Raw genomic sequence first — 56502 nt, forward strand, 5'->3', positions numbered from 1 at the left:
CGGGAAGAGGGCATACGACTGGAACATCATGTTCACGGGACGGCGGTACGGGGGCAGCGACGCGAGGTCTTCGCCGTCGACGAAGATGCGGCCCGACGTAGCCGATTCGAGGCCCGCGAGCATGCGCAGCAGGGTGGACTTGCCGCAGCCCGAACTGCCGAGCAGCGCAAAAAGCTCGTTCTTGGCGATATTCAGGCTCACGTTGTCCACGGCGATGCTCTCGCCGAACTTCTTGACGACGTTTTCGATACGCACGAATGCGTCGTGTGGCACGCGCCCATGGCGCCCCTGCCCGCTTCCAAAGGACAAATCGACGACGTTCTCTTTCATGACTGGACCTGGCGGATAGCGCCGTTGCACAGATTTCCGGAACGAGCGTCCCCGCCGCATGCCGGGGCATGCGGATCGACGTATTACAAGGCGTCGCGCGGGGGATTGAATTCGGGCGGGCGCCGTCGCAGGACAGTACGCGCGACGCCCGTTGTTCGAAGGCCTGGCTTTAGCCGCCGGACTTCAACTGCAGCCAGAGACGGTTCTGCAGCCGCGCAATATCAGCGCTGCGCGGCATGGCGAGCGTCATTTTGCTCAAGACGCTGTCCGGCAAGTACACGTCCGGATCCTGGGCGATAGCCGGCGTCACCAGTTGCCGCGCGGGTTTGTTGGCGGTGGGATAGAAGATCTCGTTCGTGATCTGCGCGTTGACCTTGGGATCCTCGATATAGTTGATCCATTTCATGGCAGCTTCCGGATGCGGTGCGTCTTTCGGCACCGCCATCACGTCGAACCACAGGAGGCCGCCCTCCTTCGGGTTGACGTACTTGATTTCATAGGACTTCTTCGCATCCACGGCCCGCCTGCGCGCGAGGCCCACGTCGCCGGACCAGCCGAGCACCACACAAACATCGTTATTGACGAGGTCATCCGGATAGCCCGCCGAACTGAATTGCGTCACGTACGGGCGCACCTTCTTCAGCAAGTCATAGGCCGCCTGATAGTCGGCCGGATTGTTGCTGTTCGGATTGCGGCCCATGTACTGCAGGGCCGCGGCAAAGGCGGCGTCCGGTGCGTCGAGCAGTGACACGCCGCAGCCCTTGAGCTTCGACAGGTTCTCCGGGTCGAACAGGAGCGCCCAGCTATCGAGCGGCGCATTCTCACCTAGCCGCTTGCGGACTGCCTGCACGTTGTAACCGATCCCCGTGGTGCCCCACGCCCATGGCACACCGTACTGATTGCCCGGATCGACCTGGGCGACCAGCTTCATGAGCGCAGGATCGAGATTCGCGAGGTTGGGAATCTGCGACTTGTCGAGCTTCTGGTAGACACCGGCGCGAATCTGCTGCGCAAGGTAGTTCGACGTCGGCACGACGACGTCATACGCCGAACTCCCAGCGAGCAGTTTGGTCTGGAGCGTGTCGTCGCTGTCATAGCTGTCGTAGCGGACATGAATGCCAGTCTGCTTCTGGAAATTGGGCACCGTGTCGCTGGCAATATATTCAGACCAGTTGTAGACGTTCAGCTCGGTATCGCCGGCCTGCGCGGGCTCGGCCACCGTGATCAGCAAGCTTGCGGCCAGGGCGGGCGCGATCATGGCAAGGGCACGACGACGAAAACGGGCACGCATGAAAAGTCTCCTGATTGTGGTACTCGACCGCGCAGCGCGGAGCGCATCCCCGCTACGATGCAAAGTCAACGAAACTCGATATCACCATTCGGGGGCGGCACACGCCTGCCCGGCAATTTTGGTGAGGACACGAGATTCGTCGCCGGATTTTGCTTGATGACTCATCGAAACGTCCCCACCGCTCTTCAGCACGTGAGGAACTTTATCTGCGCGTCCGGGCGCCGTCTGTCCAGCAAAAGCAGGACAAGCGCGAACGCAGATACTCGGTTGCTCCGGAGAATTCCGCGTAGGCAGGCATTATTTTTCGTGATATCTATGCCGCCATCGCAATACAGAAGTGAGCAGACCGTCGTGAATATGGCGAATAGCGTTCCAGACCTTCAACTCGGCCAGGTTGCCTTAGTGACCGAGATGCTGGGCAATGTCGCGCAGGCCGTGGGATCGGCAGTGTTCATTCGGGCGTTGTACGAAAGTGTCGTGCAATTCGTCGACTGCGACGCCGTGCATCTCGACTATGAACGGCACACGTCGACACACCGCAGCGTTGGCTGGATAGGCAGCTTTGGGCGGGAACAGGATCTGGTCGCGCAGGTGATGCAGCTCTACTATCAGAGCTATGCGAACGACGACGCAACGTACCGGGGCGTCACCGCCGAGGAGGAGGTCAAGCTCGTCCAGATCTCGCCCCAGAAGGTCGCGAGCGAGCTCAAGCATCTCTTCTTTGATGTTGTCGACGTTCACGACGAGTGCGTCGTGACGCGCCTGATCGACGGCACGACGTATTCGATGTCCGTGGCCCGGGTGCGCCGCCTTCCGCCGTTTTCGCTAAAGGAACTGAGCCTTCTCAAACACCTCGCGCGCGTGGTGCTGCCGCTTTCGGCCGCACATCATCGGCTTGCCGGCGCGATTTCGCTGGACGGCGGCTCTCCAGATGTGACAGAGAAGAACCCGCTGGCGCAGTGGCTTCCGCAGCTCCACGGCAAGCTCACGGCGCGCGAAGCGCACGTGTGCTCGTCCTTGATCAATGGCATGACGACTCAGGCCATCGCGCAATCCATGGGTGTCAAGGCGTCGACCGTCAACACATACGCGAAGCGTGCGTTCGAAAAGCTGGGTGTGGATACCCGGCGCCAACTGGTTGCGCTCGTGCTCAAGAGCGCGCCGACCGGCTACGAAGCACGCGCGACGCACTAAGCCCACCTCCACTCGCGGACTACGCTGAGATAGCGAACCAGGCCTGCCGAGGCCTGGCGTCGACGATTGTGGATCATGCGAGGCTACCGGAACAGGAGCGTCGTGCAAATGTCCGTGGAGCATCGTGACGGGGGGTGAAGACTGCCCAGCCAGCCGTTAAACAAACCGTCCCCCCAAAATACGAAGCGGGAGCCGGCTCGACGCCGCTCCCGCCAGATTACTTCGTTGTGCTCACAAGCACCGCACAAAGAGCCGCGGCGACGCTCAGCTCATGTGCAGACCGCCATTGAGCGAGAAGTCTGCGCCGGTCGAGAAGCCCGATTCGTCGGATGCGAGCCACGCCACGATCGAGGCGATTTCCATCGGTTCGCCGAGGCGCCGCACCGGAATGCTGTCGACAATCTTCGAGAGCACTTCGGGCTTCACCGCCTTGACCATGTCCGTGCCGATATAGCCGGGCGAAACGGTATTGACCGTCACGCCCTTGGTCGCCACTTCCTGCGCGAGCGCCATGGTGAAACCGTGAATGCCGGCCTTGGCCGTGGAGTAATTCGTCTGACCGAACTGGCCTTTCTGCCCGTTCACCGACGAAATGTTGATCACCCGCCCAAAGCCCCGCTCGACCATGCCGTCGATCACCTGCTTCGTCACGTTGAAGAGGCTGGTGAGGTTGGTGTCGATCACCGCGACCCAGTCTTCGTGCGTCATCTTGCGGAAGACGACGTCGCGCGTGATGCCCGCGTTATTGACCAGAATGTCGATCTCGCCGACGTCCTTCTTCACTTTCTCGAACGCGACGGCCGTGGAGTCCCAGTCGGCCACGTTGCCTTCGGACGCGATGAACTCGTAGCCCAGCGCCTTCTGCTCGTCGAGCCAGCGCGTTTTTCGCTGCGAGTTCGGGCCACAGCCCGCGACCACCGTGTAGCCATCCTTGTGCAGACGCTGGCAGATGGCCGTTCCGATGCCGCCCATGCCGCCGGTCACGTAGGCAATACGCTTTGCCATAGATCCTCCTTTTGCTTTAGGGGGTAGGTGAGTTGGGAAAGACTCTGGAGGATGGAGTCAGTTTGACGAGCGCCATCAAGCCGGGCGATGGGGAGATACCCGTACAGGAAAACGCCTGCCGCAACCATTCCGTAAGACTGGGTGCGCCGGCGTTGTCTCGATGCCGCCAGCGGACCGAACAAGCCTATCAGCGTACTTTGGGGGACACAAGACGATCACGACGTCAGGCGTGGGCAAAAGCACACAATTACCTGGCATGCCTCAACAAATGCACGCGTAGAGATGTGTTTCGCATAAGAACACGGCGCGGCATCCAGCCGGGCCGTAAGCAGGCTTACTGCGAAGGCGTCAAAGGCCGGCGGCAAGGCGTTCGTTGCCAAATCCCTCAGGCAGGCCCGTCACATAGTCCAGCCGCCCCACCGCTTCGAGCAGTGAGCGGCCGGCAATCGTGAGCGACAGCCGGCGGTGACCTTCCGTCCATTGCTCGAGCGCGACCAGCTGACGCTCGAGCAGCGTGTCCAATTCCTGGCGATTCATGTCGATCTGGTCCGGCGAATGGCGGACCAGCATCAGTGTGGCGAATTCCTTCGGGCTCAGCACGGTCGTCTCCTAGTAACTCTCATGCCGCAACCAGGGGGCACAGGGCCGCATATATTCGAGGTTCAATGTGACACTGGCATGACTGTCACAATTTCGCGCCGGCGCTGTATTGATCCTGCATATCCGGCGTTGGCGCCCTCTTTTCGGGTGGCGGCACGTGCGCCGGCACGAGCGCCACGCCGCATTCCTCCACGAGGTTGCGCAGCGAGTTGGGAAAGAGCGTGCCGGGGTCATCGGCAATGCCAGCGCCGTCGTCACGCAGCGACGCGCCGATGCCCACCACGATGGTCGCGTCGGGCGCGCGCTCGCGCAGGCGCCGCACGAGATTGCGCAGGTACGGCGCCGACTCGGGCGCGTCGAGCGACACCACGCAGATGGCCGGCGAGCGCTCATCGATCATGGCCCCGCGCGTGGCGCGCACTTCGTCGTAAGTGGTGGCCGTACACGGAATATTGCGCCGCATGAGCAACTGGCCGACGATCGCCACCGCCACATCGTCGAACGCGCCGCGTCCGGGCACACAGAGCACCTCGCCCGCATCCGGCGAGAGCGTGAACTCAATCACTCTCGCGCCTTCGTCCGCGCGTTCGGCGGACTCGGCGGCGCGTTTCGCGCTCTCGTCTTCGGCTGCGGCGTGGCGCGAATCGTCTACCGATTCGAGGTCCTCGACAATATCGAGCAGCGCCTGGTTGATACGCGCAACCTGCTCGGCGGGCAGCACGCCGCGTATGGCGTCGTTGCGCGCGAAGCGCAAGCCCTCGAACACCACCTGTTCGTAGTAGTCGATGAGCGGCATGGTCGTGAGCAGCCGGTCGGCCTGCAGCAGCGCCTCGTGCGGATCGTCGGCGAGCAGGCGCTGGTAGCAGGTTTGCGCGGGCGTGAGCGCGGGCTGGTCGCCCAGCAGGATCGTGAGGAAGTTCAGGCGGTCCACGTAGCGGCCCAGCGTGACGATGCACAGCGTGAGCGGCGTGGAAAGCACGAGCCCCACCGGCCCCCACAGCCAGCTCCAGAAAATCGCCGCCACCACGACAGCGAGCGGCGAGAGCCCCGAGCGCCGGCCATAGAGCATCGGCTCGGCGAACTGCCCCGCCACCACGTCCACGACGATGAAGAAGATCAGCGTCGAAACGCCCATGGTCCATTGCGGCTGCGTCGCCGCGGCGACGATCGTCGCCATGATCGCGGCGATCCAGATGCCGATGTACGGCACGAAGCGCATGAGCGCCGCCACCGCGCCGAACAGCAGCGCGCCCGGCACGCCGATGCCCGCCAGCCCCAGCGCGATCACCCCGCCCACCGTGACATTCACGCCGAGTTGCGCGACGAAGTAGCGCGAGAGCCGCTGCGAGGCGTCGTTGATGGCGGTCGTGGTGCGGTGCAGGTCGTCGGAGCCGAACACGCTGATGAGCCGATCACGCAGGTCCTCGCGCTGGAACAGGATGAATATCGTCACCACGAGCACGATGAAGGTCGTTTCGAGCGGCGCGATAGCCGGGGCAAGCGCCTTTTGCGCGAGCGTAAGCGGCGTGGGCGCGGGCGTATGGATCTCCACGGGCGTGGGCTGCTGCGGCTGGTTGCGCGCCGCGCGCCCGCGCGGCTGCGGCGGCGCGGGCGGCGGTGTGGGCGTCACGCGCTGCAGCGCGGTGGCGGCGCGCGACATGAGCGAATCGGCGCGGCCTACCGTCTTTTCCTGCACCGTTTGCACTTTCTGCTCGATCTCCTCCTGGTACTGCGGCAGGGAGGCGGAAAGCTGGTAGATCTGCGCGGCGATCAGCGCGCCCACGCCGGCGAGCGCGAGCACGGTGGAGAGCACCGCAACGAGGATGGCGAGGAATTGCGGCACATGAAAGCGCCGCAGCGTGGTCACGAGCGGCGCCAGCAGAAAGCTCAGCAGCACCGAGAGCGTAATGGGAATCAGCACCGCGCGCCCGAAGTACAGGCCGCACACCACGACCACGCCGGTTATGACGGAGGCGAGGCTGTGCAGCGTGGGCGGGCTTGGCGGAAACACCCGGTTACGTCTGCCCTGCGGCGGCAGCGGAAAATTCATGTCGGATCGGGTCGGCAAAGAAAGAAAACATTGGGCCGCGCTAGCTCGGGCAAGCGCACGGCCCCTCTACACGCACGGGGCGCGCCTCAAAATGGTACTGCGCCCATGCGCGTCGGGCGCGGCCGTCCAGATTTTCGCAGGTCGCGAGAGCGAAGCGCAAAAACCCCGCGTCACTGCGTTTGCGTCTTGCCCGACACAAGCTCCTGATTTCGCGCAGCGAGGAACTGGATGAGCCCGTCCACGCCGCCCTGCTGGATTTTCTCGTTGAACTGCTGGCGATAGGTCTGGATCAGCCACGCACCGAGCACGTTCAGGTCATAAAGCCGCCAGCCCTGCGGTGTCTTGTACAAGCGGTAATCGATTTCGACTGGATTGGTGTTGGTCTGCGCAAGCGTGCGCACCACGACGTCGGTGTCGCCGGGCGAGTTGCGCATGGGCGGGTAGTCGATCTTCTGGTCGGGCTTCAGTTGCGCGATGGCGCCCGAATAGAGATGGATCAGCAATAGCTGGAACTGCTGCTCGATCTGCGCCTGCTGCTCGGGCGTAGCCGTGCGCCAGTGCGGCCCCATGGCGAGGCGCGTGGTACGGCGGAAATCGACGTACGGAAGAATGTCGCGGTTGACGATGTCCTGGATGCGCGCGATGTCGTCGGGCGCGACGGACTTCGTGCGCACCTCGTCAAGCACCTGCTGCGTGGCGGTCTTGATGAGCGCCTGCGGGTCCGACTGGTCCACCTGGGCCGATTGAGCAAATGCCGCCGTGGCGGGCAGGAACGACAGACACCACGCAACGAGCGCGGTCATGCGAAATAGCCTGGTCATCGATATCTCTGGGCAATGGCGGGAGGGGCGAGGCGGCGCAAAATCGTCGATCCGGCGCGACCGGCATCCCGGCGCGTGAGCGCCGCAAGCCAGACGCATCGCTCGAGCGCACGCCAGCGCTCAGTCTAGCGGGTCGGGCGCGGTCAGGTCGGATCGCTGTGCGGCTCGTGCTGATCGTGCGGAACGCCCCACTCGTGCATTCAAGCGCGGGGCGTGCGCGCACGCGCATCGGACTCCGTGAGGAACGCCTCCAGGCCGAACAGCCAGGCAACCCAAAACGAGAAGCGCGAAAGCACGGCCGGCATCGGGTCGGCGTCGCTATCCTCAACGCGCTCCTCCAACGCACTCTCGTCAGAAGCGAGCACGCCTCCCAGTGGCGCGGACGTCGTCGATAACGGCGATTGCTGGCGAGAAAGGGATTCGGGCTCCATGGCTGCGGTGCTCCTCGGTGCGGACCGGATTGTGATTGGCGCAAGCTATGAAGCAAGACACATACCATCCGATGGCATCACGCCCAACCTCGTCCCAACAGCGCTCACGAATCTGTCGCGCAACCTCCGCTCTGTAAAAACTACAAGCGCGTCACGGCAAAGTGGAAAAAACCCGCACGCGCCAGGCCCAGCAGTCGTTGCACGAGCAAGCGGGCACGAAAAACGCATGCAGCCTCACGCCCGCCCGTTCGCTCGCCTTGCATGTCCGCGTAATCGGTTCAATCGCGATTGATTCAATCGCGATCCAATTTCAACTTGATTGGGATCGAATCGATACGATGGTGTAAGGTTCAGCGGTTCGTCTCGACGACGAGGCGCGTCCCCATCGCTCAGGAGATCGCATGAACACACCGGAACAGGTTCGCATTGCGGACATCCTCGGCCAGCATCGCGACACGCTGCTCGCCGAATGGCTGCGCCTGCATCTGCCGATCGCGCTGCGCCGCGGCCTCGCGATGGAAGGGGAAATTCGCGAGCAGTTCTCCGCGTTCCTCAATATCTTTCTCGACACGCTGCCCACCACCGAAACCTTCGATTCGAGCCGCCCCGAGTGGGAGCCGGTGCGCGCGTTCCTGGCAGACATGTCGGCGCACCGCGCGCGTCAGGGCTACACGCCGCTCGAGACGGCCACCTTCGTGTTCTCGTTCAAGGAGCCGCTCTACGCGCGCCTGCGCGAAGCGTATTCGCACAATCCCGCCGAACTCGCCCAGGTGAGCTGGCAGGTGAATCTGCTACTCGACGGCTTTGGCCTCTACACCACCGACGTCTTCCAGAAAAGCCGCGAAGCGATCATCGCGCGCCAGCAGGAAGAGTTGCTGGAACTCTCCACGCCTGTCGTACAGCTTTGGGAAAACGTTCTCGCGCTGCCGCTCATCGGCACGCTCGACTCCGCGCGCACTCAGGTCGTGATGGAGAGCCTGCTGCAGAAGATCGTCGACACGGGCGCAAGCCTCGCGATCATCGACATCACGGGTGTGCCCACCGTCGACACGCTCGTCGCGCAGCATCTGCTCAAGACCGTGGCCGCCGCGCGCCTCATGGGCGCGGACTGCATCATCAGCGGCATCCGTCCGCAGATCGCGCAGACCATCGTGCACCTGGGTGTCGATCTCACCAACGTCATCACCAAGTCCACGCTCGCCGACGCCTTCGTCATTGCGCTGCAGCGCATCGGCGCGACCATCATCACGCCGAAGGCCACGGCCTGATCGCCATTGACCGCACGACGCACGGGAACCGCACACGATGGAACGCATTCCGATTCTGCGCCTCGGCGACTGCCTGATCGTCACGATCCAGGTGGACATGCACGACCGCCTCGCGATCGCACTGCAGGACGACCTCACCGAGCGCATCGTGAAGGAGTCGGCCAAGGGCGTGCTGATCGACATCTCGGCGCTCGACGTGGTCGACTCGTTCATCGGCCGCATGATCAGCAACACGGCCGCCATGGCGATGGTGCTCGACGCGCAGACCGTGGTGGTCGGCATGCAGCCGTCGGTGGCGATCACGCTGGTCGAGCTCGGTCTCACGCTTTCGGGCGTGCGCACCGCGCTGAACGTCGAAAAAGGCATGGCGCTGCTCAAGCAACGCCAGCTCCGTTGAGTCCCATGACTCCGTTGGCTAGCACGTCTCTTGCATTCGATCATGAATAGCAACGACACGACCGGAAGGCTCGCGGCCCAAGTGAGCCTGCGCTCGGACGAGGAAATCGTCCGGCTACGACAGATCGTGCGCGACGCCGCCATCGCGCAGGGGTTCTCGCTCATCGAGCAGACCAAGTTCGTGACGGCGGCGAGCGAGCTCGCGCGCAACACACTGCAGTATGGCGGCGGCGGCGACGCGCGGCTGGAAGTGCTGGAAAGCGGCGTGCGCGTGGGCCTGCGGCTCACGTTCGTCGATCAGGGTCCGGGTATTGCTGACATCGAACGCGCGCTGCAGGACGGCTTCACGAGCGGCAATGGCCTGGGCTTGGGCCTTGGCGGCTCGCGGCGCCTGTGTGATGAGTTCACGATCGAATCGACTCCGGGTGACGGCACGACGGTCACCATCACGAAATGGAAAATACGCTAGACGGCGCGGCCGGCTCCGCCGGGGGCACCCACCGGTCCTTCGAGATCGGCGACGCAAGCGGCGTCGCCTACGCACGACGCGGTGCCGCCGAAGCCGCGCGCTTTGCCGCGCTCACCGAGACCGACGCCGGGCGCCTCGCCATCGTGCTCACGGAAGCGGCCACCAACATCCTGAAGCACGCCGGCCACGGCGAGCTGCTCGTGCGAGCGCTGGAAGGCGCGGTGGAGCTGATCGCGCTCGACAGCGGTCCTGGCATGACCGACGTGGGCGCCGCGCTCGCCGACGGCCACTCCACAACCGGCACGCCCGGCACCGGGCTCGGCGCGATCCGCCGGCTTTCGAACCAGTTCGCCGTCTACTCGCAGCGGGGCACGGGCACCGTGCTGCGCGCGCTCGTGCAAAAAAGCGGCGGCCACGCAGCCCACGCGGCATTCACCGGACCCGAGATCGGCGGGGTGTGCGTGCCCTATCCCGGCGAGGAAGTCTGCGGCGACGGCTGGCAGGCGCAGGCCGACCAGAGCGGCCTCACGCTCGCGCTCGCCGACGGCCTCGGCCACGGCGCCGAAGCCCACGTGGCCGCCGCGGCCGCGCTCGACGTGCTGCGCCGCCGCGCCGGGCTCGCGCCCGCCGCGCTCATGGAACTCTCGCACGCGGCGCTGCGCCCCACGCGCGGCGCCGCGCTCGCGCTCGTGCGCATCGATCTCGCGCGCGGCGCGCTCGCGTTCTGCGGCACGGGCAACATCTCGGCGGTCGCGTATGGCGCGGGCCGGCCCGCGGAACGCCGCCCCGTCGACAGCCGCGCCTCAGCCGGCCACACGCACCGGCCCGCCAGCGCAGGCGCGCCTTGCGCGCGCGAGTGTTACCAGCTCGTCTCGCGCAATGGCATCGTGGGCCACACGATGCGCGGCACCCAGGAGTTCGAGCTGACGTGGGGCGAGAACGCGCTCCTCGTCCTGCATTCGGATGGTATCGGCACCCGCTGGGATCTTGCCGCCTGGCCCGGACTCGCCAACCAGCCCGCCGTCGTGATCGCGGCCGTCCTCTACCGAGATTTCGCGCGCCGGCGCGACGACGCCACCGTCGTCGTCGTGCGTGCTCGCCCCGGAGTACAGTTGAACCATGAATAAGCCCCTGCTGCGCATCCGGCTTGAAACCGCCCAGGACGTCGTCGCCGCGCGCCGCCGCGCGCGCGAACTCGCCGCCGGGCTCGGCTTCTCGCCGCTCGACCAGACGCGCATTGCGAGCGCCGTCTCCGAAATCGCCCGCAACGCGTTCGAATATGCGGACGGCGGCGAAGTCACCTTCGCGCTCGACGACGAGCGGCCACGCGAAGCGCTCGCCGTGCAGGTGAGCGACCACGGCCCCGGCGTGCGCGAACTCGAAGCCGTGCTCGACGGTACGTACCGCTCACCCGGCGGAATGGGCCTCGGCATTACGGGCAGCCGGCGCCTCATGGACCGCTTCGCCATTCGCTCCTCGGCGAGCGGCACGACTGTCACCATGGCCCGCGACTTGCCGCACGAGCGCGGCGCGGTGTGCGGCACGGAGCTCGAGCGTATCGTGCGAGAACTGTCCGCACGCAGTCCGCAAGAAGGCGCGCACGGCGACTCGCTCGAAGAACTGCAGCAGCAGAACCGCGAACTCGTCACGGCGCTCGACGAACTACGCGAACGCCAGGAAGAACTTTCGCGCCTCACGCAGGAGCTGGAGGCGACCAACCGCGGTGTGGTGGCGCTCTACGCCGAACTCGACGAGCGCGCCGAGGAACTGCGCCGCGCCGACATGATGAAAACGCGCTTTCTCTCGAACATGAGCCATGAACTGCGCACGCCGCTCAGTTCGATCCGCGCGCTCGCCAACCTGCTGCTCAACCGGCTCGACGGCGACCTGAGCGTGGAGCAGGAGCGCCAGGTCAGGCTGATTCTTTCGTCTGCGGAAACCTTGGGCGAAACCGTGAACGACCTGCTCGATCTCGCGAAGATCGAAGCCGGCAAGACTGAAGTCGTTCCCGCATGGTTCGATCCCGCCGACCTCTTCGCCGCGCTGCGCACGATGCTCATGCCGCTGCTCGACACGCCGCACGTCACGCTCGAATTCGTCTCCACGGCAGGCCTGCCGCAGCTTTACACCGACGAACCCAAGCTCACGCAGATCCTGCGCAATTTCGTCTCGAACGCGATCAAGTACACCGAGCACGGGCAGATTCGCGTCGGCGCCCAGTGCATGCCCGGCGATGGCGACGACGCGAGGATCACGTTCTTTGTCGCGGACACGGGCATCGGAATTGCTCCCGAACACCACCAGATCATTTTCGAGGAGTTCGGCCAGGTGCAGAACCGCCTGCAGCAGCGCGTGAAGGGAACGGGTCTTGGCCTGCCGCTGTGCCGCAAGCTCGCGGCGCTGCTGGGCGGCGAAGTGGGCGTGGAAAGCGAGCCCGGCGTGGGCTCGACGTTCCGCCTGAACCTGCCGGTGCGCCTCGCTACGTCCGTCGAGGACGAACCCGAGACGTCCGGGGACACTGCGCCATGAACGCACACGCCACGCTCATCCTCAACGTCGACGACAACGAAGGCGCGCGCTATGTGAAGTCGCGCGTGCTGCGCCACGCCGGCTACGCCGTGATCGAAGCCGCGACAGGCCACGCCGCGCTCGAAGCCGTGCGCGAACAAGCACCGGCGATCGTGCTGCTCGACGTGAAGCTGCCCGACATCAGCGGTATCGAGGTGTGCCGCCTCATCAAGGCGGACCCGGAAACGAACTCCACGCTCGTGCTGCAAACCTCCGCCGCGGCGGTGCAAACGCGCGACAAGATTCTCGCGCTCGACGGCGGCGCCGACAGCTACCTCACCGAACCCGTCGAGCCCGCCGAACTGGTGGCGAACGTGCGCGCACTGCTGCGCCTCTACGCCGCCGAAAAAGCGCTGCGCGACGCCGACCGCCGCAAAGACCGCTTTCTCGCGACGCTCGCGCACGAACTGCGCAATCCGCTCGCGCCGATACGCAACGCCATCGAACTGCTCGACCCGCGCCACGGCGCGAACGACACCATGCGCGCCGACGCGCGGCAGATCGCGAGCCGCCAGGTCGAGCATCTCGGGCGCCTCGTCGACGATCTGCTCGACGTCTCGCGCATCTCTCACGGCAAGATCACGCTGCAGATGGGCACGCTCGACCTGCGCGAGATCGTCGAGATCGCCGTGGAAACGAGCCGCCCGTTCCTCGACGCGAAGTCGCAAACGCTCACGGTCGAGATCGACTGCGAGCCGTGCCACGTGACCGGCGACGCGATACGCGTCGCGCAGATCATCAGCAACCTGCTTTCCAACGCCGCGAAGTACACCGCCGAAGGCGGCCAGATCACGTTGCGGCTCGAAGCGGACGTCTACGAGATCCTGATTCGCGTGCGCGACAACGGCATCGGCATCGCGCCCGACGAACTGCCCTACGTGTTCGACCTCTTCATGCAGTCGCGCGAGGTCGTGAAGCGCGCCGACGGCGGCCTCGGCATCGGCCTCGCACTCGTGCGCGAACTCGCCGAATTGCATGGCGGCTCGGTGGGCGCACAGTCGGACGGACTTGGGCTCGGCTCGGAATTCGTCGTGCGTCTGCCGCTCGCGCGCTCGCCGCACTGCGAAGCGCCGCGCGAGCCGACGCAAGACGCTGGGGAACAAACCGTGCCGCAGCGCCGCCGCGTGCTGATCGCCGACGACAACGTCGATTCCGCTTCGTCGCTCCTCATGCTGCTGGAACTCGAAGGCCACGAAGTGCGCGTGGCCCACGACGGCCCGAGCGCGCTCGCGCTCGCGCAAACTTTCATGCCTCACGTGGCGATACTCGACATCGGTCTGCCCGGCATGGACGGTCACGCGCTGGCGAAGGCGCTGCGCGCCGAGCCCGCCACCGCGCGCGTGCAATTGATCGCGCTCACGGGCTACGGCCAGGAGCGCGACCGCCAGGCCGCGAGTGAGGCGGGCTTCGACCGGCATCTCGTGAAACCTGCACCGTTCGATGAGATTCTGCGGGAAATCGAAAGCGCGCCGCCGGGTTGAGTGACGCTGTGCGGTCCGCTTGCCCGCGGTTCGCGCCACCCAATCTCCGTTCGCGCCCGTATCTCCACCGTTCGTCGCAAGCGCCTCGCTCACCCCTCTCCCGCTCACCACACTGCAGACATCGCCCCCGCTCGACCCGCCAAGGAGAGCCAGCATGTCTGCCATCATTGCGGCGCACATCGTCGCCGCGACGCTTTCTGTCATACTCGGAACCGCCGTTATGCTGGCCGAAAAGGGCAGCGCGCGGCACAAGTGGCTCGGCCGCCTCTGGGCGCTGACGATGCTCGCCGCCGCGCTCAGTTCGCTCGACATCCGTGAGCTGCATCCGGGGCATCTGTCCTGGGTGCACGGCCTTTCGCTGCTGACGTTCGCAAGCGTCGGGCGTGCTATCTGGGCGATCCGCCACGGCAACGTCCGCGGCCATCGCCTCGCCATGCGCGGTTCGTTCTTCGGTCTCATCGCTGCCGGCCTCGCCGCCATTGCGACGCCGCACCGGCTGCTCAACCTCATCGTCACGAGCTGGATCGCATGATTCCTGGCACGCACGTCGAGTTTCCGAACGCCGCCGCCCGCCTGAGCGCGCCGTCGGCCAACGTCCTGCTGGCAGGGTTCGCGCGCGAGGGGGCGATCGTCGTCGTCGGGAACGTGTTGATCGCCGTCGCGCTCACCGCCGCTGGCTTTCATGGATTCATCGACAACCTCGTCTTCAGCCAGGCGATCGGGCTCTCGATCATGCTGCTGCTCGACATCGCCCGCTTCTATCTGCAGCGCCACAACGCGCTCACCGGCCCGCGGCTTGCCATCGTGATGGTCCTCGCCATCGTGCTCGGCTCGGCGCTCGGGCGCGGCATTGCGAGCGTGCTGCTCGGGATCGGCCTGCGCCACGCATTCGCGACGAAGGAGCTCGCGCTCACTGGCTGGGTCGCGCTCACCGCCACGCTGCTCGTCACCTGGTATGGCTGGTCGCGCACGCGCATTGCCGAGCTGAGCGAACAGGTCGCGCGCACGGCGTGGCAAAAGGAGGCCGCCGAGCGCACGGCGCTCAGCGCGCGCCTGCAGGCGCTGCAGGCGCAAATCGAGCCGCACTTTCTCTTCAACACGCTGGCGACGCTCGACAGCCTGATCGCGTCCGATCCCCCTCGCGCGCGCGACCTGCTTGCAAGCCTGAACCGTTTCCTGCGCGCGACGCTGGAGGCCTCGCGCGCCCAAAGCGAAACGCTCGCGGTGCAGTTCAAGGTGCTCGACGCGATGCTCGCCGTGCACGCCATGCGCATCGGCCCGCGTCTCGCCTACACGCTCGACCTGCCGCGCGATTGCGCCGACCTCCCGGTGCCGCCCATGCTGCTGCAGCCGCTCGTGGAAAACGCGCTCAAGCACGGCATTCAGGGCGCGGTCGAGGGTGGCAGAATCGACGTCCGCGCACAGCGCGTCGACGAGCATGTCGATCTGACCGTGATCGACACAGGCCCGGGCTTTGGCGCGACGCCGGGCACCCAGGGCGCGGGCATCGGGCTCGTGAACGTGCGCGAGCGGCTTGCTGCGCTCTATGGCGAGCAGGCCTCGCTCATGCTGATCGAGAACGTGCCGCACGGCCTCGTTGCGCGCGTGCGGCTGCCTCTGCGCAATGTCGTTGACGCAAGTGCAGTCGCGCAGGAGTCCCGATCATGAAACGCCACGCGCCCGGCGATATGGCACGACACAGTGACGCCTCGCGCCGCGCGCCCGACACCCCGACCGCGCTGATCGCCGAGGACGAGCCGCTGATCGCGGCCGCACTGGAGCGAGAACTCGCCGCCGTGTGGCCGGAATTGCGCATCGTGGCGACGGCCAGCAACGGCCACGAAGCCATCGAGCGCATCGGTGCGCTTGAGCCCGACGTCACGTTCCTCGACATCGCCATGCCGGGCGCGACCGGCCTCGACGTCGCGCGCGCCTGCGCGAATCTCGCCGCACCGCCGCAGATCGTGTTCGTCACCGCCTACGACGCCTATGCGCTCGAAGCCTTCGAGGCCGCGGCCATCGACTATCTGCTCAAACCCGTGGAAACCGCGCGGCTCGCACGCACGGTGGAGCGCCTGCGCGCACGGCTCGCGCGATCGGCGGCAAGCGACGCCGAGGCGCCGCAAATGCAGGCGGATCTGCAACGCGTGTTGCGTCAACTGGAAGCGATTACGCAGGACGTTCGCGAAGCGCGGGCCGGTGCGCGAGCAGGCAATGCGGATGGCGCCCCGCGCGAACCGCCGCTGCGTTATCTGCGCGCATCCAGCGGCAACGACATCCGCATGGTGCCGGTGGACGATGTTTTGTACTTCGAAGCAGCCGATAAGTACGTCGTGGTGACGACGCGCAGCGGTGAACTGCTGATCCGCACGAGCCTGCGAGAGTTGTGCGCGCAACTTGACCCCGCACGCTTCTGGCAAGTTCACCGCGGCACGGTCGTCAATGTGGATCAGGTGGAAAGCGCCTCGGTCAGCGCGATCGGGAAGATGACGCTGCAACTGCGCGGCCATGCCGGCGCGCTCGCGGTAAGCCGGCAATACGCACACTTGTTCCGGCAAATGTAAGCGGGCCACGAGAGCACGCTCGCCTCAACGCGGTTCGCTTTTCAAATACCGCTGGGGCGTCTCGCCCATCGTCTTGCGAAACATCGTGATGAACGCACTCGAATTCGCGTAGCCAAGCTCCGTCGCGATCTCCGCCACGCGCACCCCTTGCGCAAGCTTCGAAACCGCCTCGACGATGCGCAACTGCTGGCGCCAGTGGCCGAACGTCAACCCAGTTTCGTCCTTGAAGAGCCTCGCGAGCGTGCGCTCGCTCGCCCCCACGCGCTCGCCCCAGACGGAGAGCGAGTCACCGTTGGCCGGGTCCGCCAGCAGGACGTCGCAAATCTGCCGCAAACGGCGGTCGAGCGGCAGCGGCAACCCTCCGCCCGAGGCCTCGCGTGAATCGCGCATTTCGCTGAGCAACAGCGGGGTCATGAGCGCGTAGCGGCGCTCCTCGTCGCGCTCGCGGTCTTCGACCATCGCCGCCACCAGTTCGCGTAGCAGCGACGAAACCGTCACGGCGTGACATTCGGATTCCGGCCACGGGAACGCCTCCGGCCTGAAGTCCACGCTATGCATGCGCACCGCGCTCGTCGCGATCAACTCATGGCCCACGCGCGGCGCGATCCACAGGCCACGATGCGGCCCAAGCGTCCACATGCCGATGGGCGTCGTCACGCGCAGCACGCCGTTCGTCGTGAAAACGAGTTGTGCCTGATCGTGCGAGCGCCACTGCCTCGCGCCTGCACCGTATTCATAGCTTGTCGCCAAGATGGGTCGTTCGAGCGTGCGCTGCGTGCTTTCAGGTCGATGGCACCAGATCTGGTCCACGATCGAATATTCCTTCGCTGATTTTTGCATCAAAAGACGATGAATTGCCAATGCAAACGAGAATGATTCTTAGTATATCCGATGAATGCGTTCAGGCGAACCACCTAGGCGCCCCCTCCCTCCTGCGCCGCCGCGCTGCCGCCAAGATAGGTGGCGCGCACACGGTTGTCGTCGGCCAGCTCATGGGCCGAACCTGCGAGCGCCACGCGGCCGCCTTCCAGCACATACGCCCGATTCGCAATGCGCAGCGCCTGGCGCGCGTTCTGTTCCACGAGCAGCACCGCCGTGCCCGCGTGGCTGATGCGCGCGATCACTTCGAAGATCGCACGCACGAGCTTGGGCGCAAGCCCCATGGATGGCTCGTCGAGCAGCACGAGTTTCGGCTTGAGCATGAGGGCGCGCGCAATCGCCAGCATCTGCTGCTCACCGCCGCTTAGCGTGCCCGCGAGCTGATCCTTGCGCTCGCGCAGCCTGCTAAACGTTTCGTATGCCTGAACAATCCCTTGATCGAGCGCGCCGGCGTCACGCCGCAAGAGGTAGCCGCCAAGGCGCAAATTCTCCTCGACCGTCAGCCCGCCGAAAATACGCCGTCCTTCCGGCACGTGCCCGATCCCAAGCGCGACGATACGATGCGACGGCAGCCCGACGAGCGTCTGCCCCTCGAACGCAATGCCTCCGCCGCGCGGGCGCAGCAGCCCGGAGATGGTGCGCAGCGTCGTGGTCTTCCCCGCGCCGTTGGCCCCGAGCAGCGCAACGATCTCGCCCGGCCCAACGTCGAGCGAAATGCCGTGCAGCGCCTCGATGTTCCCGTAATTCACGCGCAGGTCGCGAACGTCGAGGAGTTTGCCAGTCGTGTCTAACTCCATAGCGACTTCTCCCCGTCCGCGCCGTCCGGTCCGTCGTCTTCCTCGGCCGTGCCGAGGTAGGCGTCGATCACCACCGGGTCGTTCTGAATTTTCGCGGGCGCGCCCTCGGCAATGATCTCGCCATGATCCATCACGATGATGCGGTCCGACACGCCCATCACCAGCGCCATGTCGTGCTCGATCAGCAGCACCGTCACGCCCAGGTCGCGTATGCGACGGATCTGCGCCATCAACGCGTGCTTTTCGGTTGGGTTCATGCCGGCGGCGGGCTCGTCGAGCAGCAACAGGCGCGGCTGGCTCGCCAGCGCCCGGGCGATTTCCAGCCTGCGCTGATCGCCATACGGAAGGTCCGAGGCATATTCACTTGCGCGCGCGCCCAGCCCCACGAGGTCGAGCCAGCGCTGCCCGAGCGCCGCGTGTTCGGCGGCCTCGGTGCGCGCCGCGCGCGTGCCCACCAGCTCCGCCACGAGGGCCGTGTGCAAGCGATGATCCATGCCGATCAGCACGTTCTCGAACGCGCTCATGTGGTTAAAAAGCCGGATGCCCTGAAACGTGCGCGCAATACCGCGATGCACGTTGCGATGGGGCGCGCCGCCGGCAAGCGGCTCGCCGCGCCAAACGAGGCGGCCGCTGCTTGGGCGGATCACGCCCGTCAGGCAGTTGAACACCGTGGTCTTGCCCGCGCCATTCGGGCCGATCAGCGCGAGAATCTCGCCGCCGCGCACCTGAAAACTGATGCCGCCGATCGCACGCACGCCGCCAAAGCGGCGCTCGAGGTCATGCACCTCGAGCAGGGTTTCGCGCGCGGCGGCGGCTTCGAGGCCACCGCTATCGGCGAGAGAAACGGCCGCCGTACTTTCCTTGCCCGCCGCTTCCGCGGCTTCTGCTTCGTGCGCCAACGTCTCTTCCTCGGGCCTCGGCGCGGCGCGTCTCACGCGCGCGGGCCACAATCCTTGCGGACGCAACAACATGAGCACGACGAGCGCAACGGCAAAACCGAAAATACGCCACAGGTTCAGGAAGCGCAGCATTTCCGGCAGCCCCGCAACGATCAGCGCCCCGAGTATGACGCCGGGAATGCTGCCGCGGCCACCCATCACGACGACAATGAGGATCGTCACCGACTGCAGGTACGTGAACGCCGTGGGATCGATCGTGCCGAAGCGTGCGGCGAAGAGACTGCCGGCCAGGCCCCCAATCAGCGCGCCTAACACGTAGGCGAGCATCTTCACGCGCAAGGTCGCAACCCCCACGGCCTCGGCAGCGGCTTCATCCTCGCGGATGCTGGTCCACGCGCGCCCGAGGCGCGAGCGCCCGAGCCGCACGGCGAACACCAGCACGACGACGAAGAACGCCATGCCCAGCACGTATACCGAGCGCGGCGAACTGAACTCGAAGCCGAACAGGCTCGGCGGATCGATGCCGTAGATGCCGTTCGGGCCGCCGGTAATGTCGAGATTCGTGGCGACAATGCGCGTGATCTCGCCAAAGCCGAGCGTGACGATCGCGAGATAGTCGCTACGCAGACGCAACGTCGGATAGCCGATCACGACACCGGAAGCGCCCGCGAATGCGAGGCTGAATGGCAGCGTCGCCCAGAACGAGAAATGCAGCAGGGTTTCGAGCAGCGCCGTGGTATAGGCGCCAATGGCGAAAAACGCCGCGTAGCCAAGGTCGAGCAACCCGGCGTAGCCCACGACGATGTTCAATCCGAGGCCCAGGATCGCATAGGTGATGATGGTGAGCCCGACATCGACGATATAGCCGCTCGCGAAGGCCGGCAACGCGGTCGCCGCCGCGATCAGCACGACGGCGACGACCCACGAGGTTTGCTGGGTTTGCCCAAGGCGTGCGCGCATGCCTCACATCCTCTCGACAACGCGTTCGCCGAACAGCCCCGTCGGCTTCACCACGAGCACGGCAATCAGCACGCCGAATACGAACACGTCGGTCCACTGCGAGGACACATACCCCGCGCCGAACGCCTCCAGCAAGCCAATCAAAAAGCCGCCCACCATCGCACCCGGAATATTGCCGATACCGCCCAGCACCGCCGCCGTGAATGCGCGCAGCCCGAGCACGAAGCCCATGAAGAAGTTGATCTGCGTGTAGAAAAGCCCTTCCATCACGCCGGCGACCGCAGCGAGTGCCGAACCGATGAAAAACGTGAGCTGGATGAGCCGCTCGACGTCGATGCCCATGAGCCGCGCTGCATCCTGATCGATCGCGAGCGCGCGCATGGCCGTGCCGATAAACGTATGGTGTACGAATAAATACAGCGCAATCATCAGCGCGAAGCTCGCCGCGATAATGCCGATCTGCGCAAACGTGATGTGCACTTGCGCGACTTCGAAGCCGGTATGCGCGAGCAGGTGCGGGTAAGTGCGAAAGCCCGCGCCATAGGCGATCAGCACGCCATTCTCCAGCAGCAGCGAAACGGCGAGCGCCGTAATGAGAATAGAAAGACGCGGCGCGCGCAGCAACGGCTGGTAGGCCACGCGCGCGATCGCCACGCCGAGCACGCCGGTTGCGAGCATGGCCACCGCGAAGGCCAGGAACAGCGCGAGCGCGAGCGGCAGGTGCGCGGCCGCGAGCACGGAGAGCGCGGTCCAACCCACGAACGCGCCCACCATGAAGAGATCCCCGTGTGCGAAGTTGATGAGCCGGATGATGCCGTAGACCATCGTGTAGCCGAGGGCGACGAGCGCGTAGAACGAGCCGATCGTCAGTCCCTCGATAACGAACTGGAAAAAGGTGCTCATGAACGGCCCGGGGCGCTTACTTCATGGCCACCCACTTGCCGCTTGCATCCTGGCGTTGGTAAGGCTCGAACTGATCGTTGTGCACGACGACCGTGATGTACACGGCGCGGCTGCGGTCGCCCTTCGGATTGAAGCCGATCGTCCCGGTGGCGCCCGGGTAGTTCGTGATTTTGTGCAGCGCCGCGCTAATGTCCGCTGGCTTTGCCGACTTCGCATCGGCGATGGCCTTGGCGGTCACGTCCACGGCATCGTACTCGTACACCGAGTACGGCCCCGGGCCCTGACCATAGGACTTGTTGTACTGATCCAGATAGTCGTGCGCGCCCGCCAGGAACTGCGCGAGCGGCGCGGTCGTGATGATCATGCCGTCGGCGGCCGGCCCCGCTGTTTTCATGAGCGTCGGATCATTGGTGCCATCGCCGCCCATGAAGGTCATCTTGAGGCCCACCTGGCGCGCTTCCTTCACGAGCAGACCCGCCTCGGAGAAATAGCCCGTGTAGTAGATCACGTCCGGCTTGAGCGACGATACCTTGGTGAGCGTCGGCGAATAGTCCATCTGGCCCGGCGTGATCGAGTCGGCGTACACCACGTCCACACCCATCTTCTTGAGCGATTCCACGGTGTTCTGCGCGAGGCCCTTCGCATAGGTCGTGTTGTCGTCGATCACCGCTGCGCGCTTCACGTGCAGCGAATTCTTCATGAAGCTGGCCGCAAACGGCCCTTGCTCGTCGTCACGGCCAATCGTGCGGAACACGTTGTCGTAGCCCATTTCCGTGAGCTTCGGATTGGTCGAGGCATCGAGCACGTAGGGAATGCCGGCCCGGTGGAACGCGGTCAACTCGGGCAACGCGGCGCTCGAGCAGTAGCCGCCCGCCACGGCAACCACGCCCGCATCCACGAGCTTTTGCGCGGCTTGAACGGCTGTCTGCGCGTCGCACGCGTCGTCCTCGGGCACGAGTTCGATCTGCTTGCCGAGCACCCCGCCCGCCGCGTTGATCTTCGCGGCCGCGAGCTTCGCGCCGTTCAGAATATCCGTGCCCGCTGCGGCGCTGCTGCCCGAAAGCGGCACCGGTACGCCGATCTTGATCGTCTGGGCTTGTGCTAAGCCAGGCGCGAGCGCGGCAAGCGAAATGAGAGTGAGCGCGATGGTTGCGTGCAGCGTGCCATTGTTCTGAGGATTCATGTGAGCGGCTCCTGAGCGTGGACCCGACCGGGCGATGCCGCAACGCAGGCAAGCCCGCGCGGTCAGTTAGCGAAACGAAATAATTCGTCCGGTACGATGCCCCGCAGGACTCGCTCGCTCATGGCGCGCAGCTTGCATGGGGACCGGCGCATAACGACTTATCCATAATAGATGCATGCCACCATTTAACTGCTATAGGGTATGCGCGTATAGAAATCGCGTGCGCTTGCGGCGGCGTGAAGGTACTTTGTATAGACGCATGGAGGGGCGCCAATGAAGACCATCGTGCTGGGCGGCGGCATAGCAGGCGTCACGAGCGCGTACTACCTCGCGCGCGACGGCCGCGACGTCACCGTTGTCGAGCGACGCGCGGGCGTTGCGCTCGAAACCAGTTTCGCCAACGCGGGGCTCGTCGCTCCTGGCCATTCGTATACATGGGCCTCGCCCCGCGCACCGAAAATCCTGCTCAAATCGCTGTTCGTCGAGGGCCAGGCGCTGCGTCTGCGCCTGAAGGCCGATCCGCACATGTGGGCATGGTGCGCGCAATTCCTGCTCAACTGTACCGAAGCGCGCTCGCGCGAAAACACTTCGCGCAAGGTGCGGTTATGCCGCTATTCGCAGCATCAACTGCAAGAGGTCACGGCGCGCGAGCAGCTCGAATACGACCTCATCAGCCGCGGCCTGCTCTATCTCTATCGCGACGCCGCCTCGTTCGAGCGCGGCCGCACCCACATGTCGATCCTCGTCGAAAACGGCCTGCCGCTCGAAACGCTCGGTGCCGCCGCAGTCGCCGCGCGCGAGCCCGCGCTTGCCCACGCGCGCGAGCGCATTGCCGGAGCGATCTACTGCCCGAGCGACGAAAGCGGCGATGCACACCGCTTCACGCGTGCGCTCAAGGAGGTTTGCGAACGTATGGGCGTGCGCTTCGTATTCGACGCTCCGATCGAAGCAATCGAAGCCGCCGGCGATCGCATTACCGGCGTGCGCACGCGCGCCGGCGTGATTCAGGGAGACGACTACGTGCTCGCGCTCGGCTCCTGGTCGCCGATACTCGCGCGGCCGCTCGGTTACCGGATCGCGATCTATCCTGTGAAGGGCTATTCGGCGACGTTCCCCTGCGCTCCCGAGCATCGGCCGCCCGAGATGGGCGGCGTAGACGAGAATCACCTCGTGGCATGGGCGCGCTTTGGCGCGCGCCTGCGCTTCACGGCCACCGCGGATTTTGCGGGCTACGACACGCGCCACACGCCCGCCGATTTCACTTCCATGATGCAGGCCGCACGCGAACTCTTTCCCCAAGGCGCCGACTACACGCAGCCCACCTACTGGGCCGGGCTGCGCCCCATGACGCCCGAGGGCACACCGCTGATCGGCCGCACGCGCCATCGCAACTTCTTTCTGAACACGGGTCACGGGCACATGGGCTGGACCATGTCGTGCGGCACCGCAAAACTGCTCGCCGACATCATGGCCGGGCGCGAACCCGAACTCGACATGACAGGATTGACGCTGAGATGAACACGACCGCACCGCCGCAAAATCACAAGGATGCCTACACAAAGCTCGATTTCGCGCTCGACGGTGGCATTGCCCGCCGCGCCGCGATTGGCCTCGTCGTGCTGGCCACCGACCATACGATCGAATACGAATGGCGCGACCTGTTGCGCCAGCCAGGCGTGGCATTCTACGAGAGCCGCCTTGAGAATTCGCCGGACATCACGCCGCCGCGCCTCGCGGAAATCGAGGCGCGCATCGCACCCGCGGTGAGCCTGCTGCTGCCCGGCGAGCGCCTGGACGTGGTGGCGTTCGGCTGCACCTCGGCTTCGATGGTCATAGGCGAAGAGAAGGTCGCGGCGCGCATTCGCGAGGCACGGCCCGGCATCGAATGCACCACGCCGATCACGGCGGCACTCGCCGCGCTGCGCTCGCTCGACGTGCGACGCGTAGCGCTGCTGACGCCCTATGTGCGAACGATCAACGACTTCATGCGCGATTACATCGAAGCGCGCGGCGTGGCCGTCACACGCATGGCCTCGTTCGAGCATGCGGACGACAACGAGGTAGCGCGCATCGACGCGACTTCGATTCGCAGTGCGATAGAAACGCTCGCGCGCCACGACGATGCCGATGCGGTGTTCGTCTCGTGCACCAGCCTGCGCGTGGCCGCGGTCGTGCCGCAGATCGAAGCGCAGACCGGCAAGCCCGTGCTGTCGAGCAACTACGCCATGGCGTGGCACGCGCTGCGGCTCGCGGGGGTGCAGGATAGCGAGCCGCAGCTGGGGAGGTTGTTTGCGCGCCAGGAAAGATAAGTCGCGCCCCACCGGCGCGACCATCGGATCATGCAATCACGCGTAAATCGGCTTGCCAGCGAGGGCGCTGCGAATTGCGCCCGCCAGATCGCCAGCGGCGAACTTGGCGACATAGCCGCTCGCGCCAGCGTTCTTCACATGCGCTTCGTTCGCGGTGCCCGTGAGCGACGAATGGATCACCACGGGAATATCCACGGTGCGCGGGTCTGCCTTGATCTTGCGCGTCAACGTGAAGCCGTCCATCTCGGGCATTTCGAGGTCGGTCAGCACGAGCGCAATCCGATCTTTCGCGCGCACGCCGTCGCGCTCCGCGCTCGTCGCAATCGCGTCGAGCTGCTTCCACGCTTCGAGGCCGGTCTTCGCCATCGTGTATTCCACGCCGAGCGCCTTAAGGCTCTGGCCGATCAGCTCGCGCGCGAAACCCGAGTCGTCGGCGGCCAGCACCTTCGCACCCGGCGGAATCATCGCGGGCTCGCCCACGTCCTCGGCGACGACCGCGCCGTGCTGCGCCGGGAACACGTCGCGCAGCACCTGCTCCACGTCCACCACCTGCACTAGCTTCGTGCTTTCGGGGTCGTTCTCGAGCCGCGCGATGCTCGTCACACGATTGCCCATCGTAACGTCGGCGGTCAGCACCTGACTCCATTCGAGCCGCACGATCTCATCCACGCTTTCGAGCGCGAAGCCCTGCGTGGAGCGCGCGAATTCGGTCACGAGCAGGATATTCAGCCCCGTGGCCGGCTCGCAGCCCATGAGCCGCGGCAGGTCGATCACGGGCATCACCTGCCCGCGGATGTTCGCGGCGCCCAGCACGTAGGGGGAGGACGCCGCGATCGGCGTGATCGCCGGCATGCTCAGGATTTCCCGTACCTTGAATACGTTGATGCCGAAGACTTCGCCAACCTCGCTGCCCGGCGCCGCGCCAAGACGGAAAAGCAGCAGCTCGAACTGGTTCGTGCTCGTCAGGCGGGTTCGTTCGTCGATTGCGAAGCCGCTGTCCATGATTCTCTCGTGTCCTTTTCCTCTGGCGTGATGCGTGCGGCATCCGCTTCCTGCCTTCGTCTACGGCCTGGCGCGGGAAATCTTGAGCCCACCGCTCTGTGCCCAATCGCGCACGACCGTGCCGGATCAGGGCGCGCTCACACGTCCTCGCGCACGCGGCCAGCGGTATGCTCGCGCAGCAACGCCGCGCAAGCCTGGGCGCTCACCGGCCTGCCGAACAGGTAGCCCTGCTGCCGCTCGCAGCGCAGCGAACGCAGAAACGAGGCCTGCTCGGACGTTTCCACGCCTTCGGCCGTCACGCGCATACCGAGCGAATGCGCCATCGCCACGACGGCCTGGGTGATCGCCACGGAGTCGCGGTTGTCGGGCAGGCCCGCCACGAACGTGCGATCGACCTTCAGATGGTGCAGCGGAAAACGCTTCAGATACGAAAGCGACGAATAGCCGGTGCCGAAGTCATCCACCGAAATGCGCACGCCGATGTCGTTGAGCGCGTGCAGCAGAGGCAGCACGCTCTGGCTGTCGCTCATGAGAATGCCTTCGGTGATCTCCACTTCGAGCGCGTCGGGCGCGAGGCCCGTTCGCGCCAGGCACCCCTCCACCTGCTCGACCAGCCCTTCCGCGATCTGGCGCGGCGAGAAGTTGACCGCCATGACGAAGTCGGGCGCGAAGAGGCGTCGCCACTGCGCGGCCTGGCGGCACGCATGCTCGAGCACCCACTGGCCGATCGGGATGATCATGCCGGTGTCCTCGGCCACGGGAATGAACTCCACTGGCGAGACCTGGCCCAGCTCCTCGCTGTCCCAGCGCAGCAGCGCCTCCGCGCCGATCATGCGACCGCTTTCGCCATCCACGATCGGCTGATACACGAGCCGCAGCTCGCCCGAAGCGAGCGCGCGGCGCAGCCCCCGCTCGATCTGGAAACGGCGCTGCAGGCGCTGGCGCAACTCGGTCGTGAAGAACTGGAACTGGTTGGTGCCGCGCTGCTTGGCCGCGTACATCGCCGAGTCGGCGTTGCGCATGAGCGCGGCGGCGCTGCGGCCATCGTCGGGATAGAGGCTGATGCCGATCGAGGCGCCCAGGTAGTACTCGTTGCCCGCGACCGCGAACGGCGCCGCAATCGCGCCGAGCACGCGCTGCGCGAGTGCGACGAGTTCGTCGACGTTTTCGTAGCAGCACACGGCGATCACGAATTCGTCGCCGCCCACGCGTGCGAGCGTGTCGACCTCGCTCACGCAGCCGGTGAGGCGCCGCCCCACGTCGCGCAGGAGCGAGTCGCCGGCCTCGTGGCCGCCCGTGTCGTTGACCTTCTTGAAGCCGTCGAGGTCGACGAAGAGGAGCGCGGGCCGTGCCGAGCAACTCGCCGTTTCGAGCAGCGCATGCATGCGCTCGGCGAGGAAAGTGCGGTTGTAGAGCCCCGTGAGCGCGTCGCGCGTGGCGAGATAGCGCAGTTGCTGCTGCGCCTCGCGCACGGGCCCGATGTCCGTGAACGAGACCACCACCGAAATCGGCTCGCTTTCGCCCGGTCGGAAAATCGGCAGCACGTTCTCGCTCACCCACACGATTTCGCCATCCGCGAGTTCGAGGCCGACCGTCTCGCCGAGCACCGGCTTGCCCGTTTCGAGCGCCTGCATGCTCGGGCGCTTCGAGGTGGGCCGCGGCTTGCCGCTTTCGTCGAGCACGCGCGGAATCACCGTCATGATGCTCAGGCCGATGGCGTCCTCGGGCAGGCGCAGGATCCGCCGCGCGCTGCGGTTGCAGGCGAGCACCGTGTCGTCACGCGCCTGCATCACGATGCCTTCGTTGAGGTGGTCCACCACAAGGCGATGGTGCTCCTCGCTCAGCGCGAGCCGCTCGGCGATGGTCTGCTGGTTGAGCATGGCCGCGACGCTGCGGGCGATGTCGCACAGCAGCGCCTCCTCGGCCGCCGTGGGCCGCCACGGCCGGGTCTGGTACACGGCGAGCGCGCCCATCACGCCGCCGTTGTCGTCGTCAAGCGGAGTGGTCCAGACCGCGCGCAGGCCGCTATCGAGTGCGATGCGGCGGTACTCGCCCCACTCGTCTGCACGTTCGAAGTCGTCGACGCAAACCGTGCGCCGCTCGAAGATCGCCGTGCCGGACGGGCTCGTGCCGGAACCGACCGGCGTGCCATCGAACGCGGCGTGATACTGCGCCGGCAAGGACGGCGCGCTGCCTACGCGCAGGCGCCGGCCGTCGCCGTCCATTTGCAGGATCGCGCAGTTCGCGCCCGCGCCCAGCAGCCGCTCGGCGCGGCAGCAGACCTCCGCCAGCAGCTCCGGCAGCGGCATGCTGCGCGACACCAGCCGCAATACGCTGCGCTCCTGCGCGAGCGCTGCGTCTGTTCCGTTGGTGGCTTCGCTCGATTCTTTCGACACCTCCGACTGACCGCCCCGTGATCCCGCTGCGCCGAACGCTCCCGCCGCTTGGGAATAGACCATACCTTCTTCCCCTCTTGTTGCCGCGGTGCGTCTGGTGCACATAGCGCCTCCGCGGCCGGCTCGATCTCTAGTGTGGTGCACGGCGCACCGCCCGCCGTGAGGCGAGCGACGTCGCTGCCCCTGCATTAACGGCAAGGGCGGCGCTATCTTGAAGTGTTGGGAGGGGCGGATGCGGGGCGGGCGGCGAGGCGGGGAAGAGGGCGCGGACCGGAAGGCGCGCCGGTTGGGCACTCGCGCACGGAGTGTTGGCGGTTGCGAGGGTAAACACGTAGACACCGAGAGCAGTCCTATCCGGATGCTTGCCGGGATACACGAACCCCAAGAATCGCAAACAAATGCGTGCCCTCTACGATCGGCCCGGTGACGTTCTTCAACGCGGGCGCGATGCAAAGCTACTCGACGCGAGCATTTCACACGTGGCGAATAGAGCGACGGCAAAGCGCCGTAGTTTCATATTAATCCGTTGAATGAAAAGCCCCGCCGAAGCGGGGCCGCGCGTTAATCATCTACGTCAGGCTTGGTTAATTCATCCAGCCGGTTCTTCGTGATTCGCGCCATGCAGTCCCAGAAGTCAACAAACCGCAGCGACGCCTGACCTACGGAGTAGACATTTGAATAACAGATGTTGTCTCTATACCGCTCCCAATTCGCTTGACCTTTCTTAAAAAAAGGAAGTGCCGCTGGGCCGCCGTATTCGGCATTCGCTTTATCGCCTTCTTTAATAGCCTCCTCAACCACCGAAATTCTCTTACTCAAGACATCGGCGATCATCTCATAACGGAACTCAGCGCATGCCGATAAATCCATCACCCCGAGCATCCCCCGCTTACAGTACGAGGCTATCTGTTCGGCAGTTTTGTCGGAAAAATAATCGCGCGCCGGCTTTACTTTCTTGTAGTCAAATGCAGATCCATAAATCGAAGTCGAAGCGCAAGTCACATTTGTGACCAAAAGCAGAGCGATCCATGCATTAGTGAGTCGCAACGTAGCCCCCCCTTTCAAAAAGCCTCGCCTCTGCTCGACGCCGCCCCGGCACACGATGCGCAATAAACGCTTCGATGATTTTAGTCATTTTTTTATAATCACCCTTATTCAGATTGCTCGCTAAAAATTCCGAACGTGTGCCAGACCACGGATCGTTTGGCCTTCGATATATTCCCGAATTAAAGAGAATGGATACTAGTGCGTCGTACTCATACTGATGAAGCGCAACCTTTACTTCGCGATTTATGACTGCCTCTACCGGACTCAAATTGATCGTCAGGAATTTCTTGGCACGTTCGACGGTTATAGTATCACCCAACTTCAGTTTGTCTTCCGGGATTACCTTGTGCCCAAGACCCACAGTAGGGATTCCATATCCATCATCATAAACCTGCACGAAGAATCCGTCGACAACCGGCAATCCCTTGTATGTACCGTTTAATATGCCACTCTCCAAAACCGCGATGAATCGATAACCTTCTGCGGAGAGCGCCCACGGCTTTCCAATTCGAGTGCAATAGGCATCGACACATGAACTATCATCCGTGTTCGTTACTGCTGTTGCGATTGCGTCTGGCATTACGACTCCTGTTTGTGCCCAAGATAAATCTTGATGGATTGAGCGCCGTTTGTTTCGTAGCGTTCTGTGTATCCCCACGAGTCAGTGACGCCGTGTCGCAGTTCCCCCAAAGGCATGCGAACGGTGTAATACGTATCCACGAGTGGTGAGCGCTCCGCATCGCGCAGCGTGAACTGTTCGTCGTAGGTCTGCGTCGACGAAACTGCCTCACGTGCAGCGGAGGTTGCCAACACTTCCGGGCCGGTATCGAAGTATTCACAGCAACGCGCATAAACGGCTATGAGGCGCGGGTGTATTGCGCACTTGCAGATGACAATATCGCCGTCTACTGCTTCCTGGGCGCCACCAATCGTATAGTCAATTCCTCGAAGGTGATCCGATATTCCGGCTCCCGCTGCAATGACGCCGATAGACTGACACGCAGCGCACCACGCTTTATGTCCTAGATATGTCTGCGCGCGGCTTCGCCCCTCCTGGTCATCAATAGTGCAATTCCTATTGCCTTCTATGACTTGGCTGTTTCCACCACTGGTTAGCGGATCGCCTTCGACAATTGCATAGTAGGTAGTCATTGAAGCCTCTCTATGCCCGAACTAGTGCGGCGCGCAGATCACAGATAACAAGGCCAGATTTCGCCTTGGTGATATACCCGCCGCGCTCCGTGCGCGCGCCTATCGTTGCGAATACGTACATGGTGCCTCTGCGCTTTTCCTGATCCGACATTTCCCGATCTCCACAAAGTCGACGAAAACTGCTGGCCTGTTGATGCGACCAGCGAGCTAAGCGGGCAATCACGCGCTCCCGCTCAAACTAGGTTCAGGCCGAATCAACAAGCGAGATATGGGACTCATCCGAAAAAATATTCTTGCGACGACTCAACGATGCATTAGGCATCAGCGCGCAACATTGAAGTGACATTCGCCAAATCGCGGCCAACACGATGAATAATTCGGATTGTCTGGATTTACCCGGAATATTTAAGAACCCGTCCAAAACCGCGTGCGTTGGACAAGACCGAGCGCCCAGCCCGCACGGGTTTAAGGGCGTGCTCATGCGCGAAGGAACGGATCACGAGCGCCTAAAAGAATAAGGCCGCCCATAAATGAGCGGCCCTCCTGTTCACAAGTGCTACGTGCTTTCGATATCCGACGCACGCGCAAGCGACACCATACAAGAAACGATGCCGCCGTATTCCGTAGCACGAATACGGGCGCCTACGCACACGGACGCCCAGCGAAAAACGCCCTACGCCTGGCTCTTCTCGCTGCTCTCGCCGCCACCGTCCTTGTGGAACACGCGCTTGGTCGCGCGCTTGGTGGCCTCGTAGCCTTCGCGCGACGCATGCGCGATGCCGTGGCCCACCGTCCTCGCCGCGTTCGCGGTGGCGTGACCGAAGTCGCGCGCGGCGTGGCCGGTTTTCGTGGCTGCTTCCTTCGAGTCGTGCTTGATGTTCTCCTTCACTTCGTGAAGGTCGGCGTGCGCCATCGTGCTGGCCATGCCCAGCACGAGCGCGGCGAGTATGAACCGTTTGGATTTCATCGTCGGGCTCCCTCTTGTATTGTCATCGAATGAGTGCGGACGCGTCGAGCATCACCGCCGCGCGTCCCGTAAGCAGCACGCGGCCCTCGCCGCGCACCGTAAAACCGTAGAGGATCGTGTTGCCGCTGCCGCTCACGCGCTCGGCTTCGATCGCGAGCGGCGTGGCGAGCGTGTCGAGGCGCTCGGCGTGCGCCACCACGTTGCGCACGCTCGCAAGAAAACCCACGCGCGGGCGGCCTGCCGCTGCGCCATCCATTGCGCCGAGCAACGCGCCATGGACCGCCATCGCCTGCGCAGCGTACTCCACACCGCACACCGCAGCGAGGCGGCCGCGCGAGCGCAGCGGGTTGTGCGGATCACGATGGCTCGTTGCCGTACAACGGATACGTGTTTCGTCCCACGCGTCCACGCCATCGAGCAGGCACATCGCGCCGCTATGCGGTATGCGCGCCGCGATCCATGCACGGTCGAGCGGCCCGGTCGTCGCGGCGTTCGCGATCACATCCGCGAGGGCACCCGGCAGGACGGCTTGCATCGTCATTCGCCATCTCCAGACGCGTCCGGGTGCGCCATGTCGACTTGCACCCGCAACTCGGGCAAATAGTCGATGACTGCCCGGCCCGATCGGCCGGGTTGATCCATACAGGCGAGCGCTTCGAGCAACGGCAGCGCACGCGCGGCGGGATTGTTCGTGCGCAGCGCTTCGAGTTCGGGCGAGGCGAGCGGCGTCGCGAGCGCTTCGGTGAGCGTCACGTCGAGCCGCGCAATCGACGCCGCGCTTGCCTGCGGCGCGAGCACGAGCGCCACGCCAAATGCATCGGCCACGGGCCGCAGCGTGTGCAGCGGCTCGGGATAATCGGCGTCGTAAGCGATCAGCAAGGTGGGCACGCCATCCACGGCCACCTGGCACGCGCTTTCGAGCAGACCCGCTGCGAAGCTGCCGTCGTGCGCGCACAGCACGTTCGACGTGGCCTGGTCACGCGTCGCGATGCTCCAGTAGCCCGCGGGCGCGTTGTGCACCGAGTTGTGAAAACGCGTGGGCGAAAGCAGGCGATCGTCGCCGGCAAGCGCGTCGCAGATTATGTGGCAGTTCTGACCATCTCCGCCCGAGGCGGCGAACACGGCGGCCAGCGTCGTCGCATCGCGGCCGCTCGCCGCGACGGCTTCATGGCCCACGGCAAGCGCGGTCTTGACGACAGCCCCGGTCCGGCGGCGCTCTGCCGCCGGCAGGCCCTCGGGCGGCGGTAGCACCGTGCGCGCGCTCGCGTACGGCGTGCGCGCGGCGAGCACGTCTGCCGTCTGCGGCCAGTTGGCGAGACCCGGGCCAATCACGCCGACGCTTTCAATGAATACGGAAAGTCTCATGGCGGTCATCCGTGATGTGCGCGGTCCGCGCGGCCGAACAGGAGGCTGCAATTCGTGCCGCCGAAACCGAATGAGTTGCTGAGCGCGGCGTCCACTTGCGAGTCGCGGCTTTCGAGCACGTAGTCGAGGCCGAGCGCGGCGTCGGGCTGCGTGGTGTTGACGCCCGCGGGCAGGAAGCGATGGCGCAGTGCGAGCGCCGAGATCACGGCTTCGAGCGCGCCCGCGGCACCAAGCGTGTGCCCCGTCGCGCCCTTGGTCGAACTGCACGGCGTGCGCTCGAACAGTGCGTTGATCGCTCGGCTTTCGGCGGCGTCGTTGCTCGGCGTCGCCGTGCCATGCAGATTGATGTAGCCGATCTCGCTTGCGGCCATGCCCGCTGTGGAAAGCGCCTGCGCCATCGCGGCGCGCGCGCCGAGTCCTTCGGGATGCGGCGACGACATGTGATGCGCGTCGCTCGATTCGCCGACGCCGAGCAGCAGGATGGCATCGTCGTCCAGCGTGTCGGGCGTGCGTTCCAGGAAGGCGAATGCCGCGGCCTCGCCAATCGAAATGCCGTTGCGGTTCACGTCGAACGGGCGGCACGGATCGCGCGAAAGCAGTTCGAGCGAATTAAAGCCGTACAGCGTCGTCAAGCAGAGCGAATCAACGCCGCCGACCACCGCCGCGTCGATCAGCCCCGCTTCGATCATGCGGCGTGCGGAACCGAACACCTTCGCGCCTGAAGAACAGGCAGAAGAAATCGAGGTTGCCGGTCCGCGCAGGCCGAAATACGCGCGCACGAAAGAGGCCAGCGCGAACGGGTTGTGCGTTTGTGCGTAATGGAAACCCGGTTTGAGCGCGCCGCTTTCCAGGTCCCGCTGCCGGTAGGCGTTTTCGGTTTCGAGGATGCCCGAGGTGCTGGTGCCGACGAACACGCCCACACGATGTGCGCCGTAGCGCGCAATGGCGGCCTGGACGTGCTCGGCGAACCCGTCCTGCGTGAAGCCGATTTGCGCGAGACGGTGATTGCGGCACGCGTAGTCCGTGAGATCGGCGCGCAGGGTCTCGCTCTCCAGGCCCGCCACCGCGCCGATCCACGTATCGAGGTCCGCGCGCGCGAAGTCGCAGCGCGCGAGCCCCCCGCGCTTGCCGCGCAGCGCGTCGAGCGTCGCGTCCAGCCCGCGCCCGAGGCAGCTGGTAGCGGTGAAATGCGAAAGGATGAGTGGTTTCACGTCAGTCGGTCCGTTGTCGCAGCGGTGGAATCAGGGTTGACCAGCCTGGCTGTCGAGGCACGCGCGCAGTGTGGTCCACTGCAGCTGGCGTTCGGCGGCGGCGCGCAAGAGCGGCGCAAGCACGTCGAGCACGAGCGGCTTGCCACGCGCGTCGCGCGCCGCGTGGCCGTCGTGCACGAGCAGGATGTCGCCGGCAGCCAGGCCGTCGAGCAGGCGGTGCGTGACCGTGCCGGCGTCTTTCGCGCAGGTGTCGAAGCCGCGCCGCGTCCAGCTCGCGAGGTGCAGGCCGAGGCCGCACAGCACCGGCTCGAGGAACGGATTGCGCAGGCCCGCTGGTGCACGGAAAAAGCGCGGCGCCGTACCCGCGATTTCGGTGAGCGTGCGCTGCGCCGCCTCGATTTCGCGCTTCATCACGAGCGGCCCCGAGAGTGAGAACGTATGCCGGTGGCGCTGGCTATGATTCTCGACGGCATGGCCGCGCGCCACGATCGCTTCCACCAGATGCGGGTAACGTTGCGCCCGATCGCCGATGCAGAAGAACGTTGCACGCGCATCGAAGTTGTCTAGCAGGTCGAGCACGCGTGGAGTCACTTCGGGGTCCGGACCATCGTCGATCGTGAGCGCGATACGTTGCCCCGCGTCTTCGGGCAGTCGCGTCCAGTTCGGGCCGAGCAACGCGCTGCGCGGCCACAGGCCCGCGGCGGTGAGCGCGAGATGCGAGGCGACCACGCTGCCCGCGGCCCACGGCCACGCACCCGGATGCGCGACCAGGGAGGCGGCCGCGCCCGCGTGCACCGCCGCCGCGCCGCAAATGAACGGCGACGGCTTCCAGCGGCGCGCCGCAGCGGACGCAGGCGTCACACGCGTAGAGGGCAACGCGGCCGACTTCATGCGCGGTCTCCGTGCGGGTGGCTCATGTGTGCGCGTTCGGTGCGCGGGCGGGCGGCCTGCCGCTGTTCGGGGGTATCGGCAGCCACATGCGCCGCGTCGCTGCTGCGCACGAGCGGCGGCGCGAGAATCGCCGCGAATACCAGCGCGAGCATCGCGCCTGGTCCGACCGTCAGCCCGAACGTTTCGAGCAGCGGCACATGAGAGAGCGCGAGCAGGCCGAAACCCGCCACCGTCGCGAGATTGGCAACGAGCAGCGAGACGAGCGTGCGCGGCGTGATGCCCGCTTCGTCGTCGCGCTTGCAGAAGAACAACGCGTAGTTCGAGCCCACCGCGACAATGAGCAGCATGCCGACCAGATGCAGGATGGTCAGCGTTACGCCCGCCAGCGCGAATCCCGCCGCCACGACCAGCACCGCCGCGACGAGCGGCGCAAGCGCACGCGCCGCGCGCGAGAATGAGCGCAGCGCGAGCGCCAGCAACACGACAATGACGACAAAGCCCCCGAGCGAGAGGCGGATGTCTTCGTGCACGTAGTCGACGTACATGCGGTCGGCTTCGGCCTTCATGTCGACGAAGAGTGCGCCCGGCACGTTCGCACGCGCGACGGCGTCGCTCACGGTCCTGGCGTCGAGGCTCGGGGTGTTCGCAACCTGCGCGGCCTGTGAATTGCGCGGCGCGCGCAAGGCGAGCATGGCCTTCCATTGGCCATCGCGCTGGGTCAGGAGCGCATCCACGGCGAGCGCCATCGACGTGCCCTTGAGGTCCGCGCGCGTAACGAGCGGCGTGTTGCGCGCCGCCTCGACGTCGGCGAGGAACGGCGCAAAGGCGTCGGGCCTCACGTCCACGGGCTGGTTCTTGATCGCCTCTTGCAGGCGCGCCGCGAGCACGTCCTTTCCGGGCAGGCTCGCCACGCGCGCACGCTGCGTGGCGTCGCTCGGCAGGTAACGCGCGGGGCTCTCGAAGCCACCCAGCACGCCACGCTCGACGAGCGGCTGCAGTTGCGCCCCGACCTGCTCCGCGCCTTCGAGAGCGGCCTGCTCGCTCGCGGCCGGAACCACCACGAGATAGCGCACGTCGGGTGCGCCCACGTCCGCGCGCAGGCGTGTGTCGAGCGCCTGGCTCGCGGCGGGCACGGGGCTCAGGGAGGCAAGCTCGTGGCTCCAGAGATCGTCGCGATGCAGCCAGAGCGACGCCACCGCGGCGAGCACGAGCGCCGCGAGCGGCCAGCGCAGACGCGGCGCCGCGTGCGCAAGCCGCGCGAGCCCCGCGCCGATGCGCGAAACGTCGCGGATCGCCACGGCGCCGCCGCACAGTTGCGGCAACACGAAGCGTGTGACGAGCGCGGCGCTCACGAGGCCCGCGATCGAATAGAGCCCGAGTTGTACGAGGCCGGGAAAGCCCGAGAACAGCATCGTCGCGAAGCCGCACACCGAGGTGAGCACGCCGAGGCGAATGGTCGGCCAATAGGCGGCGAGCCATGCGCGCATGGTGTCGCGGCTCTGCGGTGTACCACGCGGGCCGCCCTGCGACGACTGCACGAATAGATAGATCGAGTAGTCCACCGCCTCGCCCATCAGCGTCGTGCCGAAGCCGAGCGTCAATCCGTGCACCGTGCCGAACACGAGCGAAACCGTCGCAATGCCCGCCGCCACACCCGAAAGTACCGGCAACAGCCCGAGCGCCAGCGTGCGCGGCGAGCGATACAGCGTGAGCAGCAGCGCGACGATCAGCATGAGGCTCAAGGTGGAGAGGCGTTCCACGTCGTGGCGGATGGCGTCGCGCGTGGCGACCCCGAACACGCCCGGACCGGTCAGCGATACCTGGTAGGCCGAAGCATTGGGCAAGGTGCGCCTGGCGGCGGCGAAGGCCGCGCGCACGGCGTCGATGGCGTGAGCCTGCGCATCGGTGTCGGAGCCGGCTGCGGCAGTCTGCGCAACCAGTACGGCGCGCCGGCCGTCGCGCGAGGCCCATACGCCGCCGCGGCTCTCGGGCTGCGCCGCGCTGTCGAGCTGGCCGAGCATCGCCGCCAGCTCGCCCGTAGGGTCGCGCGGCAGCAGGTCCTTGGCAACCAGCCCCGCCGAAGAAGTCAGCAGATCGAGACTCTCGCCCAGCGCCTCGTGCAGCCCCTGTTCCGTGAAGTGTTGCGGCGTGACCGCAGGGCTCAGCACGTAGCGGTGCGCGAACATGAACTGCTCGTCGAGCGCGTCGTTCTGGCCCGAGCCGTTGTGAATCGCCACGAATTGCGGGTCCGCACGCAAGGTTGCCGCCACGCGGCGCGACAGCGCGGCGCGCGTGTTCTCGTAACCGCCGTCGATGCCGATGAGAATGAGCCGGGAAGCCAGACCGTCGCGCAGTTGATCGACGAGCACTTGCTGCGTGGGGCTCGGCGAGCGGGGCAGGAACGCCGAGAGATCGGCGGTGAAATTCGCGCGGCCGATCGCCACCGCACACGCAACCAGGCACAGCAGCCACACCGCAACGGCGCGGCGCTGCACGAGCGCGAAGCCGCGTGCCAGGAGCGGATGTGCGCGCGGGTCCATCAGTTCGTGTCCGCGGAAAGGGCGTGCAGGCGCATCACCGAATGATCGCCGTCGGCCTGCTGGATCGCAACGCTGCGCATTGCGCCACGCGTGCCGTCTATCGTGATCGTGCTCACCACCTTGCGCATGCGCGAGTCGAGCGGCGTGAGCGTGAGCGTCCAGTCGTCGCCCTCACCCGCGAGCGCGACCTTGTAGACCTGTTCCAGTGCGAAGCGGTTGCCCGCGAGCGTCGCACGGATGCTCTCGATGAACGCGCCCAGCTCCGGATAACGCGCGAGCGCCAGCGTGTATTTGTGGTTCTCGCGCTGCACGGTCAGCATGTCGCCGTCCACCACGAGGTGCTCGGGCTTCGGGTTCTGCGTGATCTTTTCTAAATGATCGGGCGCGACGAACACGAGTTCTCCTGACGATTCCACGGGCTGCGTCGCGATCGAGAGGTATTTCGTCTCGGTGAAGCTCGCTCGCCCCGACTTGTGCTGCGCGAGCGCGGACATCAGGCGGTCGAGCGTCCAGGCGGGTTGCGCGGATTCGGCAGCCTGTGCCTGCACGACCGGCGCGCCGGCCGTCACGATGAAAACGGCGATGAAAGCGGCGCTCGCCAGCGCACGCAGGCAGCGAGCGCGTAATGTTGGGCAATGGCGGATCTCGCTCATGCGTCGGTCACCTCGCGCACGGGAAGCTCGGCGTGGGGGCGCGTCTCGCGGCGGCGCACCGGGGCCGACGCCGGCGCGCGGGCCGCAGCCGTTACCGTTGCCGCTGCCGCTGCCGCCGCAGTTGCCGATGCCGGTGCCCCGACACTCGCGCCCTGCACGCCGCCCTGCCAGAAGTCGTAGTAGTTGAACCAGTTGTACGGCGCCATGCGGCAATAGCGGTCGAGCAGCGTGACGTAGCGCACGAGCGCGGCGTCGATAGCGCGCTGGCGCGCCTCGCGCGGCACGTCGGTGAAGTCCGCCAGCGTTTCGAAGTGCACGTCGTAGCGATTGCCGCCACGGTACAGGCCCGTCATGAAGAGCACCGGGCGCTTGAGCATCGCGGCCATGTAGAGTGGCCCGAGCGGGAACGCCGCCGGCTCGCCGAGAAAAGCCATGCGCCGCATGGTGGCCGCGTCGCCGGCAAGCAGCGTGCGGTCTGCGAGCATGCCCACCATGCAGTTCTGGTCGAGACGCTCATGCACCTTCAGCATCGAGCCGACCTGGCCTAGCCCGATCACTTCGGGCTTCGCTGCGGGATTGACGGCGGCGAGCGTCGCGTTGATCTTCTGCGCGTTCTCTTCGTACATCGTCACGACCACGCGCAGGTCGGGCCGCGTGCGGCCGAGCGCGCGCACGATCTCGAAGCTGCCGAGGTGCGCACCCATCAGGAATACGCCCCGCCCCTTTGCGAGCGTCTCGTCCACGAGCGTATGGCCGTGCGGGCGGATGTCGAACATGTCGAAGCGCGCGTTCGCCAGATAGATGCGGTCGTGGATCGTCGAGGCGAACGTGAACACGTGGCGATACACGTCGCGCCAGTGCGCCGGGCGGCCCAGCACGCGGCGCAGGTAGTCGCGTGAGGCCGCGCACGCGCGCGGCGAAAACAGCACGAAATACAGTGCGATCAGGTGCAGCAGCGCGCGGCCCGCGCGGCGGCCGAGGCGCAGCGAAAGCCACGTCATGACGCGCAGGAGCAGCGTGTTGCTGCGCTCCTGCTGGTTCGCCCAGTCGGTGCGCTTTGTCATGGTTGCGCTCCGGTTTGCGCGAGCGCGTGTGCGATCGGCTCGGCGAGAGGTACGCCGCTCATTGCGTCACTGAGCACGCCGCTCGCGACGTCGCGCGCGCCCGCGCGCAGCGTGAAGCGGATCGCGCCGCTCGCCGCTGCGTCCCACGCAAGGTCGAGTGTTTCGCCGGGCGCGGCGGGGCTCAGGAATTTCGCGTTGCTAAGCTTCCACGTCGCGAAGGGCCGGTTCAGCGCAGTGCCGATCGCGTCGATTGCGTGATCGAGCAGCACGACGCCGGGCACGATCGGGTGGCCCGGAAAATGGCCGGGCAGCGCGGGATGATCGGCGGCAATCGTGAACGAAAGCGTGGACGCGGATGTCGGCGAAGCGGCGCCCGTGTCCATCGCATCGGGCGCGCGCTTCGCTACGGGCGCGAGGCCGCCGCGCATATGCAGCGCGACGAACGCTGCGAGCACGTCGTGCGGCAGCTTGCCGGTGTCGTTGCGCGGCAGCGCATCGACGAACACGAGCGGACGCGGCAGGAACGCGCGATCGATGCGCTCGCGCAGCGCGCGCTGCAGATCGGCGAGCGGCAGCGTGGGCGCGACCACGAGCGCGACGAGGCGCTGCACGACGTCGTGGCCCGTGTGCGCTTCGTGCTCGAGGTGCGCGGGCATGAAGAACACACCGTCCTCAACGCCCGGAATCGCGTTGAGCTGATGATTGAGGTAGGCGAGCGAAGTCCGCTTGCCCGCGATATTGATGAGGTCCGCCTTGCGCCCGTGCAGCAGGAAACGCTGCGCGTCGAGCAGTTCGATGGCGTCGCCCATCGGCACCGGCTCTTCCACGTGGCCGCCCGAGACCCACATCGTCGGGCCCTCGTCGTCCTGTGCCGCGCTTTCGCGCGCTTCGATCCGGACCTTCGGGAACAGTTGCCACGTCGCACCCTTCGCGGTGCGACGCGTCGCGACCTGGCCGGTTTCGGTGCTGCCGTAGATTTCGATGAGCGGCGCCTTCAGTCGCGCCTCCGCTTCGAGCGCGAGCTTTTCCGAGAGCGGCGCGGTCGCGGAAAGCACCAGCTCGGCCGACGGCAGCGCGTGACCGGCGGCGAGCAGCGCGCGCAGATGGATCGGCGAGGTCACGAGCACGCGCGGATGCGGCACCGCCTCGAGTTCGCCGCGGATATCGACGGGATAGAACGGCAGCCGGTTGCTGAACGCCAAACCGCCGATCAGCGCGAGCAGAACGGTCACTTCGAAACCGTACATGTGCTGCGGCGGAACGGTGCCGACGATCGTGCAGTCGTGCGCGTCGAGGAGGCCGAGGCGCTCGGCCGACGCGCGAGCGCACGCCACGAGCGCACCCCAGGTCTTGCCGTGCGGCACCGGCGCGCCGGTGGAGCCCGACGTGAACACGTAGGCCATGATGCGCGAGGCGTCGATCTGCGGGACGACGAACGGCGCGTCGCTATCGGCTTCCTGCTGGGCTTCCTGCTGCGCTTCGGGATATGCGAAACGCGGCAGGTCGATCGCGCAGTCGGGCGCGTCGTGCAGGCAGAACGCGTCGGGTGCGAACGAGGTGAGCTGGCGCACCGTCTCCGGCGTCTGCGTGGAGGGCAGGAGGCTGACGCGACCGGACACGAGCGCTGCGCACAGGCCCACGGTGAAGCGGTAGCGGTCACGGCAGACGTTGAACACGTGGCCGCCCGCCGGCAGCGCCGCGGCCACACGCGTGACATCGGCGAGGAAAGCGCGCACCGTGACGGGGGCGCCGTCGCGCCAGGCAATGACCTGGTCGGGCGACGTATGAAAAACGAGCGGATGAGTCTGCATAACTTCAGTCGATACGGATTCCTGTGTTTGGCCCTGCTTCGACTCAGGCGGGCGAGCGGCATCCATGGTCAGGAATGCTCCGCGTGCGCCGGGGTCGTCTGCCGGGTCGTCTGCCGGTATGCGCGAATCGCGTCGAGCATGCCGGCATTCGGCTCGCCCGGCAGCGCGAAACGCCGGCAAGCGTGCTCGGCGACGAACATCACCGCCACCAGCGGCAACGCCAGGTAGTTAGCGAACGTCGACCATGCGACGATCGGTGCAACCGCGAACATCAGCGTCGAAACGCCGGCAATCGCGACGAAAAAGAGCGTCCATGCGAACGTGATCTGGCGCGTATAGCGCGCGACGGCCGGCGGGAGCGTGCCACCATGGATCATCGACGCGAACTGCGTGCAAAGCGGCACGCGCCCCGCCGCGAGCGTGCGCCCGAACAGCAGCGCCATCGCAAGGTTGAAGCTCACATGCTCCAGATACAGCCCCCATTCAAAATGGAAAGCAAGCGGCGTGCGCATGAACCACAGCGCGAGCGCCACGAGCGTCCAGAACGGCAGCAGCCACGCGCGGCGCGGCGAGCGCGCGGCAGCGGCCAGCGCGATCGCGAGCGGCGGCACGAGCGCCATGGCAAGGCCGAAGCCGTGCGCGCCCGGCGTCGCCACCGCGTAATGTGCGCCGATTTGCCAGGCGACCACCACCGCCACGCCGAGCGCCGCGCGCGCCGCCGCAGCCAGCGCGCTCATCGCCTGCCTCCGAAAAGGCGCACGCCGCCTGCCGTGCGCATGGCGCCGGCGGGCGAACCGCCCGGGTGCGACCCGAGGCGGGATGGCTGAGCGGACAAGGCATTGGGCAAATGTCGCAAATGAGGTCGTAAGTGAATCGTAGATGTGGCAAGCGCCACGAATCATCATAGGAAATGCAAATATCGGGCCGGTTTCTTGCAAGCGTGTTCGGGCACGCACATTTTAAGATTGGCGGGACCCGATCACTCGCCCGGCCGGCCGCCGGTTTGTAACTGAATGTTCGGAATCGCGCCAAGCAAGGCTTTTGTCCGATCCAGACCAGCCCGAAGCCGCGCAAGCATCTCGCGCGTTCCGATCCCAAAAATGCGCGCTGCCTGACACCGACCCTCTGTAACCCTTTCGCCCGGGAGCCCCGTATACGCACCGATACCCTTCACTTAGAATCCTGGTAACTTTTACATCAAACGAACCCTAAAAACGGGCAACCGGCGCTACGGCCCGCACGCCCGGAGAGCCCACGCATGATGAACGAACTGGAACAAGAGCTCGCCGCGCAGATCGTGAAAGAGCTGAATCTGGAAGATGTCTCGCTCGACGAAGTGAGCGCCGACACCCCGCTCTATGGCGAAGGCTTTGGGCTCGACTCGATCGACATTCTGGAAATCGCGCTGCTGATCTCGAAGAAGTACGGCTTCGAGCTGCGCTCGGACAATCCGGAAAACGAAAAGATCTTCGCGACGCTCGGCACGCTGGCCGCCTATGTCGCAGCGCACCGCGTGCGGTAACGTCGCTGCCGGCGCTAGCCAGGATTGATGGAGAAAAACGCATGCGTGCACTCGTGACAGGCGGCAGCGGCGCACTCGGGCAGGCCATAAGCGTTGCGCTCGCGCAAGCGGGCCACGAGGTCTGGGTGCATGCGAACCAGCGTCTGGCAGAGGCCGAAGCGGTCGCGCAGCGCATCGTCGCGGCGGGCGGCAGCGCGCACGCCATTGCCTTCGACGTGACCGACGCCGACGCGACCGAAGCCGCGCTCGCGCGCCTCGTGGAAGACGCGCCTGTGCAGATTCTGGTGAACAACGCGGGCATTCACGACGACGCGCCCTTGGTGGGCATGAGACGCGAACAGTGGCGCCGCGTGATCGACGTCTCGCTCAACGGCTTTTTCAATGTCACGCAGCCGCTTCTCATGCCGATGATCCGCACGCGCCGCGGGCGCATCGTCAACATCGCCTCGCTCGCGGGCGTGATGGGCAATCGCGGCCAGGCGAACTATGCGGCCGCGAAGGCCGGGCTGATCGGCGCGACGAAATCGCTTTCGCTGGAGTTGGCCTCGCGCGGCATCACCGTGAACGCCGTGGCGCCCGGCATCATCGCTTCGCCCATGGTTGAGCGCGCGTTTCCCGCCGAGCGCATCAAGCAGCTCGTGCCCGCGCAGCGCGCCGGCCAGCCCGCGGAAGTCGCGGGCATGGTGGCATACCTGGTGTCCGACGCGGCCGCCTACGTGACAGGGCAAGTGCTCTCGATCAACGGCGGCCTGGCCTGAACACGCGGCGCGTTGTCCGCCGCCGCATCCTCTGAGGAAATACGAGTGTCTGTGCAACCCTTCGACGCAAAGCGGCAGTCGCGCTCCGCGCCCAGCACAAGCACGGGCGCGAGCGCCGAAGCATCCGGTTACGAAGTCCCCGCGCACGATGCGCCGGACGTCCGCCATGGCGGTTATGCGCGCGCAGCGGCGCGACCTAAAATTTTTGCAGGGTCTCACGCTGTAGAGGCGCCCGCTGCCATGTCCACGCCTTCGTCCACGCATCTCGTCCTGATCCCGAGCTACAACCCGGGTGCCAAGCTCGAAGAGACCGTGCGCGGCGCACGCGCGCAATGGAACCCCGTATGGGTGGTGGTGGACGGTAGCACGGACGGCAGCGCCGCGCGCCTGCAGGCCATGGCCAACGACGACCCCGGCCTGCACGTCATCGTGCTGTCCGCCAACCGGGGCAAGGGCGGCGCGGTGCTCGCGGGGCTCGAAGCCGCCGCGGCGCGCGGCTTCACTCACGTGCTGACGATGGATTCCGACGGCCAGCACCCCGCCGCGCTGATTCCCGAATTCATGGCCGCCTCGCACGCTGCGCCCGAAGCCATGGTGCTAGGTTTGCCGAAGTTCGATGCAAGCGCGCCGCAACTGCGCGTGCATGGAAGGCGCCTCTCGAACTTCTTCGCCGACTTCGAAACGATGTGGGCCGGCATCGGCGATTCGCTATACGGCTTTCGCGTGTATCCGATTGCGCCGCTCAAGGCGATCATGAACCGCCAGACGTGGATGCGCCGCTTCGACTTCGATCCCGAAGCCGCCGTGCGCCTGTGCTGGGCCGGCGTGCGGCCCATCCAGATCGAAGCGCCGGTGCGCTATTTCGGCGCCGATGAAGGCGGCGTTTCGCATTTCAACTACGTGCGCGACAACCTGCTGCTCGCGGGAATGCATCTGCGCCTCGTGAGCGGGTTCGCGCTGCGCCTGCCACGCTTGATCGGCAGGCGCCTGCTTCCCTGATCGCTTATACGTGTGTCACGCCGTGGCGCGCGCTGCGACGGGCGTGCGGTAGTCCGCCAGCAAGCGCTCCTTCTTTTTCTCCGCCGCCGCGAGATTGCGCGCCTTGACGTGGCCGAAGCCACGAATCTCATCGGGCAGCGCAGCAAGCTGGAGCGCGGCGGGCAGACGCTGCGCGTCGAGGCTCGCACAGAATTCGTCGACGAGCGCCACATATTGCGCAATCGAGCGGCGTTCGTCTCGACGCTCTGCGGTCTTGCCGAACACGTCGAACGTCGTGCCGCGCAGCCCCTTCATGCGGGCCAGCGTGCGCAACATCGGCAGCACCCACGGACCGAAACGGCGCTTCACGAGATGGCCGTGCTCGTCGTGCTTCGCGAACAGCGGCGGCGCGAGCCAGAAGTTCAGCTTGTAGTCGCGACCCGGCTCGCCTTCGAACTGCTCGCGCAGTTTCTGCAGATACGCAGGATCGGCATAAAGACGCGCGACTTCGTATTCGTCCTTGTAAGCCATGAGCTTCGCGAGATTCACGGCAACGGCGCGCGTGAGCGGCAGCTTCGCGTCGCCGCCAAGCGTCGTTTCCTTGACGCGAATGCGCTCGACCACGCGGCGATATTGCTGCGCATAGGCGGTGTTCTGATACGCCGTGAGCAACGCTTCGCGCACGGCGATCACCTTGTCCAGCGATTCGGGCATCCGCAAAACGATGGCCTGCGGCTCTGCGGGCGTTTTCGTGAGCGCGCGCACGGCAGCCTCGCCATGATGCGCGACGTAGCGCCCCCAGTTGAACGCCTGCTGGTTCTTTTCCACGGCCACGGCGTTGAGTTCGATCGCGCGCCGCAGATGCGCGAGTTCGAGCGGCAGCCAGCCCTTTTGCCACGCATAGCCGAGCAGGAGCGGATTGCTGTAGATCGTGTCGCCGAGCAAGGCTAGCGCGAGCGCATTGGCATCCACGAACGCACAGCCCTCGCCGATGCTCGCGCGCAGTTCCGCCTCGGTTTGCGTGCCCGGGAACGTCCACTTAGGATTCTTAACGAATTCCGCAGTCGGTGTCGCGCCGCTGTTGATCGCGGCTACCGTCACGCCATGCTGGGTGCGCGAAAGCACGTCGCCCGAAGCGGAGACGATCGCGTCGCAGCCGATCACGAGACGCGCCTCGCCCGTGGCGATCCGCGTGGCATGCAAAGCGGCGGGCGTCGCGGCCACCTGTACGTGGCTCAGCACGGCGCCGCCCTTTTGCGCGAGCCCGGCCATGTCGAGCACGGTCACGCCCTTGCCCGCAAGATGCGCGGCCATCCCGATCAGTCCGCCGATGGTCACGACACCCGTGCCGCCCACGCCCGTCACGAGAATGCCGTAAGGCTTCGCCAGCTGCGGGAGCACAGGCATGGGCAACGCGTCGAAATCGATCGATGCGGTACTGGACGCACTCGCCGCGCGTGGCTTGCGCAACTGCGCGCCCTCTGCCGTTACGAAGCTCGGGCAAAAGCCCTTGACGCACGAGAAGTCCTTGTTGCACGACGACTGGTTGATCTTGCGCTTCGTGCCGAGCGGCGTGTCGAGCGGCTCGACGGAAAGGCAGTTCGACTGCACCGAGCAGTCGCCGCAGCCTTCGCACACGGCGTCGTTGATAAACGCGCGGCGGGCCGGGTCCGGATACGCGCCGCGCTTTCGGCGGCGGCGCTTTTCGGTGGCGCAGGTCTGGTCGTAGATCAGCACGGTGGTGCCGACGGTGTCGCGCAACGTGCGCTGCACGCTATCGAGCTGGTCGCGATGATGGACATCCACGCCGGCGGGCAGCACGATGCTGGCGTCGTATTTTTGCGGCTCATCCGTCACGATGACGATGCGCTTCGCGCCTTCGGCGTGGACCTGGTGCGCGATCTGCGGCACGGTGAGCACGCCGTCCACGGGCTGGCCACCCGTCATCGCCACGGCGTCGTTGTAGAGAATCTTGTAGGTGATGTTGGCGTTCGATGCGATGGCCGCGCGAATCGCCAGCAGTCCTGAGTGAAAGTACGTGCCATCGCCGAGATTCACGAACACATGCTTGTCGCCCGAGAAGTGCATCTGGCCGAGCCACGCCACGCCTTCGCCGCCCATCTGGCTGAACGTTTCGGTCTTGCGGTCCATCCACATCGACATGTAGTGGCAGCCAATGCCCGCCAGCGCGCGCGACCCTTCGGGCACGTTGGTAGACGTGTTGTGCGGACAACCCGAGCAAAACCACGGCTTGCGCTCCACCGTCACGCGCGGCTTCGCCGCTTCGCGCTCCTTCGCCTCGATGATCGCCACGCGTGCGAGCATGCGCGCGCGCACTTCCTCGGGCACGTCGGCGCGCGCGAGACGCCGCGCAATGGCCTTGGCGATCAGCGCGGGCGAGAGTTCGTAGTGCGCCGGCAGCAGCCAGTTGCCGCGTGGCACCGACCATTCGCCGCCTTCGTTGTCGCGCTCGTCGAACTTGCCGTAGATCTTGGGGCGCACGTCCTCGCGCCAGTTGTATAGCTCTTCCTTGAGCGCGTATTCGAGAATCTGGCGCTTTTCCTCCACCACGAGAATCTCTTCGAGTCCCGTGGCGAAGCCGCGTGCGTCTTGCGCGTCGAGCGGCCACACGCAGCCTACCTTGAGCACGCGCACGCCGATCTGCGCGCAGGTTTCGTCGTCGAGGCCGAGGTCGGTGAGCGCCTGGCGCACGTCGAGATACGCCTTGCCCGCGGTCATGATGCCAAAGCGCGCGCGCGGTGAATCGATCACCACGCGGTTCAGGCGGTTCGCGCGCACGTAGGCGAGCGCGGCGTACCACTTCTCGTCGAGCAGGCGCGCTTCTTGAACGAGCGGCGTGTCGGGCCAGCGGATATTGAGGCCGCCTTCGGGCATGGTGTAGTCGGCGGGCGTGACGATCTCCACGCGATCCGGGTCAAGATCGATCGACGCGGTCGATTCGATCACGTCGGTCACGCACTTCATGGCGACCCACAGGCCCGAATAGCGGCTCATGGCCCAGCCGTGCAGACCGTAGTCGAGATATTCCTGCACGTTCGCGGGATACAGCACGGGGATGCCCGCAGCGATGAGCGCGTGCTCCGACTGGTGAGCCACCGAAGACGACTTCGCCGCATGGTCGTCGCCCGCAAGCACGAGCACGCCGCCGCGCGCGTCGCTGCCCGCCGAGTTCGCGTGTTTGAACACGTCGCCGGTGCGGTCGACGCCCGGGCCCTTGCCGTACCACATGCCGAACACGCCGTCGCGCTGCGCGCCGGGCCACAGATTGATCTGCTGCGTGCCCCACACGGCGGTGGCGGCGAGGTCCTCGTTCACGCCGGGCTGGAACACGACGTCGTGCGCCTGGAGGTGCTTCTTCGCCTTCCATAGCGACTGGTCGAGCGCGCCTAGCGGCGAGCCGCGATACCCAGAGATGAAGCCTGCGGTATTCAATCCGGCCTTGCGGTCGCGCGCCTTTTGCAGCATGGGCAGGCGCACCAGCGCCTGCGTGCCGCTGATGTACACGCGGCCTTTTTCCAGCGTGTATTTGTCGTCGAGCGAAACGGATGCGGCTAGCGATGCGGCTTCTACGGCGGCACGGTCTGGGGCGTTCATGGTGGGGCTGTCTCCGGAATCGGTGCGAAATCTGACGTTTCGCGGCCGAGTATAGGAAGCCGATATGCCATCGTAAAATCACAAATTGGAAAGGCTGGTATGCGAAAAACGGATGACCTGACGCGGAAGCCGCCCTGCATCGAGAAGCGCTTTCTCAAGCCCCCCGGGCATTTGCCGTTAACACACGGGACCAGCAACCACTCATTCCGGAGTCCCGCTTGAACGCGAAACCACGCGCTCTGCCATCTGCATTTGTCTTGTTCGCAACCCTGGGCGCAACCCTCCTGATTAGCGGCTGCGTCAGCAGCCCACGCGTCGCCACCGCACCCGCGCGCCCCACGGTCGTGGTTGCCGCGCCACCGCCGCCTACCCCGCCTGTCGTCGTCGCGCAGCCCGTCTATGTGCCGCAGCCCTACGATGCGTATGTTTCGGTCGCGCTCGACCGCGACGTGGTCTACGCCGGCGGCAGTACGTATATCTGGATCGTGGGACCGGACGGCCACCGCCAGCGCCGCCTCTACGGCCACGGCGACCTGCGCCGCGAAGTGCTGCACCGCCGCGGGGAATTGCGGGTGGTGATGGCCCACAACGAAGGCCATCTACCGATGCAACACGCACGCATGCCCGAGCCCCAACGCGTGCGCGTAACGATGCAGCCGCACGGCACGCCGCCGCATGGCTACCGGCCGCAGCCGGGCGGGCATCCGCCGGTGCACACCGCCCAGCATCGCCCGCCGCCCGCACCGAACCGCATCCAGAACGCGAACGCCAACGCGAATGGCGCCCATCACCGCCGCCCCGACGGCCATCCCAACGCTGCGCCTGCGCCGCGTTTCGCGGGTCAGCCGCCACATGCGGGTTAATGCCAGCTAATACCGGCTTCAGGTCGAACCGACAGCCAGCCTGAAAAAAGCGTCGCCGCGCCTGCGGCGGCGCTCCCATCCCCTGCCTCGCCCGCCTCCACGCGCTGCGCGGCTGTTGTTGCTTCCCCCAAATTGCCCGTCCACGCCGCACCCTGGGCACAACACCGCCGCGACGTAGTGTCGCGACATATATCACATCGCGATATAATCTCCGTTCTTTGGGCGGCGTCGGCCGTCTGCGCTCCAGAATCGTTCAACTCCGTTCCGAATCGTGTCACGCTTCAAGGTCCTTCGCTGGCTTACCCGTTTCGCCCCCTCCGGGGTCACCATCACATGGCGCGAGCGCCTGCGCTCAGGCGGCGGCGCGCTGGTCGGCATCGCCCTTACCGGCGCGCTGGCGCACCGGCTGCCTGGCGGTGACCCGAGCATTCCGTTCCTGCTCGCCCCCATGGGCGCCTCGGCCGTGCTGCTCTTCGGCGTGCCCGCCAGCCCACTCGCGCAGCCCTGGTCGATCATCGGCGGCAACCTCGTTTCCGCCACCGTCGGCGTCACCGCGGCGATGTGGTTGCACGACCCCGTGCCGGCCGCCGCCGTGGCCGTTGCCGTGGCCATCGTCGCGATGTTTACGCTGCGCTGCGTCCATCCGCCTTCGGGCGCGGTCGCGCTCACCGCGGTGCTGGGCGGTCCGGCCGTGCATGCGCTCGGTTATGAGTTCGTGTTTGTGCCCGTTGCGCTGCAGTCGTTCCTGCTGCTCGGCGGCGCGCTCGTTTATCACGCCGCCACGGGGCATCGCTACCCGCACGCCGCGCGACGCCCGAGCGTCGCCGGGCCCGCGCCCGCGCAAGCCGGTTTCACCCGCGCCGACCTCGAAGCCGTGCTGCGCGATCGCGACGAAATGCTCGACATCGACACCGACGACCTCGAAGCCGTGCTCCAGGACGCCGAGATCCGTGCGTACGCGCGCAGCTTCGGCGAACTGACCTGCGCGGACGTCATGTCGGCCAATGTCGTGAGCATCGCGCCGGCTACGACCGTAGGCGAAGCGCGCTCGCTGCTCAAGCGCCACGACGTGAAGGCACTCCCCGTGGTGGACGCGCGTCGCCAGGTGAAGGGCATCGTCACGCGCGCCGACCTCGCCGACGACGGGCGCGACCGGCATCCGCTACGTCTCATGCTCCATGCGATTTCGCGTCTGTTCCGGCCGCACGCGGAGTCCGGCCAGAACGTCGGCACGCTGATGACCACGCATGTGCTGACCGTCGCGGACACGACGCCGATCGTCGAACTCGTACGCATTTTCGCGGGCCGCGGGCACCATCATGTGCCCGTGGTCGATCACGAACACAGGCTCGCGGGCATCATCACGCAAGCCGATTTGATCTCGGGGCTCTATCACCAGGCGAAGACGTCGCAGCAGGCGCCGGCCTGAGCGGATTTTCGCTCAGCGTCGCTGACAATACACCTGGCCGCGACGCTGATGTGACGGGCGTTTTCGGGAAAAAATATCATGTCGTGATATATTAGGAGACTAAACTGTTCCATGGACTCCCAATGAAAAAAAGCGCGCGCGATCTCGACAAGGTCGACTTTGAACAGCTCTCCGAATTTCGCTACCAGATGCGTCGTTTCGAGCGTTTTTCGGAGCAGGCCGCGCAGGCCGAGGGCATTACGCCGCTGCAATACCTCCTGCTGTTGCATGTGAAGGGCTACCCCGGCCGCACGTGGGCGACCATTGGCGAGCTGGCCGAGCGCTTGCAGGCGCAGCATCACGGCGTGGTTGCGCTTGTCTCGCGCTGCGAGGCGATCGAACTCGTCGAGCGCCGCGTGAGCGAGCGGGACCGCCGCCAGGTGGAAGTGCATCTGCTCGCCGCCGGCGAAAAGCTGCTCGCGCGCCTGGCCGAACTGCATCGCGCCGAGTTGAAGTCGCTCGACGGCGCATTCACCATTCCGCGTATCGATCTTTAAAGACCATGCATTCCGACGATTCCCACAAGCGCGACTTTTCGGCGAACGCACGCCTGCCCGGCATCAGCGTGCTGGCCGCCGTGATTGGCGTACTGGCCACGCTCGCGGCGTTCGTCTTGCTGAGCCTGATCCACTGGTTCACGAACCTGTTCTTCTTCGGCGAGTTCTCGTTCGCCGACCGCTCGCCCGCGCTCAACACGCTGGGGCCGTGGGTCATCGTCGTGCCGGTGGTGGGTGGGTTGATCGTCGGGATGATGGCGCGCTTCGGCTCCGAGAAGATTCGCGGCCACGGCATTCCCGAGGCCATCGAAGCCATTCTCTTCGGCAAGAGCAAGATGTCGCCAAAGGTGGCCGTGCTCAAGCCGCTTTCGTCGGGCATCGTGATCGGCAGCGGTGGCCCGTTCGGTGCCGAAGGCCCGATCATCATGACGGGCGGCGCGCTCGGGTCGCTGCTCGCGCAGTGCGTGCGCGTCACCTCCGCCGAGCGCAAGACGCTGCTCGTGGCGGGCGCGGCCGCGGGCATGACGGCCGTGTTCGGCACGCCGGTCGCAGCCGTGCTGCTCGCCGTGGAATTGCTGCTGTTCGAATGGCGCCCGCGCAGTTTCCTGCCCGTGGCGCTTGCGTGCGCAGTGGCAGGCTTCGCGCGCGCTGTGTTCTTCGGCACCGCGCCGCTCTTTCCCATGCAAACCCTGCCGCCGCACGCCGTCGCGCTCTTTTCATGCATCATTGCCGGGCTGCTGGCGGGCGCGCTCGCATCGGGGCTTTCGGCGGCGCTCTACAAGGTCGAGGACCTGTTCGGCCATCTGCCGCCGCACTGGTCGTGGTGGCCGGCTATCGGCGGTCTCGTGGTGGGCATTGGCGGCTTCATCGAGCCGCGCGCGCTCGGTGTGGGCTACGACGTGATCGGCGACCTGCTGCATCAGCACATCATTCTGCAGGTCGCCATTGCGATTCTGGTGGTGAAAGCCGTGATCTGGGTCGTGGCGCTAGGCTCCGGCACCTCGGGCGGCGTGCTCGCGCCGCTGCTCATGCTCGGCGCGGGGCTTGGCTCGGTGCTGAGCCACGTGCTGCCCGGCAGCGACCCGGCGCTGTGGCCGCTCGTCTGCATGGCGGCGACGCTCGGCGCCACGCTCGGCGCGCCGCTCACGGCCATCGTGTTCGCATTCGGCCTCACGCACGACACCAATGCGCTGCTGCCGCTCCTCACGGCCACGCTGGTCGCGCACGGCTTCGCAACCGTCGTCATGAAGCGCTCGATCATGACCGAGAAGATCGCGCGCCGCGGCTATCACATCTATCGCGAGTACGGCGTCGATCCGCTCGAGCGTCATTACGTCGATGAAGTGATGACGCGCAATGTCGATACGATCGACGCGAACGTCACCGTGCGCGATGCACTCGACCGTTACTTCGGCTCGACGCAACAGCGCCGCGCGTTCCCGGTGCTGCGCGACGGCGCGGTCCTCGGCGTGGTGGATCGCGCGATGCTCGACGCCGTGCGCGCGAGCGCAGCCACCGAAGAACTCGATACGCCGCTCGCCTCGTTGCTCGCGCAACGTTCTCCTGACCTGGCGCTTCCCGCGGAGACCTGCCGGCAGATCGCCACGCGTCTCGCGATTCATGGGTTAGAACGCCTGCCCGTGGTGGCCGACCGGGAATCGCGGCAGCTCGTGGGCATCGTCTCGCGCAGCGACCTTGTCAAGCTCTCGCTCTCGCACTTCGAGGAAGAACACAAGAAGGAGCGCTTCCGCCGTATTCCCATGGGAAACAGCAAGCGTCGCTTTCCGCCAGTGCGCAAGGCGAGCTAAAGAAAGCCATGCAGGCGGCGACGGCGGGCTTCGGCGGACCCGGCAGTGAGTTGCGATACGCCGCCGGTCGCTTACTGATGCAGCGCCAGCCCCTTCACGGCTTTGTCCACGGCGTTTTTCGGCCCGTATAGCGCGATTCCCACCAGATCGGGATGCTCCGGGTCCTCGGCGCGAAATACCTCGCGGTTCGCCGCGTCGTGCCCCGTCGAAAACATGGCGTGCACATATGGCACGATCGTGAGCTCGCGCGACACGCCGCGCCGCAGCGCCGCCTGCAAACCGCCAACATCCGCGCCATAGATCATCATCGGCTGGCCCAGCATCCTGCCGTAACGCTGCCCGCGCGCGTCTTCGTAGGGCTCGCCAAGCGCTTCGGGAACCGCGGCCGCAATGCCCGTTGCGAGAAATGCGGTCACGTTGAGCTTCTGCCAGACCGCGAGATTTTCCCTCACGACCAGCGCCACTTTCGTATCGAACATGCTTGCTGCCTCCTTTTTCGAGGCACTCATGATCCGCGAGACGCGGCTGCAAGTCTGGAACGTTTGTGCCCGATGGCGGCGTCGCCGCACCCCGCCGTTTAGTGCAGATGCCGCAGCTTGTCCGGATTGCGCATGACGTAAATGGCCGTGACCTTGCCGCCTTCGATTTCGAGCGCGGTGGTTTGCAACTCGCCATCGGCCTCGCGCGTGACGAAGCCGGGCAGCCCGTTGATGAAGCCCGCGCGCACGAGCGTCGAGCCGTTCTTGCGAAACACGTCGGCTAGTTGTGTGTGCAACTTCATCACACTCTCGAAGCCGAACACCGGGTGGCCGATCGCCGGGCGCTTGCCGCCGCCGTCCGCATGCAGGCTCACGTCGTCGGCGAGCATGGCGCCGAGCGCGCTCATGTCGCCGCTGCGCGACGCCGCGAAGAACGCCTGCGCCAGTTCGAGGCCGCGCGCCTTCTCAACATGAAAACGCGGCCGCGCTTCCCGCACGTGAGCCCGGGCGCGCGCCGCGAGCTGGCGGCATGCGGCGCTTTCACGCCCGATCGTGGCCGCGACTTCGTCGAATTCCAGCCCGAACACGTCGTGCAGCAGGAACGCCGCGCGCTCCAACGGCGAAAGGCGTTCGAGCGCGAGCATGAGCGGCAGCGTGACGTCCTCCTGCTCGTCCTCTTCGACGACCGGGTCCGGCAGCCACGGGCCGACATACGTTTCGCGCCGATGCCGCGCCGACTTGAGCTGGTCGAGGCACATGCGCATCACCATACGGCGCAGGAAGGCCTCGGCCACGCGCACCTCGTCGCGGTCCACATCCGCCCACCGGATAAACGCGTCCTGCACGATGTCCTCGGCGTCGGCGACCGAGCCGAGCATGCGGTACGCCACGCGGATCAGCTTGCGCCGCAGCGGGTCGAAACTCGCCGCGGCATCCTTCAGGCCCGCGTCTGTCATGCGGCGACCGTCTTGCTGGCCATGGCCTTGGCCGCCGCAGGATCGACCCACAGGCCAAAGCCGACCGCAAGGCGGTTCCAGCCGTTGATTACGTTGATCATCAGCGTGAGCTTCACCTGCTCCTCCTCGGTAAAGTGGTCGATGAGCGCCGCGCGCGCCTGCTCCAGCGCGTGGCCTTCGGAAAGACGCGTGAGGGCGTCGGTCCAGCCGAGCGCCGCGCGCTCGCGATCCGTGTAGCACGGCGCTTCTTTCCAGGCGGAAAGCAGGTAGAGGCGCTGTTCGGTCTCGCCTTCCTCGCGTGCATGGGCGGTATGCATGTTAAGACAGTTCGCGCAGCCGTTGATTTGCGACGCGCGCACCTCTACCAGCGCAATGAGGCTCGGTTCGAGGCTTCCGGACACGGCGAGCGACGTGCCCATCCAGGACTTCATCAGGGTCGGAGCAGCGGCGAACAGATCGAGCTTGGCAGTCATGGTTTCATCTCCTTTCGGTTGGGTTGCCATGACTTGACGAGATAGCCTGGGCCGCGTGTGACATCGGGGTGGAAATTTGAGCCGCCCCGGACCGTATCGCGGCCGCAGGCGGCGAGTCACGCTTCGTCATTCCTTGCTGGACTGCGCTGCGGCTTGCTCGATGAGCTTCGCGACCTCGGCGGGATGCGACATGTAGACCACGTGGCTCGAGTTGATCTCGACCGTCTTGCTGCCTGCGCGCTGGGTCATGAAGCGTTCCAGATTGGGATTGATCGCGCGGTCCGCAGTCGCTACGACCGCCCAGCTCGGCTTCGTTCTCCAGGCGGCGTGCGTGATCGGAACGCCGAACGATTGCGCGGCGGGCGTCACCTGCGAGATGGCCATGAAGCGCGCCTCCGGGGCGGGCAAGTCGGCGGCGAAGTCTTCGTGGAAATTTGCCGGATCGATGTACAGGTGGCCGTCGGCAGTGGCCTTGATCGCCGTGGTCGCCGGCGGCGTCTTTTTGGTGAGTTCGAGCGGCGATTCTCCCGTGTCCGGCTGGAAGGCGGCCACGTAGACGAGACCCGCGACCTTGTCGTCATTGCCGGCCTGGGTCACTACCGCACCACCATAGCTGTGACCGACAAGGATGCTCGGGCCGTCCTGAGCATCGACGACTCGGGTGGTCGCCTTCACATCGTCGTCGAACGAGGTTTCCGGCTCCTGCACCACGGAGACCTTGTACCCGTCGCGCGTGAGGATCTTCGACACGGCCTGCCAGCCCGATCCATCGGCGAAGTAACCATGTACAAGGACGATGTTCTTGACCGGCGCGACCGTGGCGGCCTGCGAGCCGAGAGCGGCGGCGGAAAGGGCAACAGCGGCGGCGATGCGGGTTACGTATGAGGAAAGTTTCATTTTCATGCTCCAGAGGACGAGGGACCGAGAACTCGACGGGACGTTAGCTGCTCGATGTAGCCATCCTACTAGTAGGATGGCTTAGATGCAATAAAAACTTCGTGCCTGGTAATTGCGCCCTGGTCCGCATAAACTAACGAGCATTCAACCGACTAGATGGTAGGCAACATGACGGCAAGTGGAGAACTGACGGCCGACAGGATCATTGCGGCGGCACGGCAACTCATCATGCGGCGCGGCTACAACGGGTTTAGCTACGCCGACATCTCAGATGCGATCGATATTCGCAAGGCGAGCATTCACCACCATTTCCCCGCCAAGACGGATCTCGTTATCGCTGTGCTGAACGCGTGGCGGGAAGCGTTCGCCGCCGATGTCGCGTCGCTCGAGGCAAGCGGCGCTGACGCCATCGCACAGTTACGCGCCTACATCGGCCATTGGGAGCGCTGCATCGCGGACGACACGGCGCCGTTCTGTGTCGCGGGCATGCTCGGCGCCGAGCTTCCTTCGCTGCCGGAAGAAGTGGCGCAGGGGGTGAAGACGTTCTTCGACAACCTGACTTCGTGGCTCGAGCAGGTGCTCGAGTCCGGCGTGAAGGGCGATCTCATCAAACTGGACTCGTCGGTTCACGCCGAGGCGGCAACGCTCGTATCGCTGGTCTACGGTGCCATGCTCGCTGCGCGCGCTTATGCGAATGTCGAGTTGTTCAAGCAGGTTACGGAGGGCGCGGTGGAAAGACTGGTGAAGCCGCGCAAACGCACGCGATCCAGCTAACGGACGGGGCGCGTGGGAGCGTCGTTGTAGCGATAACGAAGACGCTCCCAATGTGCACGCTCATCGGTCGACTCGCCAGCGCGCTATCGGTGCTCGACTATCGTCGCTATCGAACATCTCTCGCCAGTCCCCACGCCGCGCAACGCGAAGCGCCCATGCCATCGTCCTACAATGTCGCGGTAGTCGCACGTCGCCACGACATCACCGGCGGAAACCTCACTTTCCCAGGAGCAGACGATGGCAAAGATGCACGCAGTACAGGTAGCAAAACCGGGCGCCCCGCTCGAACTGGTCGAGCGCGATATTCCGGAGCCACCGGAAGGACACGTCCTCGTCAAAGTGCAGGCCTGCGGGATCTGCCATAGCGATTCGCTCACGAAAGAAGGCCATTGGCCAGGTCTGCAGTTTCCGCGCGTGCCCGGCCACGAGATCGCGGGCGTGATCGAAAAGCTTGGCGCGCGCGTCGAGGACTGGAAGGTCGGGCAACGCATCGGCGTGGGCTGGCACGGCGGCCACTGCGGCCATTGCGAACACTGCCGCCACGGCGACTTCGTGCTCTGCAAGAACGGACAGATTCCCGGCATCAGCTACGACGGCGGCTATGCCGATTACATGGTGGCGCCGCAGGAAGCGCTCGCGCGCATGCCCGACGACCTCTCCGACGTCGACGCCGCGCCCCTTCTGTGCGCCGGCATCACCACCTTCAACGCGCTGCGCCACAGCGGCGCGCGCGCGGGCGAGGTCGTGGCGATCCTCGGCATTGGCGGGCTCGGCCATCTCGGCGTGCAGTACGCACGCAAAATGGGCTTCGTCACCGTGGCCATCGCGCGCGGGCAGGACAAGGCGCCGCTCGCGAAGCAGTTGGGCGCGCATCACTACATCGACAGCGCCTCGCAGGACGTCGCACAGGCCTTGCT

At 65.7% G+C, this 56502-nt stretch carries 53 protein-coding genes (1 of these 53 only partly in view); 21 read left to right on the plus strand and 32 right to left on the minus strand.

Annotated elements, in window-relative coordinates; translation table 11 throughout:
• Together JMY28_RS35340 and JMY28_RS35345 are read right to left on the minus strand one after the other, a co-directional pair.
• The coding region (locus JMY28_RS35340) for an ATP-binding cassette domain-containing protein (protein WP_236597193.1) at window positions 1-330 on the minus strand (330 nt) is incomplete at its 3' end.
• 169 nt (window positions 331-499) lie between these two features.
• A complete protein-coding gene (locus tag JMY28_RS35345; RefSeq protein ID WP_201700526.1) occupies window positions 500-1621 on the minus strand; it encodes a polyamine ABC transporter substrate-binding protein in 1122 nt (373 codons plus the stop codon).
• 411 nt (window positions 1622-2032) lie between these two features.
• On the opposite strand from JMY28_RS35345, the gene JMY28_RS35350 reads away from it, so the two are divergent.
• Window positions 2033-2815: a helix-turn-helix transcriptional regulator gene (locus JMY28_RS35350; RefSeq protein WP_236597196.1), complete on the plus strand. Its 783-nt coding sequence runs from the start codon at window positions 2033-2035 to the stop codon at window positions 2813-2815.
• 264 nt (window positions 2816-3079) lie between these two features.
• Here JMY28_RS35350 and JMY28_RS35355 read toward each other — a convergent pair whose 3' ends face one another.
• The 5 genes from JMY28_RS35355 to JMY28_RS35375 all read right to left on the minus strand — a co-directional run bounded on the left by JMY28_RS35355 (window position 3080) and on the right by JMY28_RS35375 (window position 7722).
• On the minus strand, window positions 3080-3820 hold the full coding sequence (locus tag JMY28_RS35355) for a 3-ketoacyl-ACP reductase (protein WP_201700528.1): 741 nt from the start codon (window positions 3818-3820) through the stop codon (window positions 3080-3082).
• Between the two features lie 348 nt (window positions 3821-4168).
• A complete protein-coding gene (locus tag JMY28_RS35360; protein ID WP_201700529.1) occupies window positions 4169-4420 on the minus strand; it encodes a hypothetical protein in 252 nt (83 codons plus the stop codon).
• 85 nt (window positions 4421-4505) lie between these two features.
• On the minus strand, window positions 4506-6470 hold the full coding sequence (locus tag JMY28_RS35365) for an AI-2E family transporter (RefSeq protein ID WP_201700530.1): 1965 nt from the start codon (window positions 6468-6470) through the stop codon (window positions 4506-4508).
• A 170-nt stretch (window positions 6471-6640) separates the two neighbouring features.
• On the minus strand, window positions 6641-7291 hold the full coding sequence (locus JMY28_RS35370; protein WP_201700531.1) for an MlaC/ttg2D family ABC transporter substrate-binding protein: 651 nt from the start codon (window positions 7289-7291) through the stop codon (window positions 6641-6643).
• Window positions 7292-7491: 200 nt separating this feature from the next.
• Window positions 7492-7722, minus strand: a complete 231-nt coding sequence (locus tag JMY28_RS35375) for a hypothetical protein (RefSeq protein ID WP_201700532.1) — start codon at window positions 7720-7722, stop codon at window positions 7492-7494.
• Window positions 7723-8123: 401 nt separating this feature from the next.
• On the opposite strand from JMY28_RS35375, the gene JMY28_RS35380 reads away from it, so the two are divergent.
• From JMY28_RS35380 to JMY28_RS35420, 9 genes are all read left to right on the plus strand, one after another.
• Window positions 8124-8990, plus strand: a complete 867-nt coding sequence (locus tag JMY28_RS35380; RefSeq protein WP_201700533.1) for an STAS domain-containing protein — start codon at window positions 8124-8126, stop codon at window positions 8988-8990.
• Between the two features lie 37 nt (window positions 8991-9027).
• Entirely contained in the window at window positions 9028-9387 is a 360-nt protein-coding gene (locus JMY28_RS35385; RefSeq protein WP_201700534.1) for an STAS domain-containing protein, read from the plus strand.
• A 42-nt stretch (window positions 9388-9429) separates the two neighbouring features.
• Entirely contained in the window at window positions 9430-9855 is a 426-nt protein-coding gene (locus tag JMY28_RS35390; RefSeq protein WP_201700535.1) for an anti-sigma regulatory factor, read from the plus strand.
• The gene (locus JMY28_RS35395; protein WP_201700536.1) at window positions 9840-10982 is read left to right on the plus strand and encodes an ATP-binding protein; all 1143 of its coding nucleotides are present in this window, start codon (window positions 9840-9842) and stop codon (window positions 10980-10982) included. The genes JMY28_RS35390 and JMY28_RS35395 overlap by 16 nt, the downstream gene beginning before the upstream one ends.
• Window positions 10975-12384, plus strand: coding sequence for an ATP-binding protein (locus tag JMY28_RS35400; protein WP_201700537.1), 1410 nt, complete (start codon window positions 10975-10977; stop codon window positions 12382-12384). The genes JMY28_RS35395 and JMY28_RS35400 overlap by 8 nt, the downstream gene beginning before the upstream one ends.
• Window positions 12381-13904, plus strand: a complete 1524-nt coding sequence (locus JMY28_RS35405) for an ATP-binding response regulator (protein ID WP_201700538.1) — start codon at window positions 12381-12383, stop codon at window positions 13902-13904. Before JMY28_RS35400 ends, JMY28_RS35405 begins: the two co-directional genes overlap by 4 nt.
• A 154-nt stretch (window positions 13905-14058) precedes the next feature.
• A complete protein-coding gene (locus JMY28_RS35410) occupies window positions 14059-14436 on the plus strand; it encodes a DUF2306 domain-containing protein (RefSeq protein ID WP_201700539.1) in 378 nt (125 codons plus the stop codon).
• A complete protein-coding gene (locus JMY28_RS35415; protein ID WP_201700540.1) occupies window positions 14433-15572 on the plus strand; it encodes a sensor histidine kinase in 1140 nt (379 codons plus the stop codon). Before JMY28_RS35410 ends, JMY28_RS35415 begins: the two co-directional genes overlap by 4 nt.
• A 20-nt stretch (window positions 15573-15592) precedes the next feature.
• On the plus strand, window positions 15593-16468 hold the full coding sequence (locus tag JMY28_RS35420) for a LytR/AlgR family response regulator transcription factor (protein WP_201700593.1): 876 nt from the start codon (window positions 15593-15595) through the stop codon (window positions 16466-16468).
• Window positions 16469-16492: 24 nt separating this feature from the next.
• Here JMY28_RS35420 and JMY28_RS35425 read toward each other — a convergent pair whose 3' ends face one another.
• The 5 genes from JMY28_RS35425 to JMY28_RS35445 form a co-directional block, all read right to left on the minus strand.
• Window positions 16493-17218 carry an AraC family transcriptional regulator gene (locus JMY28_RS35425; protein WP_236597194.1) on the minus strand — a complete coding sequence of 242 codons (726 nt, stop codon included), beginning with the start codon at window positions 17216-17218 and terminating at the stop codon, window positions 16493-16495.
• A 164-nt stretch (window positions 17219-17382) separates the two neighbouring features.
• On the minus strand, window positions 17383-18144 hold the full coding sequence (locus tag JMY28_RS35430; protein ID WP_201700542.1) for an ABC transporter ATP-binding protein: 762 nt from the start codon (window positions 18142-18144) through the stop codon (window positions 17383-17385).
• Window positions 18135-20003: a branched-chain amino acid ABC transporter ATP-binding protein/permease gene (locus JMY28_RS35435; RefSeq protein ID WP_201700543.1), complete on the minus strand. Its 1869-nt coding sequence runs from the start codon at window positions 20001-20003 to the stop codon at window positions 18135-18137. The genes JMY28_RS35430 and JMY28_RS35435 overlap by 10 nt, the downstream gene beginning before the upstream one ends.
• A 3-nt stretch (window positions 20004-20006) precedes the next feature.
• Entirely contained in the window at window positions 20007-20906 is a 900-nt protein-coding gene (locus tag JMY28_RS35440; RefSeq protein ID WP_201700544.1) for a branched-chain amino acid ABC transporter permease, read from the minus strand.
• 16 nt (window positions 20907-20922) lie between these two features.
• Window positions 20923-22089 (minus strand): branched-chain amino acid ABC transporter substrate-binding protein, encoded by a 1167-nt coding sequence (locus JMY28_RS35445; protein ID WP_201700545.1) that lies wholly within the window; start codon window positions 22087-22089, stop codon window positions 20923-20925.
• 273 nt (window positions 22090-22362) lie between these two features.
• Here JMY28_RS35445 and JMY28_RS35450 point away from each other — a divergent pair, with 273 nt between their 5' ends.
• Window positions 22363-23607 carry a D-amino acid dehydrogenase gene (locus JMY28_RS35450; protein WP_201700546.1) on the plus strand — a complete coding sequence of 415 codons (1245 nt, stop codon included), beginning with the start codon at window positions 22363-22365 and terminating at the stop codon, window positions 23605-23607.
• A complete protein-coding gene (locus tag JMY28_RS35455) occupies window positions 23604-24398 on the plus strand; it encodes a maleate cis-trans isomerase family protein (protein WP_201700547.1) in 795 nt (264 codons plus the stop codon). The genes JMY28_RS35450 and JMY28_RS35455 overlap by 4 nt, the downstream gene beginning before the upstream one ends.
• Before the next feature lie 36 nt (window positions 24399-24434).
• Here the strand turns inward: JMY28_RS35455 and JMY28_RS35460 are convergent, their stop codons facing one another.
• From JMY28_RS35460 to JMY28_RS35530, 15 genes are all read right to left on the minus strand, one after another.
• Window positions 24435-25400 (minus strand): chemotaxis protein, encoded by a 966-nt coding sequence (locus JMY28_RS35460; protein ID WP_201700548.1) that lies wholly within the window; start codon window positions 25398-25400, stop codon window positions 24435-24437.
• A gap of 137 nt (window positions 25401-25537) precedes the next feature.
• A complete protein-coding gene (locus JMY28_RS35465) occupies window positions 25538-27859 on the minus strand; it encodes a putative bifunctional diguanylate cyclase/phosphodiesterase (protein WP_201700549.1) in 2322 nt (773 codons plus the stop codon).
• A gap of 498 nt (window positions 27860-28357) precedes the next feature.
• Window positions 28358-28843, minus strand: a complete 486-nt coding sequence (locus JMY28_RS35470) for a lysozyme inhibitor LprI family protein (RefSeq protein WP_201700550.1) — start codon at window positions 28841-28843, stop codon at window positions 28358-28360.
• The gene (locus tag JMY28_RS35475; protein ID WP_201700551.1) at window positions 28830-29423 is read right to left on the minus strand and encodes a lysozyme; all 594 of its coding nucleotides are present in this window, start codon (window positions 29421-29423) and stop codon (window positions 28830-28832) included. Before JMY28_RS35475 ends, JMY28_RS35470 begins: the two co-directional genes overlap by 14 nt.
• Window positions 29423-29995: a PAAR domain-containing protein gene (locus tag JMY28_RS35480; RefSeq protein WP_201700552.1), complete on the minus strand. Its 573-nt coding sequence runs from the start codon at window positions 29993-29995 to the stop codon at window positions 29423-29425. The genes JMY28_RS35475 and JMY28_RS35480 overlap by 1 nt, the downstream gene beginning before the upstream one ends.
• A gap of 673 nt (window positions 29996-30668) precedes the next feature.
• Window positions 30669-30962: a hypothetical protein gene (locus JMY28_RS35485; protein ID WP_201700553.1), complete on the minus strand. Its 294-nt coding sequence runs from the start codon at window positions 30960-30962 to the stop codon at window positions 30669-30671.
• 22 nt (window positions 30963-30984) lie between these two features.
• Complete coding sequence (locus JMY28_RS35490) at window positions 30985-31497, minus strand: hotdog family protein (RefSeq protein WP_201700594.1); 513 nt, start codon at window positions 31495-31497, stop codon at window positions 30985-30987.
• A gap of 2 nt (window positions 31498-31499) precedes the next feature.
• Window positions 31500-32327, minus strand: a complete 828-nt coding sequence (locus JMY28_RS35495; RefSeq protein WP_201700554.1) for a beta-ketoacyl synthase chain length factor — start codon at window positions 32325-32327, stop codon at window positions 31500-31502.
• A gap of 5 nt (window positions 32328-32332) precedes the next feature.
• Window positions 32333-33538: a beta-ketoacyl-[acyl-carrier-protein] synthase family protein gene (locus tag JMY28_RS35500; RefSeq protein ID WP_201700555.1), complete on the minus strand. Its 1206-nt coding sequence runs from the start codon at window positions 33536-33538 to the stop codon at window positions 32333-32335.
• 30 nt (window positions 33539-33568) lie between these two features.
• Window positions 33569-34429 carry a polysaccharide deacetylase family protein gene (locus JMY28_RS35505; RefSeq protein ID WP_201700556.1) on the minus strand — a complete coding sequence of 287 codons (861 nt, stop codon included), beginning with the start codon at window positions 34427-34429 and terminating at the stop codon, window positions 33569-33571.
• The gene (locus JMY28_RS35510) at window positions 34426-36969 is read right to left on the minus strand and encodes an MMPL family transporter (protein WP_201700557.1); all 2544 of its coding nucleotides are present in this window, start codon (window positions 36967-36969) and stop codon (window positions 34426-34428) included. The genes JMY28_RS35505 and JMY28_RS35510 overlap by 4 nt, the downstream gene beginning before the upstream one ends.
• Window positions 36969-37622: an outer membrane lipoprotein carrier protein LolA gene (locus tag JMY28_RS35515; protein WP_201700558.1), complete on the minus strand. Its 654-nt coding sequence runs from the start codon at window positions 37620-37622 to the stop codon at window positions 36969-36971. The genes JMY28_RS35510 and JMY28_RS35515 overlap by 1 nt, the downstream gene beginning before the upstream one ends.
• Window positions 37619-38686: an LpxL/LpxP family acyltransferase gene (locus tag JMY28_RS35520; RefSeq protein WP_201700559.1), complete on the minus strand. Its 1068-nt coding sequence runs from the start codon at window positions 38684-38686 to the stop codon at window positions 37619-37621. The genes JMY28_RS35515 and JMY28_RS35520 overlap by 4 nt, the downstream gene beginning before the upstream one ends.
• Window positions 38683-40497 carry an AMP-binding protein gene (locus JMY28_RS35525; protein ID WP_201700560.1) on the minus strand — a complete coding sequence of 605 codons (1815 nt, stop codon included), beginning with the start codon at window positions 40495-40497 and terminating at the stop codon, window positions 38683-38685. Before JMY28_RS35525 ends, JMY28_RS35520 begins: the two co-directional genes overlap by 4 nt.
• A 68-nt stretch (window positions 40498-40565) precedes the next feature.
• Complete coding sequence (locus JMY28_RS35530) at window positions 40566-41234, minus strand: COG4648 family protein (protein ID WP_201700561.1); 669 nt, start codon at window positions 41232-41234, stop codon at window positions 40566-40568.
• A gap of 524 nt (window positions 41235-41758) precedes the next feature.
• Between JMY28_RS35530 and JMY28_RS35535 the strand changes: the two genes are divergently transcribed.
• From JMY28_RS35535 to JMY28_RS35545, 3 genes are all read left to right on the plus strand, one after another.
• On the plus strand, window positions 41759-42019 hold the full coding sequence (locus tag JMY28_RS35535; RefSeq protein ID WP_201700595.1) for a phosphopantetheine-binding protein: 261 nt from the start codon (window positions 41759-41761) through the stop codon (window positions 42017-42019).
• Between the two features lie 41 nt (window positions 42020-42060).
• Window positions 42061-42777: a 3-oxoacyl-ACP reductase FabG gene (gene fabG / locus JMY28_RS35540; RefSeq protein WP_201700562.1), complete on the plus strand. Its 717-nt coding sequence runs from the start codon at window positions 42061-42063 to the stop codon at window positions 42775-42777.
• Window positions 42778-43017: 240 nt separating this feature from the next.
• A complete protein-coding gene (locus tag JMY28_RS35545; RefSeq protein ID WP_201700563.1) occupies window positions 43018-43776 on the plus strand; it encodes a glycosyltransferase family 2 protein in 759 nt (252 codons plus the stop codon).
• 15 nt (window positions 43777-43791) lie between these two features.
• Here JMY28_RS35545 and JMY28_RS35550 read toward each other — a convergent pair whose 3' ends face one another.
• Window positions 43792-47370, minus strand: a complete 3579-nt coding sequence (locus JMY28_RS35550) for an indolepyruvate ferredoxin oxidoreductase family protein (protein ID WP_201700564.1) — start codon at window positions 47368-47370, stop codon at window positions 43792-43794.
• 257 nt (window positions 47371-47627) lie between these two features.
• Between JMY28_RS35550 and JMY28_RS35555 the strand changes: the two genes are divergently transcribed.
• From JMY28_RS35555 to JMY28_RS35570, 4 genes are all read left to right on the plus strand, one after another.
• Complete coding sequence (locus JMY28_RS35555; RefSeq protein ID WP_201700565.1) at window positions 47628-48233, plus strand: hypothetical protein; 606 nt, start codon at window positions 47628-47630, stop codon at window positions 48231-48233.
• 271 nt (window positions 48234-48504) lie between these two features.
• A complete protein-coding gene (locus tag JMY28_RS35560; RefSeq protein WP_201700566.1) occupies window positions 48505-49662 on the plus strand; it encodes an HPP family protein in 1158 nt (385 codons plus the stop codon).
• Window positions 49663-49784: 122 nt separating this feature from the next.
• Entirely contained in the window at window positions 49785-50198 is a 414-nt protein-coding gene (locus JMY28_RS35565) for a MarR family winged helix-turn-helix transcriptional regulator (RefSeq protein WP_201700567.1), read from the plus strand.
• A gap of 5 nt (window positions 50199-50203) precedes the next feature.
• Window positions 50204-52006, plus strand: a complete 1803-nt coding sequence (locus JMY28_RS35570; protein ID WP_201700568.1) for a chloride channel protein — start codon at window positions 50204-50206, stop codon at window positions 52004-52006.
• Between the two features lie 71 nt (window positions 52007-52077).
• Here JMY28_RS35570 and JMY28_RS35575 read toward each other — a convergent pair whose 3' ends face one another.
• The 4 genes from JMY28_RS35575 to JMY28_RS35590 form a co-directional block, all read right to left on the minus strand.
• On the minus strand, window positions 52078-52485 hold the full coding sequence (locus JMY28_RS35575; RefSeq protein ID WP_201700569.1) for a DUF2000 domain-containing protein: 408 nt from the start codon (window positions 52483-52485) through the stop codon (window positions 52078-52080).
• Between the two features lie 98 nt (window positions 52486-52583).
• Window positions 52584-53441 (minus strand): sigma-70 family RNA polymerase sigma factor, encoded by an 858-nt coding sequence (locus JMY28_RS35580; RefSeq protein ID WP_201700570.1) that lies wholly within the window; start codon window positions 53439-53441, stop codon window positions 52584-52586.
• Window positions 53438-53914 carry a carboxymuconolactone decarboxylase family protein gene (locus JMY28_RS35585; RefSeq protein WP_201700571.1) on the minus strand — a complete coding sequence of 159 codons (477 nt, stop codon included), beginning with the start codon at window positions 53912-53914 and terminating at the stop codon, window positions 53438-53440. Before JMY28_RS35585 ends, JMY28_RS35580 begins: the two co-directional genes overlap by 4 nt.
• Before the next feature lie 126 nt (window positions 53915-54040).
• Complete coding sequence (locus JMY28_RS35590) at window positions 54041-54811, minus strand: alpha/beta hydrolase (protein WP_201700572.1); 771 nt, start codon at window positions 54809-54811, stop codon at window positions 54041-54043.
• Between the two features lie 168 nt (window positions 54812-54979).
• Here JMY28_RS35590 and JMY28_RS35595 point away from each other — a divergent pair, with 168 nt between their 5' ends.
• Together JMY28_RS35595 and JMY28_RS35600 are read left to right on the plus strand one after the other, a co-directional pair.
• Complete coding sequence (locus JMY28_RS35595; RefSeq protein ID WP_201700573.1) at window positions 54980-55585, plus strand: TetR/AcrR family transcriptional regulator; 606 nt, start codon at window positions 54980-54982, stop codon at window positions 55583-55585.
• 237 nt (window positions 55586-55822) lie between these two features.
• Window positions 55823-56502, plus strand: partial view of an alcohol dehydrogenase gene (locus tag JMY28_RS35600; RefSeq protein WP_201700574.1) — the 5' portion only. The gene runs 340 nt beyond the window's last position; only the first 680 of its 1020 coding nucleotides appear in the window; the start codon lies at window positions 55823-55825; its stop codon lies beyond the right edge, outside the window.

This window comes from Paraburkholderia hiiakae, from assembly GCF_904848665.1.
Classification (GTDB): domain Bacteria; phylum Pseudomonadota; class Gammaproteobacteria; order Burkholderiales; family Burkholderiaceae; genus Paraburkholderia; species Paraburkholderia hiiakae.

Excerpts from the sequence above, each read along its gene's own strand:
- JMY28_RS35525 (WP_201700560.1), bottom strand. The coding sequence starts at position 40,497 with ATGCAGACTCATCCGCTCGTTTTTCATACGTCGCCCGACCAGGTCATT.
- JMY28_RS35455 (WP_201700547.1), top strand. The coding sequence starts at position 23,604 with ATGAACACGACCGCACCGCCGCAAAATCACAAGGATGCCTACACAAAG.
- JMY28_RS35550 (WP_201700564.1), bottom strand. The coding sequence starts at position 47,370 with ATGAACGCCCCAGACCGTGCCGCCGTAGAAGCCGCATCGCTAGCCGCA.
- JMY28_RS35375 (WP_201700532.1), bottom strand. The coding sequence starts at position 7,722 with ATGGAGCCCGAATCCCTTTCTCGCCAGCAATCGCCGTTATCGACGACG.
- JMY28_RS35575 (WP_201700569.1), bottom strand. The coding sequence starts at position 52,485 with ATGTTCGATACGAAAGTGGCGCTGGTCGTGAGGGAAAATCTCGCGGTC.
- JMY28_RS35445 (WP_201700545.1), bottom strand. The coding sequence starts at position 22,089 with ATGAATCCTCAGAACAATGGCACGCTGCACGCAACCATCGCGCTCACT.
- fabG (WP_201700562.1), top strand. The coding sequence starts at position 42,061 with ATGCGTGCACTCGTGACAGGCGGCAGCGGCGCACTCGGGCAGGCCATA.
- JMY28_RS35580 (WP_201700570.1), bottom strand. The coding sequence starts at position 53,441 with ATGACAGACGCGGGCCTGAAGGATGCCGCGGCGAGTTTCGACCCGCTG.
- JMY28_RS35370 (WP_201700531.1), bottom strand. The coding sequence starts at position 7,291 with ATGACCAGGCTATTTCGCATGACCGCGCTCGTTGCGTGGTGTCTGTCG.
- JMY28_RS35420 (WP_201700593.1), top strand. The coding sequence starts at position 15,593 with ATGGCACGACACAGTGACGCCTCGCGCCGCGCGCCCGACACCCCGACC.
- JMY28_RS35350 (WP_236597196.1), top strand. The coding sequence starts at position 2,033 with ATGCTGGGCAATGTCGCGCAGGCCGTGGGATCGGCAGTGTTCATTCGG.
- JMY28_RS35490 (WP_201700594.1), bottom strand. The coding sequence starts at position 31,497 with ATGCAAGCCGTCCTGCCGGGTGCCCTCGCGGATGTGATCGCGAACGCC.
- JMY28_RS35495 (WP_201700554.1), bottom strand. The coding sequence starts at position 32,327 with ATGAGACTTTCCGTATTCATTGAAAGCGTCGGCGTGATTGGCCCGGGT.
- JMY28_RS35570 (WP_201700568.1), top strand. The coding sequence starts at position 50,204 with ATGCATTCCGACGATTCCCACAAGCGCGACTTTTCGGCGAACGCACGC.
- JMY28_RS35515 (WP_201700558.1), bottom strand. The coding sequence starts at position 37,622 with ATGAGCGAGATCCGCCATTGCCCAACATTACGCGCTCGCTGCCTGCGT.
- JMY28_RS35530 (WP_201700561.1), bottom strand. The coding sequence starts at position 41,234 with ATGAGCGCGCTGGCTGCGGCGGCGCGCGCGGCGCTCGGCGTGGCGGTG.
- JMY28_RS35410 (WP_201700539.1), top strand. The coding sequence starts at position 14,059 with ATGTCTGCCATCATTGCGGCGCACATCGTCGCCGCGACGCTTTCTGTC.
- JMY28_RS35510 (WP_201700557.1), bottom strand. The coding sequence starts at position 36,969 with ATGGACCCGCGCGCACATCCGCTCCTGGCACGCGGCTTCGCGCTCGTG.
- JMY28_RS35460 (WP_201700548.1), bottom strand. The coding sequence starts at position 25,400 with ATGGACAGCGGCTTCGCAATCGACGAACGAACCCGCCTGACGAGCACG.
- JMY28_RS35590 (WP_201700572.1), bottom strand. The coding sequence starts at position 54,811 with ATGAAACTTTCCTCATACGTAACCCGCATCGCCGCCGCTGTTGCCCTT.
- JMY28_RS35400 (WP_201700537.1), top strand. The coding sequence starts at position 10,975 with ATGAATAAGCCCCTGCTGCGCATCCGGCTTGAAACCGCCCAGGACGTC.
- JMY28_RS35380 (WP_201700533.1), top strand. The coding sequence starts at position 8,124 with ATGAACACACCGGAACAGGTTCGCATTGCGGACATCCTCGGCCAGCAT.
- JMY28_RS35345 (WP_201700526.1), bottom strand. The coding sequence starts at position 1,621 with ATGCGTGCCCGTTTTCGTCGTCGTGCCCTTGCCATGATCGCGCCCGCC.
- JMY28_RS35385 (WP_201700534.1), top strand. The coding sequence starts at position 9,028 with ATGGAACGCATTCCGATTCTGCGCCTCGGCGACTGCCTGATCGTCACG.
- JMY28_RS35565 (WP_201700567.1), top strand. The coding sequence starts at position 49,785 with ATGAAAAAAAGCGCGCGCGATCTCGACAAGGTCGACTTTGAACAGCTC.
- JMY28_RS35485 (WP_201700553.1), bottom strand. The coding sequence starts at position 30,962 with ATGAAATCCAAACGGTTCATACTCGCCGCGCTCGTGCTGGGCATGGCC.
- JMY28_RS35435 (WP_201700543.1), bottom strand. The coding sequence starts at position 20,003 with ATGCGCGCACGCCTTGGGCAAACCCAGCAAACCTCGTGGGTCGTCGCC.
- JMY28_RS35440 (WP_201700544.1), bottom strand. The coding sequence starts at position 20,906 with ATGAGCACCTTTTTCCAGTTCGTTATCGAGGGACTGACGATCGGCTCG.
- JMY28_RS35545 (WP_201700563.1), top strand. The coding sequence starts at position 43,018 with ATGTCCACGCCTTCGTCCACGCATCTCGTCCTGATCCCGAGCTACAAC.
- JMY28_RS35475 (WP_201700551.1), bottom strand. The coding sequence starts at position 29,423 with ATGCCAGACGCAATCGCAACAGCAGTAACGAACACGGATGATAGTTCA.
- JMY28_RS35395 (WP_201700536.1), top strand. The coding sequence starts at position 9,840 with ATGGAAAATACGCTAGACGGCGCGGCCGGCTCCGCCGGGGGCACCCAC.
- JMY28_RS35520 (WP_201700559.1), bottom strand. The coding sequence starts at position 38,686 with ATGACAAAGCGCACCGACTGGGCGAACCAGCAGGAGCGCAGCAACACG.
- JMY28_RS35450 (WP_201700546.1), top strand. The coding sequence starts at position 22,363 with ATGAAGACCATCGTGCTGGGCGGCGGCATAGCAGGCGTCACGAGCGCG.
- JMY28_RS35430 (WP_201700542.1), bottom strand. The coding sequence starts at position 18,144 with ATGGAGTTAGACACGACTGGCAAACTCCTCGACGTTCGCGACCTGCGC.
- JMY28_RS35585 (WP_201700571.1), bottom strand. The coding sequence starts at position 53,914 with ATGACTGCCAAGCTCGATCTGTTCGCCGCTGCTCCGACCCTGATGAAG.
- JMY28_RS35355 (WP_201700528.1), bottom strand. The coding sequence starts at position 3,820 with ATGGCAAAGCGTATTGCCTACGTGACCGGCGGCATGGGCGGCATCGGA.
- JMY28_RS35505 (WP_201700556.1), bottom strand. The coding sequence starts at position 34,429 with ATGAAGTCGGCCGCGTTGCCCTCTACGCGTGTGACGCCTGCGTCCGCT.
- JMY28_RS35415 (WP_201700540.1), top strand. The coding sequence starts at position 14,433 with ATGATTCCTGGCACGCACGTCGAGTTTCCGAACGCCGCCGCCCGCCTG.
- JMY28_RS35535 (WP_201700595.1), top strand. The coding sequence starts at position 41,759 with ATGAACGAACTGGAACAAGAGCTCGCCGCGCAGATCGTGAAAGAGCTG.
- JMY28_RS35365 (WP_201700530.1), bottom strand. The coding sequence starts at position 6,470 with ATGAATTTTCCGCTGCCGCCGCAGGGCAGACGTAACCGGGTGTTTCCG.
- JMY28_RS35480 (WP_201700552.1), bottom strand. The coding sequence starts at position 29,995 with ATGACTACCTACTATGCAATTGTCGAAGGCGATCCGCTAACCAGTGGT.
- JMY28_RS35465 (WP_201700549.1), bottom strand. The coding sequence starts at position 27,859 with ATGGTCTATTCCCAAGCGGCGGGAGCGTTCGGCGCAGCGGGATCACGG.
- JMY28_RS35405 (WP_201700538.1), top strand. The coding sequence starts at position 12,381 with ATGAACGCACACGCCACGCTCATCCTCAACGTCGACGACAACGAAGGC.
- JMY28_RS35390 (WP_201700535.1), top strand. The coding sequence starts at position 9,430 with ATGAATAGCAACGACACGACCGGAAGGCTCGCGGCCCAAGTGAGCCTG.
- JMY28_RS35595 (WP_201700573.1), top strand. The coding sequence starts at position 54,980 with ATGACGGCAAGTGGAGAACTGACGGCCGACAGGATCATTGCGGCGGCA.